General features: G+C 61.3%; 37 protein-coding genes and 2 pseudogenes (1 of these 39 cut by a window edge). 22 read left to right on the top strand and 17 right to left on the bottom strand.

Going from position 1 to position 41,231, the window contains the following annotated elements:
• The 4 genes and pseudogenes from ACNAZS_RS12330 to ACNAZS_RS12345 all read left to right on the top strand — a co-directional run.
• Window positions 1-901: the 3' portion of an acyl-CoA dehydrogenase family protein gene (locus ACNAZS_RS12330; protein WP_415789558.1), read on the top strand. 794 nt of this gene lie to the left of the window's left edge; only the last 901 of its 1,695 coding nucleotides appear in the window; its start codon lies beyond the left edge, outside the window; the stop codon is at window positions 899-901.
• 97 nt (window positions 902-998) lie between these two features.
• On the top strand, window positions 999-1,976 hold the full coding sequence (locus tag ACNAZS_RS12335) for a Bug family tripartite tricarboxylate transporter substrate binding protein (protein WP_415789560.1): 978 nt from the start codon (window positions 999-1,001) through the stop codon (window positions 1,974-1,976).
• Window positions 1,977-1,989: 13 nt separating this feature from the next.
• On the top strand, window positions 1,990-3,072 hold a 1,083-nt coding region (locus ACNAZS_RS12340), incomplete at its 3' end, for a CaiB/BaiF CoA transferase family protein (RefSeq protein WP_415789562.1).
• Window position 3,073: 1 nt separating this feature from the next.
• Window positions 3,074-3,135 (top strand): annotated as a pseudogene (locus ACNAZS_RS12345) (hypothetical protein); the annotation flags it as partial.
• Here the strand turns inward: ACNAZS_RS12345 and ACNAZS_RS12350 are convergent.
• Window positions 3,132-3,320: pseudogene (locus ACNAZS_RS12350) on the bottom strand (gamma-glutamyltransferase); the annotation flags it as partial. The pseudogenes ACNAZS_RS12345 and ACNAZS_RS12350 sit on opposite strands and share 4 nt — an antisense overlap.
• Before the next feature lie 69 nt (window positions 3,321-3,389).
• Here ACNAZS_RS12350 and ACNAZS_RS12355 point away from each other — a divergent pair.
• Window positions 3,390-4,283: a LysR family transcriptional regulator gene (locus ACNAZS_RS12355; RefSeq protein WP_415789564.1), complete on the top strand. Its 894-nt coding sequence runs from the start codon at window positions 3,390-3,392 to the stop codon at window positions 4,281-4,283.
• Between the two features lie 65 nt (window positions 4,284-4,348).
• Here ACNAZS_RS12355 and ACNAZS_RS12360 read toward each other — a convergent pair whose 3' ends face one another.
• The 4 genes from ACNAZS_RS12360 to ACNAZS_RS12375 all read right to left on the bottom strand — a co-directional run bounded on the left by ACNAZS_RS12360 (window position 4,349) and on the right by ACNAZS_RS12375 (window position 9,912).
• Window positions 4,349-5,521 (bottom strand): Hint domain-containing protein, encoded by a 1,173-nt coding sequence (locus ACNAZS_RS12360; protein WP_415789566.1) that lies wholly within the window; start codon window positions 5,519-5,521, stop codon window positions 4,349-4,351.
• Window positions 5,522-5,883: 362 nt separating this feature from the next.
• On the bottom strand, window positions 5,884-7,053 hold the full coding sequence (locus tag ACNAZS_RS12365) for a Hint domain-containing protein (RefSeq protein ID WP_415789568.1): 1,170 nt from the start codon (window positions 7,051-7,053) through the stop codon (window positions 5,884-5,886).
• A gap of 349 nt (window positions 7,054-7,402) precedes the next feature.
• Window positions 7,403-8,668 carry a Hint domain-containing protein gene (locus tag ACNAZS_RS12370; protein WP_415789570.1) on the bottom strand — a complete coding sequence of 422 codons (1,266 nt, stop codon included), beginning with the start codon at window positions 8,666-8,668 and terminating at the stop codon, window positions 7,403-7,405.
• 257 nt (window positions 8,669-8,925) lie between these two features.
• Window positions 8,926-9,912: a tripartite tricarboxylate transporter substrate binding protein BugE gene (locus ACNAZS_RS12375; protein ID WP_415789572.1), complete on the bottom strand. Its 987-nt coding sequence runs from the start codon at window positions 9,910-9,912 to the stop codon at window positions 8,926-8,928.
• A gap of 217 nt (window positions 9,913-10,129) precedes the next feature.
• Here ACNAZS_RS12375 and ACNAZS_RS12380 point away from each other — a divergent pair, with 217 nt between their 5' ends.
• Complete coding sequence (locus tag ACNAZS_RS12380; protein WP_415789574.1) at window positions 10,130-11,026, top strand: AEC family transporter; 897 nt, start codon at window positions 10,130-10,132, stop codon at window positions 11,024-11,026.
• A 75-nt stretch (window positions 11,027-11,101) separates the two neighbouring features.
• Here ACNAZS_RS12380 and fumC read toward each other — a convergent pair whose 3' ends face one another.
• Window positions 11,102-12,493 (bottom strand): class II fumarate hydratase, encoded by a 1,392-nt coding sequence (gene fumC, locus ACNAZS_RS12385; RefSeq protein WP_415789576.1) that lies wholly within the window; start codon window positions 12,491-12,493, stop codon window positions 11,102-11,104.
• Between the two features lie 145 nt (window positions 12,494-12,638).
• On the opposite strand from fumC, the gene tsaE reads away from it, so the two are divergent.
• Window positions 12,639-13,175 (top strand): tRNA (adenosine(37)-N6)-threonylcarbamoyltransferase complex ATPase subunit type 1 TsaE, encoded by a 537-nt coding sequence (gene tsaE / locus ACNAZS_RS12390; protein ID WP_415789663.1) that lies wholly within the window; start codon window positions 12,639-12,641, stop codon window positions 13,173-13,175.
• Window positions 13,106-14,527: an N-acetylmuramoyl-L-alanine amidase gene (locus tag ACNAZS_RS12395; RefSeq protein ID WP_415789578.1), complete on the top strand. Its 1,422-nt coding sequence runs from the start codon at window positions 13,106-13,108 to the stop codon at window positions 14,525-14,527. The genes tsaE and ACNAZS_RS12395 overlap by 70 nt, the downstream gene beginning before the upstream one ends.
• A gap of 26 nt (window positions 14,528-14,553) precedes the next feature.
• On the opposite strand, the gene ACNAZS_RS12400 is transcribed toward ACNAZS_RS12395, so the two are convergent.
• Window positions 14,554-15,192 carry a VTT domain-containing protein gene (locus ACNAZS_RS12400; RefSeq protein ID WP_415789580.1) on the bottom strand — a complete coding sequence of 213 codons (639 nt, stop codon included), beginning with the start codon at window positions 15,190-15,192 and terminating at the stop codon, window positions 14,554-14,556.
• A 221-nt stretch (window positions 15,193-15,413) separates the two neighbouring features.
• Between ACNAZS_RS12400 and mutL the strand changes: the two genes are divergently transcribed.
• Together mutL and miaA are read left to right on the top strand one after the other, a co-directional pair.
• On the top strand, window positions 15,414-17,378 hold the full coding sequence (gene mutL / locus ACNAZS_RS12405) for a DNA mismatch repair endonuclease MutL (protein ID WP_415789665.1): 1,965 nt from the start codon (window positions 15,414-15,416) through the stop codon (window positions 17,376-17,378).
• 47 nt (window positions 17,379-17,425) lie between these two features.
• Complete coding sequence (miaA, locus tag ACNAZS_RS12410; RefSeq protein ID WP_415789582.1) at window positions 17,426-18,403, top strand: tRNA (adenosine(37)-N6)-dimethylallyltransferase MiaA; 978 nt, start codon at window positions 17,426-17,428, stop codon at window positions 18,401-18,403.
• A 168-nt stretch (window positions 18,404-18,571) separates the two neighbouring features.
• Here miaA and purM read toward each other — a convergent pair whose 3' ends face one another.
• A complete protein-coding gene (gene purM, locus ACNAZS_RS12415) occupies window positions 18,572-19,621 on the bottom strand; it encodes a phosphoribosylformylglycinamidine cyclo-ligase (protein ID WP_415789584.1) in 1,050 nt (349 codons plus the stop codon).
• A gap of 139 nt (window positions 19,622-19,760) precedes the next feature.
• Here purM and hda point away from each other — a divergent pair, with 139 nt between their 5' ends.
• The 4 genes from hda to ACNAZS_RS12435 are packed head-to-tail and all read left to right on the top strand — an operon-like array spanning window position 19,761 to window position 22,993.
• Window positions 19,761-20,486: a DnaA regulatory inactivator Hda gene (hda, locus tag ACNAZS_RS12420; protein WP_415789586.1), complete on the top strand. Its 726-nt coding sequence runs from the start codon at window positions 19,761-19,763 to the stop codon at window positions 20,484-20,486.
• On the top strand, window positions 20,458-21,156 hold the full coding sequence (locus ACNAZS_RS12425) for an HAD family hydrolase (protein WP_415789588.1): 699 nt from the start codon (window positions 20,458-20,460) through the stop codon (window positions 21,154-21,156). The genes hda and ACNAZS_RS12425 overlap by 29 nt, the downstream gene beginning before the upstream one ends.
• Complete coding sequence (gene pcnB, locus ACNAZS_RS12430; protein WP_415789590.1) at window positions 21,156-22,511, top strand: polynucleotide adenylyltransferase PcnB; 1,356 nt, start codon at window positions 21,156-21,158, stop codon at window positions 22,509-22,511. Before ACNAZS_RS12425 ends, pcnB begins: the two co-directional genes overlap by 1 nt.
• A complete protein-coding gene (locus tag ACNAZS_RS12435) occupies window positions 22,508-22,993 on the top strand; it encodes a 2-amino-4-hydroxy-6-hydroxymethyldihydropteridine diphosphokinase (RefSeq protein WP_415789592.1) in 486 nt (161 codons plus the stop codon). The genes pcnB and ACNAZS_RS12435 overlap by 4 nt, the downstream gene beginning before the upstream one ends.
• A 157-nt stretch (window positions 22,994-23,150) precedes the next feature.
• Here the strand turns inward: ACNAZS_RS12435 and ACNAZS_RS12440 are convergent, their stop codons facing one another.
• The 6 genes from ACNAZS_RS12440 to ACNAZS_RS12465 all read right to left on the bottom strand — a co-directional run bounded on the left by ACNAZS_RS12440 (window position 23,151) and on the right by ACNAZS_RS12465 (window position 29,333).
• The gene (locus ACNAZS_RS12440; protein WP_415789594.1) at window positions 23,151-23,978 is read right to left on the bottom strand and encodes an HpcH/HpaI aldolase/citrate lyase family protein; all 828 of its coding nucleotides are present in this window, start codon (window positions 23,976-23,978) and stop codon (window positions 23,151-23,153) included.
• Window positions 23,975-25,171: a CaiB/BaiF CoA transferase family protein gene (locus ACNAZS_RS12445; protein ID WP_415789596.1), complete on the bottom strand. Its 1,197-nt coding sequence runs from the start codon at window positions 25,169-25,171 to the stop codon at window positions 23,975-23,977. Before ACNAZS_RS12445 ends, ACNAZS_RS12440 begins: the two co-directional genes overlap by 4 nt.
• A complete protein-coding gene (locus ACNAZS_RS12450; RefSeq protein ID WP_415789598.1) occupies window positions 25,168-25,998 on the bottom strand; it encodes an HTD2 family dehydratase in 831 nt (276 codons plus the stop codon). Before ACNAZS_RS12450 ends, ACNAZS_RS12445 begins: the two co-directional genes overlap by 4 nt.
• A gap of 123 nt (window positions 25,999-26,121) precedes the next feature.
• Window positions 26,122-26,919, bottom strand: coding sequence for a 2-(1,2-epoxy-1,2-dihydrophenyl)acetyl-CoA isomerase PaaG (gene paaG / locus ACNAZS_RS12455; RefSeq protein ID WP_415789600.1), 798 nt, complete (start codon window positions 26,917-26,919; stop codon window positions 26,122-26,124).
• A 59-nt stretch (window positions 26,920-26,978) separates the two neighbouring features.
• On the bottom strand, window positions 26,979-28,106 hold the full coding sequence (locus ACNAZS_RS12460; protein ID WP_415789602.1) for an acyl-CoA dehydrogenase family protein: 1,128 nt from the start codon (window positions 28,104-28,106) through the stop codon (window positions 26,979-26,981).
• Between the two features lie 36 nt (window positions 28,107-28,142).
• Window positions 28,143-29,333 carry an acyl-CoA dehydrogenase family protein gene (locus tag ACNAZS_RS12465; RefSeq protein ID WP_415789604.1) on the bottom strand — a complete coding sequence of 397 codons (1,191 nt, stop codon included), beginning with the start codon at window positions 29,331-29,333 and terminating at the stop codon, window positions 28,143-28,145.
• 730 nt (window positions 29,334-30,063) lie between these two features.
• On the opposite strand from ACNAZS_RS12465, the gene ACNAZS_RS12470 reads away from it, so the two are divergent.
• The 4 genes from ACNAZS_RS12470 (at window position 30,064) to ACNAZS_RS12485 (ending at window position 33,694) form a co-directional block, all read left to right on the top strand.
• Entirely contained in the window at window positions 30,064-30,465 is a 402-nt protein-coding gene (locus tag ACNAZS_RS12470; protein ID WP_415789667.1) for a Zn-ribbon domain-containing OB-fold protein, read from the top strand.
• Window positions 30,462-31,637 carry a thiolase gene (locus ACNAZS_RS12475; protein WP_415789606.1) on the top strand — a complete coding sequence of 392 codons (1,176 nt, stop codon included), beginning with the start codon at window positions 30,462-30,464 and terminating at the stop codon, window positions 31,635-31,637. Before ACNAZS_RS12470 ends, ACNAZS_RS12475 begins: the two co-directional genes overlap by 4 nt.
• Before the next feature lie 97 nt (window positions 31,638-31,734).
• Window positions 31,735-32,712, top strand: coding sequence for a Bug family tripartite tricarboxylate transporter substrate binding protein (locus ACNAZS_RS12480; protein WP_415789608.1), 978 nt, complete (start codon window positions 31,735-31,737; stop codon window positions 32,710-32,712).
• A gap of 22 nt (window positions 32,713-32,734) precedes the next feature.
• On the top strand, window positions 32,735-33,694 hold the full coding sequence (locus tag ACNAZS_RS12485) for an NAD(P)H-dependent flavin oxidoreductase (protein ID WP_415789610.1): 960 nt from the start codon (window positions 32,735-32,737) through the stop codon (window positions 33,692-33,694).
• An 84-nt stretch (window positions 33,695-33,778) separates the two neighbouring features.
• On the opposite strand, the gene ACNAZS_RS12490 is transcribed toward ACNAZS_RS12485, so the two are convergent.
• Window positions 33,779-34,762 carry a Bug family tripartite tricarboxylate transporter substrate binding protein gene (locus tag ACNAZS_RS12490; RefSeq protein ID WP_415789612.1) on the bottom strand — a complete coding sequence of 328 codons (984 nt, stop codon included), beginning with the start codon at window positions 34,760-34,762 and terminating at the stop codon, window positions 33,779-33,781.
• Window positions 34,763-34,919: 157 nt separating this feature from the next.
• A complete protein-coding gene (locus ACNAZS_RS12495; RefSeq protein ID WP_415789614.1) occupies window positions 34,920-35,819 on the bottom strand; it encodes a LysR family transcriptional regulator in 900 nt (299 codons plus the stop codon).
• Between the two features lie 153 nt (window positions 35,820-35,972).
• On the opposite strand from ACNAZS_RS12495, the gene ACNAZS_RS12500 reads away from it, so the two are divergent.
• From ACNAZS_RS12500 to ACNAZS_RS12510, 3 genes are all read left to right on the top strand, one after another.
• A complete protein-coding gene (locus tag ACNAZS_RS12500; protein ID WP_415789616.1) occupies window positions 35,973-36,887 on the top strand; it encodes an SDR family NAD(P)-dependent oxidoreductase in 915 nt (304 codons plus the stop codon).
• Window positions 36,888-37,010: 123 nt separating this feature from the next.
• Complete coding sequence (locus tag ACNAZS_RS12505; protein WP_415789618.1) at window positions 37,011-38,207, top strand: CaiB/BaiF CoA transferase family protein; 1,197 nt, start codon at window positions 37,011-37,013, stop codon at window positions 38,205-38,207.
• 173 nt (window positions 38,208-38,380) lie between these two features.
• Window positions 38,381-39,727 (top strand): FAD-dependent oxidoreductase, encoded by a 1,347-nt coding sequence (locus ACNAZS_RS12510; protein ID WP_415789620.1) that lies wholly within the window; start codon window positions 38,381-38,383, stop codon window positions 39,725-39,727.
• A 2-nt stretch (window positions 39,728-39,729) separates the two neighbouring features.
• Here the strand turns inward: ACNAZS_RS12510 and ACNAZS_RS12515 are convergent, their stop codons facing one another.
• The gene (locus ACNAZS_RS12515) at window positions 39,730-40,179 is read right to left on the bottom strand and encodes an SRPBCC family protein (protein WP_415789622.1); all 450 of its coding nucleotides are present in this window, start codon (window positions 40,177-40,179) and stop codon (window positions 39,730-39,732) included.
• Between the two features lie 464 nt (window positions 40,180-40,643).
• Between ACNAZS_RS12515 and ACNAZS_RS12520 the strand changes: the two genes are divergently transcribed.
• Window positions 40,644-41,051, top strand: a complete 408-nt coding sequence (locus ACNAZS_RS12520) for a hypothetical protein (RefSeq protein ID WP_415789624.1) — start codon at window positions 40,644-40,646, stop codon at window positions 41,049-41,051.
• Window positions 41,052-41,231: the final 180 nt, after the last annotated feature.

Here is a 41,231-nt window from a genome sequence, read left to right on the forward strand (position 1 = left end):
CAAGCTCGGCACGCGCTCGATGGCCAGCGGCGAGATCCGTCTAGAAGGCGCGCTGGCGTGGCTGGTTGGCGAGCGCGGCCAGGGCTTCAAGCACATGGCCGACATGATTAACAACTCGCGACTGTCCAACGGCATGCGTGCCGCTGGCCTGATGCGCCGCGCCGTCACAGAGGCGATCTACGTTGCCCAGCAACGCCGCGCGTTTGGCAAACGCCTGATCGATATGCCGCTGATGCGCCGCCAATTGACCAAGATGAATGTCTGGGCGGAGCAAGCGCGCAGCGTCATGTTCCAGACGGCGATCGCGCTGGCCGACTCGGAGCAGAACGCCAACGCCGCGGCGCTGGCCCGCATCCTGACGCCACTGATCAAATTTCGCGCTTGCCGCGACGCGCGCAAAGTCACCGGCGACGGCATGGAAGTGCGCGGCGGCTGCGGTTACATCGAAGAGTTCGTCGAATCCCGTCTGGTACGCGACGCGCACCTGGGCTCTATCTGGGAAGGCACGAGCAACATCGTGGCGCTAGACGTGCTGCGCGCCATCCAGAAAACCGACGCGCTGGCCGCATTGCGCCGCCATATCGACACCCTGCTGCAAGACGGCGCCCCCTGCGATCCGGCATTGGCCGACAATCAGGCACGCGCGCTCGACAGCGCCTTTGCACTAGCCCGACACGCCGCACTGCAGGACCGGCCCGATCTGGCCCGCCAGGCCGCCTCGGCGCTGTACCACGCGCTATCGCTGGCCGCACTGCGCCGCGAAGCCAGCGCCCCGGGCCTGGCCAGCCGCGGCCTATTGGCCGATCAGGTGCTGCGGCATCGCCTGGCGCCCCGCGACCCGTGCGCGATCCCCGGCGAAGAAGACGCCGCGTGCCGCGCCATCCTGGCCGATGCCCTGTAATGTCCCACCGCTGGCCACATGGCCCGCGGCCTTCACAACAGCGCTATCCGACCCGCGTCCCGGGCAAAAGCGCGTTCATTCCCCTCAGGAGACCACCATGCAACGTCGTATTTTCTGCCTGGCCATGGCAGCCGCCACCCTACTCGCCGCGGCCCCTGCCTCGGCGGCCGACGCCTATCCCGACCGGCCTGTGACGCTGGTCGTTCCTTTCCCACCCGGTGGCCCCACGGACGCTATGGCGCGCCGCCTGGCCGAGGGTCTGAAAAACCAATTGGGGCAAACCGTAGTGGTGGAAAACCGCAGCGGCGCCGGCGGCAACATCGGCGCCGAATACGTCGCCAACGCCAAGCCCGACGGTTACACCCTCCTGTTCGGCACGTCGGGCCCGCTGGCGATCAACGTCAGCCTGTACAAGAAACAGCAGTACGACCCCCAAGAGAGCTTTGCGCCCATCATCCGCATCGGCCACCTGCCCAACATCCTGACCGTGCATCCGTCGGTACCCGTAAATAATGTGCAGGAACTGATCGCCTACGCCAAGGAAAATCCCGACAAGCTCAGCTATGCCTCGTCGGGCAACGGCGCCTCCTCGCATCTGGCCGGCATTCTGTTTAACAAAATGGCCGACACGAAAATCCTGCACGTGCCCTACAAGGGCACCGGTCCGGCCCTGAACGACCTGCTGGGTGGCCAGGTATCGATGTCGTTCACCGACATCCTGACCGCATTGCCGCACGTGCAGGCCGGCACGTTGCGTGCCATCGGGCTGGCGAGCGCCGAACGCTCCGACGCCCTGCCCGATCTGCCCACCATCGCCGAACAGGGCCTGCCGGGCTACGACGTCAGCGTTTTCTTTGGCATCGTGGCGCCGCGCGGCACGCCTGCCGAGGTGGTCGCCAAATTGAACCAGGCCTTTATCGCGACGTTAGCGGACCCGGGTGTCAAAGAAACCCTGCACAAGCAGGGCATCGTCGACGCCGAGGACAAGACGCCTGAAGGCCTGGCCACCTTCATTGATGCGCAAGTACCCAAGTGGCGCGCTATCGTCCAGGAAGCCCACGTGGCGCTGGACTGAGGATCGATTCCCTATGCCTATCCCTACTCTGCAACCCGGCGCGCTGGCGGGCTGCCGCGTCATCGACTTGTCTCGCGTGCTGGGCGGCCCGTACTGCACGCAGTTGCTGGCGGACCACGGTGCTGATGTCATCAAGATCGAACCTCCTGCCGGCGACGAAACGCGCGGCTGGGGGCCTCCGTTTCTGGGCGATACGGCGTCGTACTTCGTCGGCGTCAACCGCAACAAGCGCGGCATGGCGCTCGATCTGTCGCAACCCGCCGGCCAGGAGCTGTTGCGCCGACTGCTGGCCGACGCCGATGTGCTGGTCGAGAACTTCAAGCCTGGCACGCTAGAGAAATGGGGACTCGGCTATGACGAACTCTGTGCCGCATTTCCGCGCCTGATTCATTGTCGCGTCAGCGGCTTTGGCGCGGACGGCCCGCTGGGCGGCCTGCCTGGCTACGATGCCTGCGCGCAGGCGATGTGCGGCTTGATGAGCGTCAACGGCGATGCCGACGGTCAAGCGACGCGCGTGGGACTGCCCGTGGTAGACATGGTCACGGGCCTGAACGCGGCGGTGGCGGTACTGTTGGCCCTGAATGAGCGCACGCGCAGTGGGCTGGGGCAGTTTCTGGATATCACCTTGTACGACTGCGCCGTGTCGTTGCTGCATCCGCATGCGGCGAATTATTTCTATAGCGGCAAAGTACCGGGCCGCACCGGCAATGCGCACCCCAACATCGCCCCCTATGAAACGCTGCCCACCCGCAACGGGCCGATCTTTCTGGCGGTGGGCAACAACCGGCAATTCGCAGCGCTGGCCAAGGCGCTGGATGTCCCTCAGTTGGCCACGGACCCGCGCTTTATTAACAACGCCGACCGGTTGCAGCACCGCGAGGCACTACGCGACGCACTGACTGCGCTGTTGGCACCGTACGAAGCGGCACCACTAGCCGAACAGTTGCTGCGGCAAGGCGTGCCGGCGGCGGCCGTACAGACCGTCGAAGACGTGCTGCACCATCCGCACACGCAGCATCGTGACATGGTGCTGGAGCAAGGCGACTACCGCGGGGTAGGCTCGCCCATCAAGCTATCGCGCACCCCAGCCAGCCTGNGCAGGCTACCGCCTGCGCTCGGCGAGCACGATGCCGAGATCCGCGCTGACCTCGGCGATTAGTCACCCAGCACCCACCCTTCGCGTCTTGGATCGGCCCCATCCAGCAGCCCTCCCGCATCGATGACGATGCCCTGGAGGCCGCTGGGGAAATCGACCATCTTGACCTCGTACCCCATGCCGCGCAGGGCCGGCGCCAGATTCTCCAGTGCCGTGCCTTGCTCTAAATCCGCGGCCTGATTGCGGCTGTAATGAAATCGACCTGTGCCAACCGCCATTATCGCAATAGAATCCCTGTTTTCCCCCACCCTTTTATCATGCGTCTTCGACACATCGAAATTTTCGAAGCCATCCGCCGTACGGGCTCACTGACCGAAGCGGCGGCGGCGCTGCATATTTCCCAACCGGCTGCCAGCAAGCTGCTTGCGCACGCCGAGGCGCAATTGGGTTTCAAGCTGTTCGAGCGCGTCAAGGGCCGTCTGGTGGCCACGCGCGAGGCCGAGATCCTGACCCCCGAGGTCACTCGCCTGAATCAAGACCTGAATAGCGTGCGCAGACTGGCGGCCAGTCTGCGCGATCGGCCGCACGGCCACATCCGGTTGGGTTGCGCACCCGCATTGGGGCTGGGCCTGCTGCCGCAAGTGGTACGCGCCAGCCGTGACGCCCGCCCCGGTTTGACGTTCGATATTCATACCTATCACAGCGCCGAGCTGGTCCAGGGACTGCTGAGCCGCGAGCTGGACCTGGCCGTGACATTCGATATGCACGACTATGCGGGCCTGACCCGCGCGCCGCTGGGCCATACCGAACTGGTGCACTTGGGCCGCAAGGCGGACACTACGACGACGACCCGCCTGGCCGACCTGGTCGATGACACCTTGATCGTGCTGGACTCGCGCGATGCCTCAGGCACGCTGCTGCAGATGGCGCTGGATGCCCAAGGCCTGAATCCCGATGTGGCCATTCAAGTGCAGACCCATTACGTCGCCTGTGCACTAGCAGAAGCCGGCTGCGGCGAAGCGATCGTCGATGCCATTACCGTGCGCGCCATGTTGCGTCCGGGCATGATCGTGCGGCGTCTGGATCCGCCGCTGAAGGTCCCGCTCAGCATTTTGACGCGAACACAGGATCCCTTATCGAGCCTGCATCGCGAGCTCATTGAACGGCTGCGCCAGGCCTGCGAAGACCTGGCGCAATCGACGCTCGCGTAACGACGTCAACGATCGCGTAGCGATGTCGACGATCGCAATGCGAGCTGTGAAGGCTCGTGGTCGACTTACGCGACGCGGCGCTGAACCACAGACTGGGCCACAAACGTGATCGCCTCGGCGCGCAGGCGCAGACGCTCGCGCAGGGCCTCAACCACGGGGCCCTTGCGGACAATCTTCATGCCTGCGATGGATTGACGGCCCGGAGCAGGCCCAAAGTCCGCCAACATCGAGGTGGGGTTGACGTTCTGAAACATCGAACGATTCCCCGTATCCACGTACGACTCGGCGGCAACGCCCTCGGCCAACAGGATGTCGAAGTGGTCCAGCTCAACATGGAAATACTCAAACGACTGGCGTGACAGATCTTGCGTGATGGTCTTGCCGTTGACCAACGCCATGGCCGGAATCAATTTGCCGTCGAAGTACAGGTGATGATGAGGCGAGATCGTCAGATCGCGATGCGGCACGTTATCGGCGATGGCGTCTTTGTGAAACGTGATCGGAAAGGCCTTGAGCGCGTCTTTGGCGGGGATACGCGACGCAGTCAGCTTGCGATAACCCAGCCACTTGACGGTGGCCACCTGCCCGCTGGCGGTCAGCACCTTGTCGCCGGCCCGCAAAGCCTCGACCTTGGATTCCCCGTCAGGGGTGGCGATGTGCGTGCCGCGCAGATAGCAGGCGTAGCTGATCAAACCATTGTCGTACACGGAAAGCACGGTGCCCGCCGGCACATCACCATCGATCTGGAATTTCACAAATTTGACGGTAGGACCGTTAACTTCAAGAGGGAGACCATCGATGGCGTATCCCACGCCCAGCAGACCATTCTCGTCGTATTTCATGTCCACCGGCAGAAAGTTGCCACCGCCATCGGGATCGTTCATTTCCGCAATGATCCGATCACCGATGCGCAGACCGCGAATGGAAATGACAGGAACATCGACGGCCGGATCATTCGGCAAGATCAGTTTAAGCGTACCGCCGGCGTCCCCGGTGAACTCGAAATCGACGTTGTCGAAATCGCTCGTGCGCGAGTCCTGGTTGCCGTAGGTCAGCGAGGACGCTCCGTCGATCCTGTACGTCATACTGGTATCTACGCGGGCACCCATGGTGGGGCCGATGACGACGTCGGCACCGTTCAAAGCAACGATGCTGTTGGTGCAGCTATCAGGGCATTCAATGATGGCGTTGACAATGACGTCAACGCCATCGACCATTACCTGGCTCGACCCCGTCATCTTGAGTTTCCAGGTGTCGTAAGGGCTGCAAGCGTTATCGTCAATCCTGATAATGACGTTGTCAGGAACTGTGTATCTGTAATTCATGGAAAGAGGCTGAATGAGTCTGAAGGATGCGTTCGAATGATTCGCGTGCTTCTGAGTAACAGCCGAACTCATCTCGTTCCGACTCGTTTCAACGACTTCTCTCGATAGGCAATCGTCCAGTCCAACATGCGACGAGGTCGCCCATTGACGAAGGCCCGTGCGCGCGACGCTGCGCCAGGCCTGCACAGACCTGGCGCAATCGACGCTCGCGTAGCGGCGTCAACGATCGCGTAGCGATACGAGCGCAATGCGAGCCGTGAAGGCTCGTGGTCGACTTACGCGGCGCGGCGCTCGACCACAGGCTGGACCACAGGCGCGATCGCCTCGGCGCGCTGGCGCAGACGCTCGCGCAGGGCCTCAACCACGGGACCCTTGCGGACGATCTTCATGCCTGCGATGGATTGACGGCCCGGGGCAGGCCCGAAGTCCGCCAACATCGAGGTGGGGTTGACGTTCTGAAACATCGAACGATTCCCCGTATCCACGTACGACTCGGCGGCAACGCCCTCGGCCAACAGGATATCGAAGTGATCCAGCTCAACATGGAAATACTCAAACGACTGGCATGACAGATCTTGCGTGATGGTCTTGCCGTTGACCAACGCCATGGCCGGAATCAGTTTGCCCTCGAAGTACAGGTGATGATGAGGCGAGATCGTCAGATCGCGATGCGGCACGTTATCGGCGATGGCGTCCTTTTGAAACGTGATTGGAAAGGCCTTGAGCGCGTCCTTGGCTGGAATACGCGACGCAGTCAGCTTGCGATAACCCAGCCATTTGACGGTGGCCACCTGTCCGCTGGCGGTCAGCACCTTGTCGCCGGCTTGCAGGGCCTCGACTTTGGTTTCCCCGTCAGGCGTGGCGATGTGCGTACCGCGCAGATAGCAGGCGTAGCCGACCGAACCATCGTCGTACAGGGCGATCCGATCACCTTCCGTCACACTTTCGTCCAGGTAGATTTTCACGAATCTGGCGTCGGGGACGTCGAATTCATAGAGGGGGCCATCGACGGCGTATGCCAGGTTCAGCAGACCCTCCGCGTCGTATTCCATGTCCACCGGTAGAAAGTTGGCGCCGGCGGGATTGGTCATTTCCGCAATAAATGTGTCGTCAGGGCGTAAACCCCGAATGTAGACAACAGGAGCATCAATATTCGGATCATTCGGCAAAATGAGTTTGAGCGTTCCGCCGGTGTCCCCGGTGAACTCGAAATCGACGTTGTCGAAATCGCTCGCGCTCGAGTCTTGGTTGCCGTAGGTCAGCGAGGATTTTCCGTCGATCCTGTACGTCATGCTGGTGTCTGCGCGGACACCCATGGTAGGGCCGATGACGACGTCGGCGCCGTTCATAGCAACGATGCTGCTAGCGCAGCTGTCAGGGCAATCAATGATGGGCTTAACATTGATGTCAATGCCCTTGACCTCTACCCGGCTCGACCCCGTCATCGTGAGTTTCCAGGTGTCGTGAGGATTACATGAGCCGGCATTAATCTCAACGACCGTGTCGTCTGGTACTTTGTATTTATAGATCATGGAAATATAGGCTGAATGAGTCTGAAGGATGCGCCTGAGTTATTCGCGCGTTCCTGAGTAACCCTCAAGACGGTCTAGTTCCGGCTTGTTCCACCTACTTTTCATTGAATGCAATCGTCGAGTTCAATATGCGACGAGGCCTTGCCATTACGCATGTCCGCGACGCGCGCCACCGAGCGTCGCGGCTGCAGACTTGGCGTAATTGACGCTTGCGTAGCAATGTCGACGATCGCAATGCAAGCCGTGAAGGCTCGTGGTCGACTTACGCTGCGCAGCGTTGGACCACAGGCTGGACCACAGGCGCGATCGCCTCGGCGCGCTGGCGCAGACGCTCGCGCAGGGCCTCGACCACGGGGCCTTTACGGACGATCTTCATGCCTGCGATGGATTGACGGCCCGGGGCAGGCCCGAAGTCCGCCAACATCGAGGTGGGATTGACGTTCTGAAACATCGAACGATTCCCCGTATCCACGTACGACTCGGCGGCAACGCCCTCGGCCAACAGGATGTCGAAGTGATCCAGCTCAACGTGGAAATACTCAAACGACTGGCGCGAAAAATCTTGCGTGATGGTCAGGCCGTTGACCAACGCCATGGCCGGAATCAATTTGCCGTCGAAGTACAGATGATGATAAGGCGAGATCGTCAGATCCCGGTGCGGCACGTTATCGGCGATGGCGTCTTTTTGAAACGTGATCGGAAACGCCTTGAGCGCGTCTTGGGCGGGGATACGCGATGCGGTCAGCTTGCGATAACCCAGCCATTTGACGGTGGCCACTTGCCCACCGGCGGTCAACACCTTGTCGCCGGCTTGCAGGGCCTCGACTTTAGTTTCCCCGTCGGGCGTGGCGATGTGCGTACCGCGCAGATAGCAGGCGTAGCTGAGCGAACCATCTCCGTTCGGCTTAAAAGAGTAGCCCGCTGGCATATCTTCATCGAGTTGGAAACGCACCCATTTGATCGGAGCGCCATTAAACTCATAGTTGGCACCATTCACATTGAATGACAAGCTCAGCAAGCCCTCTCCCCTATCGTAATAAAGGGTCTTTGGCAGAATATTGGCGCCACCGTAGGGATTGTTCATTTCCACGAGCATGTTGTCGCCAGGACGTAGTCCACTAATGGAAATGGTAGGAATATCGATCTTTGGATCACTCGGCAAGAGGAGTTTGAGCGTACCGCCGGCATCCCCCGTGAACTCGAAATCGGTGTGGTCGAGTTGTTTCGCGTCCAGGCCTTGGCTACGGTAGGTGAGTGATGATTCTCCCTCAATTTTGTAGGTCATCTGCTTGTGTGCGCAGACCCCTTGGGCAGTACCGATGATCACGTCGGCACCGTCAAACGCACCGATACTGTTGGCGCTGGTATCCGTGCCCGTCATGGTGGGATTGATAGTGACGTCAATCCCTTTGACCACCACCACATTCAACCCTGGCATGACGACGTTCCAGGTATCGTGATTGTCACTCGTGACGGAGTTAAGTAGGAGGGTGGTAGCGTCTGGTAATTCGATATCGTGGGTAGTCATGTGAACGTGGGCGAGATGAGTCTGAGGGATGCGCTTGAGTTATGCGCGCGTCCCTAAGTACCCCTCGAAACAGCCTGGTTCCCGCTTGTGCTACCTACTTTTCATTGAACGAAATCGCAGAACTCAGTCTGAGACGAACCCCTACACTTATCCCATCACACCTCGTCCTGAACGAAAAAAAACGCCTCAAGAATGAGGCGTTTTGTATTCCACGATGACGGGGTCGAACCCAGGACGGGTCAACCCTGCCGCGGGGATTAGTTGAGCTTGATGTTGCTCTTTTTGACGATGTCTTTCGCCCAGTCGTTCTGCTCTTTGATTTCCTTGGCGAACTCTTCGGGGGTATTGCCAGACGGCGCGGAACCCTGCTGGTCGAGGACTTGAATGACCTTGGGATCCTTCAGTGCCACCACGGCAGCGTCACGCAGCTTGTTCACGATTTCCATCGGCGTGCCGGCCGGCGCCAACAAACCGTACCAAACCGGCTGGTTGACTTGCGGAAAGCCGACTTCCTTGAAGGTCGGGACATCGGGCAGCGACTTCAGACGCTCGGGCCATGCCACGGCCATGGCGCGCAGGTTGCCCGCCTGAATCTGACCCATGGACGAGGGCAGGTTGTCGAACACGATTTCGATCTGGCCACCGACGGCATCCGCCACGGCGGGACCCGAGCCTTTGTAAGGCACGTGGACGATATCGGCGCCGGTTGCGTCCTTGAAGGACTCGCCCATCAAGTGCAGCACGCCGCACGTACCCGAACTACCGTACGAATACTTGCCGGGATTCTTTTTCAGCTCTTCGAGAAAGCTCTTGAAGTCCTTGGCCGGGAACTTGGGGTTCACCGACACCACGTTGGCGGTGTTGGCAAAATTGGTGACCGGCTGGAAATCCTTGATCGGATCATAGGGCAGGTCGTTCGGACGGCAAGCCGAGTTCACTGCCATCGTCGAGACAGTCGCGATCGACAAGGTGTAGCCATCGGGCTTGGCGCGGGCGGCTTCGGCCGCACCGATTGCACCACCGGCGCCACCTTTGTTTTCCACGACCAACGGCTGGCCCAGCTCTTGAGCCATGCGCTGGGTCACCAGACGCGCGATGATGTCGGTCGAGCCACCCGGGGCAAACGGCACAATGACGCGAACCGGCTTGTTGGGGTAGGCATCCGCCGCCAACGCGGCCGACGCACCGGCCAATCCTGTGGCCATCGCGATGGCCGTCACCAGGATACGAGTGTTGATCTTCATTATTGTGATTCCTCCATGTGCGAGGCTCCCTGTCCGGGAACCACTAGTGCAGGCGTCAGCGCCCAGCCGATAAGCCAAACGCCGTCAACGCAAAAAACTAGGCGAAGTATAGGCAATTTTGAGATTGCATCTTCGTCGGGTTTCGGGAGAATAGCAGCAAATCGGCCTCTCCGAGTAGACTAGAAATACCCTATTTTCCTGCCCCACGCTGATTTTTATGTCCGTTGCGCTACTGGTTTTGCCTGATTTTTTGCTGGTTGCCCTCGGTTGGGTATTGCGTCACAAACTGGGTTTTAACCGGGATTTTTTCGCCGGCACCGAGCGCCTGGTGTACTTCATTCTGTTTCCGGCGCTGCTCTTTCAATCGATTCTGCGCACGCCCATCAGTGCCGATAATGCCCTCTTGTTGCTGCAGTCGACAGTGTCGGTTCTGGCGGTGGGCGTGGCGCTGGCATGGCTGGGCGGTCGAATTTTGCGGGCTCCACCCTTGGCATTGGCGTCGGCGGCACAATGCGGCTATCGCTTTAATACGTATATCGGCCTGGCTTTGGCGGCCAGCCTGGGCGGCGCACAGGGTCAAACCACCATGGCGCTGATCGTGGGTTTTGCGGTCCCTTTTGCGAACCTCGCGGCCGTCTATGGGCTGGCGCGCCATGGCGGCAGCGGCCTATTGCGCGAGCTGATACGCAACCCCTTGCTGGTGGCCACCCTGCTGGGCCTGGCCGGCAATCTGGCGGGCCTGCAACTGCCGGGCCCTGTCGACACGGTGATGGCACGCCTGGGCGCCGCCTCGCTGGCACTGGGCATCCTGTGCGTGGGCGCCAGCCTCTCGTGGCAAGGCGGCCAGGGGCACGGCCGCCTGATCACCTGGATATTGACGGTCAAACTGCTGCTGCTGCCCCTGGCAGCCATCGGCGCTGCCACCCTGTTCGGCCTGGCCGATGCCGAGGCCCGCATCCTGCTGCTGTTTGCGGCCTTGCCGACGGCCTCGGCTGCCTATGTACTGGCCATGCGCATGGGCGGAGACGGTCGCATGGTGGCACTGATCATTTCGCTAGGCACGCTGTTCTCGGTCGTGACCCTGCCGATGTGGTTGATGATCGTCGGTGGCTGACTGTCTCGGGGCAGCATGCGGCCAGGCACCGCGTGACTCTGCCAAGGCCCGCGGTCGAACAGCGTGAAGGCTAGCTTAGCGTTTGGCGTTGGTCATGTCTGCCGGCACGACCCATTGTGCAAACTGTTCTTCCGTCACGAAACCCAACGCCAGCGCCGAGTCCTTGAGCGACAGGTTTTCCTTGTGCGCTTTTTTCGCGATCTGGGCGGCCTTGTCGTAGCCGATATGCGGATTCAGCGCGGTCACCAGCATCAACGAGCGATCCACCAGCTCAGCGATGCGTTCGCGATTGGGTTCAATGCCTGCCGCGCAATGTTGATCAAAGCTGGCCATGCCGTCGGCCAACAAGCGTACCGACTGCAGGAAGTTATGAATCACCAACGGCTTGAACACGTTCAACTCAAAATTACCGCTGGCGCCGCCAATGTTGATCGCCACGTCGTTGCCCAGCACTTGGGCGGCCAACATGGTGATGGCCTCGCACTGCGTGGGATTGACCTTGCCCGGCATAATCGAGCTGCCTGGCTCGTTTTCCGGAATGCTGATCTCGCCCAACCCCGACCTCGGGCCGCTGGCCAGCCAGCGCACGTCGTTAGCGATCTTCATCAGACCCGCTGCCAATGCCTTCAGGGCGCCGTGGGCGAAAAGCAGGGCCTCGTGCGAGGCCAAGGCTTGGAACTTGTTGGGCGCCGACACAAAGGCAGCACCGGTATCATGCGCCAGCGCTGCGCTGACTTTGGCGCTGAACTCCGGGTGAGCGTTGAGCCCCGTCCCCACGGCGGTGCCGCCGATGGCCAACTGATGCAGCCCGGATAAGGTCGCCCGAATCTGTTGCTCGGCCAGGTCCAGTTGGGCCACGTGGCCCGACAGTTCTTGTCCCAGTGTCAGCGGCGTGGCGTCCTGTAAATGGGTACGGCCGATTTTGACGATGTCATAGAACGCCGCGCTCTTTTCCGCCAACGTGGCACGCAGCGCTTTCAGCGCCGGCAACAGATGCGTCTCGACCTGCACGGCCGCCGCCACATGCATTGCCGTCGGAAAAGTATCGTTGGATGATTGGCCGCGGTTTACGTGATCGTTGGGATGCACGAGGCGGGCCTCGCCACGCTCGCCGCCCAGCAGTTCCGAGGCGCGATTAGCCAGCACCTCGTTCATATTCATATTGCTTTGCGTGCCCGACCCCGTTTGCCAGACTGACAGCGGGAACTCGTCGGGCCACTTGCCGGCGATCACCTCATCAGCGGCACGCACGATGCCATCCGCGATCTTGGCATCGAGTTCGCCCAGTTCGGCGTTCACCCTGGCCGCCGCGCGCTTTAAGCTCGCCATGGCCGCCACCAGCGGCACGGGCATGCGCTCGGTCGAAATGGCAAAAAAGTGCAGCGAGCGCTGTGTCTGGGCACCCCACAAGTGATCGGAAGGAACCTCGATAGGGCCGAACGTATCTTTTTCGATGCGGGTAGTCATGATGTCAAAATTCCTGGCAGAAGTGGGCCGGACCGCGGCCCAGACGCGAAGCTTAAACAAGAATAAAAATCAATTCGATCATAGCAGAGGGCTGGCTCCCTATAATCCGAACACGTTCAACCTGTTTTACCACTCGATGCCCGCCATGTCCGCCCCGCTGTGCAGCCTGACCCTGACCCTGCCCGACGAAGCCGCCACCGATGCACTCGCCCGACAATTTGCGCCCCTGGTCAGCGGCGCCACGGGCCAACCGCCAGGGGGACGCATCCATCTGCAAGGCGACCTGGGAGCCGGAAAAACCGCCTTTACCCGGGCACTGTTGCGGGAATGCGGCATACAGGGCCGAATCAAAAGTCCGAGCTACGCGCTACTTGAATCCTATAAAGTTTCTAACTTATACTTCTATCACTTTGATTTTTATAGATTTAACGATTCGCGCGAATGGCTGGATGCGGGATTCCGGGATTTACTGCGCGAGGACGCAGTGGTCTTGATCGAATGGCCCGAGCGAGCAGAGGGGGTTCTTCCCCCCCCTGACATGCAGCTTTCCCTGGTGTATGCCGACCCGGGCCGCGTCGTCACCCTGACCGCTTTTACCGCACGAGGACAAACATGGTTGAACGCGATTGCTCCTCCGACCCAGATGCCCTGTCCCCCAATGGGGCCCGCCGACGACGCCTGATCAGCGTCGCCACGACCCTGCTCGTCCTGCCGGTTATCCCACGTCTGGCACAAGCCGCCACGATCCTGGCGGTACGGACCTGGCCCGCCGATGAATACACGCGCGTCACGCTCGAGCTCGACAGCGAGCTCAAAGCCGAGCATTTCACCCTGGAAAATCCCCACCGGCTGGTGGTGGATATCGAAGGACTGCAGGCTACCACCGCGCTGAACCAACTGATTTCCAAGGTCCGTCACGACGATCCGTACATCCGCAGCTTGCGGGTCGCGCAAAATCGCCCCAACGTCGTACGTCTGGTATTTGACCTGAAACAATCGGTCGCGCCGCAGGTGTTCACACTGAAACCGGTGGCCGATTACCAGTACCGGCTGGTGCTGGATCTGTACCCCAAGGTCGCACGAGATCCGCTGATGGCAATACTCGAGCGACCCGCCCAGGCGGATGTCGATGATCCGCTGGCGCGCATTCTCGAAGACATTTCACGCAGCACGCCTGCCCCCTCGGGCTCGGGTCCGGCTCAAATCCCGGCCCCGGCGCCACAAGCCGAGGGCCAGGAGCCACCCACCAGGATCGCCCTGCCCAAGCCTTCGCCTGCGCCGGCCCCTGCACCCTCGATTCCCTCCACGCCATCGCGCCGCAAGCGCATGGTGACGATCGCACTCGACCCAGGACACGGCGGCGAAGACCCCGGCGCCATTGGCGGCAGCGGGTTGCGCGAAAAAGACGTCGTGCTGCGCATCGCTCGCCGGCTCAAGGAGTTGATCGACGATCAGCCCAATATGCGCGCTTATCTGACACGCGACGACGACTACTTCGTGCCGCTGCACGTCCGCGTACAAAAAGCCCGTCGGGTACGTGCCGATCTGTTCATTTCCATCCACGCCGATGCCTGGATCAAGCCCTCGGCCAACGGGTCGTCGGTCTTTGCGTTATCGCAGCGCGGCGCGACCAGCACGCAAGCACGTTGGCTCGCCGACAAGGAAAACGCGGCCGATTTGATCGGCGGCGTCAACCTGGGCAGCCATAACAGACAGGTCGCCAAGGTGCTGCTGGATCTCTCCACGACCGCGCAGATCAATGATTCGCTACGACTGGGCTCGGCCTTTTTGGATGAAATCAAAAAGATCAACCGTCTGCACAAGCGCCAAGTCGAGCAGGCCGGTTTTGCTGTATTAAAGGCGCCGGATATTCCGTCGATTCTGGTTGAAACCGCCTTTATCAGTAACCCGAAGGAAGAGCAACTCCTGCGCTCAAGCAGCCATCAGCAAAAGCTGGCATTGGCCATGCTGACCGGCATCCAGCAATATTTTGTGGCGAACCCGCCGCTCGCGCATATTGCCGACGCCAGTTGATACGCACGCCAGGGCTCAGCTCCCCACTAGCCCTGGCGTCGTCCTCGCACCAACTTGACCAGGCCTGCCACGATCAGCGGCACGATGGCCGCGGCCAGGCCCAGCAGCACAATGGTGTTCAGGTGCTCTTTGACCAGCGGGATGTTGCCGAAGAAATAGCCGGCGGTAATCAGGCTGGCCACCCATAGCACCGCCCCCCCGATATTGAACAACTGAAAACGCAGCAGGTTCATTTCCGCCACGCCCGCCACAAACGGCGCGAACGTGCGAATGATCGGCAAGAAACGCGACATCACAATGGTTTTACCACCGTGTTTTTCATAAAACGCGTGCGTTCGCAAAAGCGCGGCACGGTCCAGGAAACGCACATTCATGGTGAATACGCGCGGCCCGATATAACGACCGATCGCATAATTCACGGTATTGCCGGTCACAGCCGCCACGATGAGCAGCGCGCCCAGCAAAACGGGATTCAAACTGCCGGTCGCGCCGAACGCACCCGCAATAAACAATAGGGAATCGCCTGGCAAAAAGGGAAAGACCACCAGCCCCGTTTCGGCAAAGATAATCAGGAACAAAACCAAGTAAACCCAGGCTCCGTACTGTTCGACCCAAATACCCAATGTCTGGTCGATGTGCAACACCATCTGAAAAAATTCGAGCATGCAATAACCGTGTCAGTAAATAAGGCGGGGATACTCGCCGGGGGTTTCCAAGGCTGACCGGTTTGGACTATAGCGCAACACGTCACCACATCGATGACCAAATGCACGCGATCATTCCCCGATATTCCGGGTAGCCGTCATGGCTGTCCGCGCATCGATGGGCCCTCGGGCGCTAAAATCGCCACATGCCCGAACTCTCTGACTTGCCCCAAACGCCTTCCGTGTCCGAACGCCGCAGTATCGCTGCCCTGCCCGATTTGCTGATCAGCCAGATCGCGGCGGGCGAGGTGATCGAACGGCCGGCCTCTGTGCTGAAGGAAATCCTGGAAAACGCCATCGATGCGGGCGCGCGCGCGATTGAGGTGCGACTCGAAGGGGGCGGTATTCGACGCATCGCGGTCTCGGACGATGGCGGTGGTATTCCCCCCGACGAACTACCTCTGGCGCTGGCACGACACGCCACCAGCAAGATCAGCTCGCTCGGCGAACTGGAGTCCGTTGCGTCGATGGGATTCCGGGGCGAGGCGCTGGCATCGATTGCGTCGGTGGCCCAAGTCACGATCATCTCTCGCACGCGCCAGGGCGATCACGCCTGGCAGATCGACGGCGGCAGTCTTGAGGTCGCCCCCGCATCAGGACCGCCGGGCACCACCGTCGATGTACGTCAATTGTTCGACGCCGTCCCGGCGCGGCGCAAGTTTCTGCGTGCCGAGGCCACCGAATTTGGTCATTGCGTCGATGCCATGGAACGCATTGCGCTGGCCCATCCCGACGTTGCGTTCCGTCTGTTCCATCACGACCGCGCACAACGCCAATGGCTGCCCGCCGCACCGGGCCAACGCATTCGCGATGTTCTCGGCGCCGAATTCGCCGAACACGGCCTGCCCGTCGATGTGTCGATGGGGGCCATCAGCCTGTCGGGCATGATCACGCGCCCCACGGCCGCCCGTGCCCGCGCAGATAGGCAATACCTCTATGTCAATGGCCGGTATATCCGCGATCGCACCGTCAGCCATGCCCTGCGCGCCGCCTATGCGGACGTGCTGCATGGCGATCGTCAACCGGCCTATGTACTGTATCTGGACATCGATCCCGGTGCCGTCGATGTCAACGTGCATCCGGCCAAGCACGAGGTCCGCTTTCGTGACAGCGGGGCCGTACACCGCTTTGTGAATCAGGTCGTGGGGCAGGCCTTGGCGCAGACAGGCGGCGCGTCAGCCGTTTCCGCCGCCCCTGAGGCGGCCGACGCACCCACGACGCCCGTTACGCCCGGCGTGCCCACCACTCATCAGGACGGTGCGTCCGCAGGCACTCCTGAGCAAGTGCAACCGGGCGCGTGGCAGACACCTCGCACCGACGGCGCCTCGGTGCCGTCCACCTCGGCCTCGCGTTTTGCTCCCCAACCAGCGTCTCGCCCAGCGACGCGCCCCCATACGCAAGTGCCGTTCCGTCTGCATGCCGAATCCAGCGGCAACCCCGTCGCGGACTGGCGCGCGCACTACCGACCGTTGGACGAAATCTCCGCCTCGTCGGCCACGACCTTACGCGAACCGGCTCCTTCTGTCGCCCCCGGCGCTGCCACCTCACTGCCGCCCGACGAAGAGCACCCGCTGGGAATGGCGCTAGCGCAATTGCATGGTATCTACATCCTGGCGCAAAACCGCCACGGCCTGATATTGGTCGATATGCACGCCGCGCACGAACGCGTAGTCTACGAACAGCTGAAACATGCCCTGGATGCCCGCGAGCTGCCGCGCCAAGACCTTCTGGTACCCGTGGTATTCCATGCCCAGGAAAAGGACGTGGCTCTCACGGAAGAACACCAGGAACAACTGGCCGGCCTGGGCTTTGATCTGCGCCCGGCGGGGCCCACGTCGATCGCCGTGCGATCCGTACCCGCCCTGCTGGCGCGGGGCGACATCGAGACCATGGCACGCGCCGTGCTGCGCGACCTGGGCGCCGTCGGCGTCTCGGGCCTGCTCACCGAGCAACGCAACGAATTGCTGTCAACCATGGCGTGCCATGGCTCCGTGCGTGCCAACCGGCGCCTCACCCTCGAAGAAATGAATGCCCTGTTGCGCCAGATGGAGGTCACCGAACGCGCGGACCAGTGCAACCATGGCCGTCCCACCTGGGTGCAGTGGTCCGTGTCCGACCTGGACAAACTCTTTTTGCGCGGCCAATAAGCGATGCCGCCGTTTTCACGACCAGGACGCCCGACGTCCAACCCGGCATGACGAGGCCTGCCCCCATTTTCTGTCTGGCCGGCCCGACAGCTGCCGGTAAAAGCGCCGCCACGTTGGCGCTGGCGCAGCGCTGGCCCCTGGAGATCATCAACGTCGATTCCGCCACCATTTATCGGGGCATGGACATCGGGACGGCGAAGCCCTCGGTTCGCGAGCAGACCCTGGTTCCGCAGCACTTGCTGGACATCCGGGACCCGGCCCAGTCGTACTCAGCCGCCGAATTCCGCACGGACACATTGCGCCTGATCGATGAGATCCGGGCACGCGGCCGCATGCCCCTGCTGGCGGGTGGCACGATGATGTATTACAAGGCCCTGCGGGAGGGCCTGGACGACCTGCCACAGGCCGATCCGGCCCTGCGCGCCACACTGGAAGCCCGTGCGGCCCAAGAGGGCTGGCCCGCCCTGCACGCCGAGCTTGCCGAGCGGGACCCGGTGACGGCCGCGCGACTGGCCCCAAACGATAGCCAGCGAATCCAGCGCGCGCTGGAGGTCTGCATCCTGAGCGGGCAGCCCATGTCCAACTTGCTGCAGCGACGATCCCGCGCCGCGACCGTCGAAACGACCGACAGGGAAGCGAGGGACGAGGTGTCGGGGCACCGTTACATCACCCTGAGTCTGGAACCCTCTGATCGAACGGCGCTGCACGCGCGTATTGCCCAGCGCTTTGATGCCATGCTGGATGCGGGTCTGCTGGACGAAGTCCGCCGCCTGCATGCGCGCGACGATCTGCATCCCGGTCTGCCCTCGGTGCGGTGTGTCGGTTATCGGCAGATGTGGGCACATCTGGACGGCGTCACCGATCTGGACACAGCACGTGAACAAGCCATTGCCGCAACGCGCCAGTTAGCCAAACGGCAGATCACCTGGCTGCGAGCGCAACCGGACCGCGTCATCGTGGACTGCCTCGCCGAAGATGCCGTCGGGCAAGTCATCGATGCCGTGGCTGGCGAGGTTTCGGGTTGATGGTGAGCGTCTGGCTCTGTTATTTGAACTGCCGAGCCTCTGCTCTGTAGCCGTCGGCGCCAGGACCGACATGAGCCGAGGACCCCGGAGTAATCCGAAGCACAGGCGCAGTGCGCCGAGCATCGGAATTACGCAGGGCAGCCTCGGCGCTACAGAACCGACAACGTGTTACACCACGACGGTCTGGGCCATCCCGTCAGCCTGCTCGACGATTTCACCGAGTTTGCTGACGGTTTCACCTTGCTCGCGCAAGGTCGCGGCGATCGCATCGGCCTGGGCGGCGTCTACGACCAGCACCATGCCGATACCGCAGTTGAACACCCGGTACATCTCGTTGTCTTCGACACCGCCCTGCTGCTGCAGCCACTGGAACAGCTTGGGCATTTCCCAGCCGTCGCGATGCAGCCTGGCCGACAGGCCGGCCTGCAGAATACGAGGTACGTTGTCCAGCAAGCCGCCACCCGTGATGTGGGCCAGGCCCTTGATGTCGGTGCCATGCTTGGCCAGCGCGGCCAGCACCTGCTTGACGTAGATACGCGTCGGCGCCATGACCACGTCAGCCAGCGGTTGGCCGTGAAAATCATCATCGGGCTTGGCGTTGGCGCGCTCGATGATCTTGCGAATCAGCGAAAAACCGTTGGAGTGCGCGCCGCTGGAGGCCAGGCCCAGCACCACGTCGCCCGGTTTGATGGACTTGCCGTCGATGATGTCGGATTTTTCGACCGCGCCGACCGCAAAACCGGCCAGATCGTATTCCCCGTCGGGGTACATACCGGGCATTTCGGCGGTTTCACCGCCAATCAACGCGCAACCGGCCTGCTCGCAGCCCTGGGCGATGCCTCCCACCACGGCGGCGGCGGTATCGACAGCCAGTTTGCCGCAAGCGAAATAGTCCAGGAAAAACAACGGTTCAGCGCCCTGAACCAGAATATCGTTGACGCTCATCCCAACTAGGTCGATGCCGACCGTATCGTGGCGATTCCATTCAAAAGCCAGGCGCAGTTTGGTCCCTACGCCGTCCGTGCCGGACACCAGAACCGGTTCACGGTATTTCCCAGGCACCTGAAACAAGGCGCCGAAGCCGCCAATGCCGGCCAGTACGCCAGGGCGCATCGTGCGTGCCGCCAGGGGCTTGATGCGGTCGACCAGAGCGTCCCCCGCATCGATATCGACACCAGCGTCGCGGTACGTCAGGGGGGCAGAAGGTTGAGTCGTCATGAGAAAAACCGTCGGGTATGTGACAATTGCAGAGTTTATAGGGAGTGCCGTACCCATGATTTTACGATGTAAGGTGCCAAGCATCGCGTAAACCGTCTTTTTGATGGTTCCGCGCCCCTGCCATACTAGATGTTTACCCATGAATCGCCAGCTCCTGCTCGACGTTCTACCCGCACCCGCCCCTACGCTGCAAAACTATATTGCCGGCGCTAACGGCCAGGCGTTGGCCGCCGTGCGTGCGCTGGCGCCCGGTCGGGCCCTCTACCTATGGGGAGCGGCCGGCTGCGGCCGTAGCCACCTGCTCAAGGGTTTGGCCAGCACGCCCGATGCCATCTATGTCGATGTCCAGCAGGACGCGCGTACCTTGCGCAGCCTGGCCGATGCCGACTCTGCCGCCGCCATGCCCCCCGTCGTCGCGGTCGATGACGTGCACAACATGGACGAAACCCGGCAGGCCGGCCTGTTCGCCTTGTACAATCGGTGGCGCGAATGTGCGGCCACCAACCGCGCGTTCGCGTTGGCCGTCGCTGGCGACCGCGCGCCGATCTCCATGCCGTTGCGTGAAGACCTGCGCACCCGCCTGGGATGGGATCTGGTTTTTCGACTGGATCCCTTATCTGACGCAGACAAGCTGGCCGCGCTCTCTGCGCAGGCGACCGAGCGTGGCTTGCAACTCGCGCCCGAAGTCATCCAATGGATGCTGACGCATCGCGAACGCGATATCCGCAAATTGGCGGCCCTGCTTGATGCGCTGGATCGCTATTCGCTGGCCACCGGCCGGCATATCACGGTAGCCTTGCTGCGTGCCATGCTGGCAGACCCCAACCACAAACACCATGATGCCCCAACGACTCGCGCTCTTTGATCTGGACCACACCCTGTTGCCACTGGACAGCGACTACCAGTGGGCCGATTTTCTCGCTCGCACCGGACGCGCGGGCGACCCGGCCGAAGCCCGTCGCCGCAACAACGACCTGATGGATCGCTACAACCAGGGGCAATTGACCGCCGAGCAAGCCGCCGAATTCATGCTGGGCCTGCTGGCCGCCCACACGCCCTATGAGCTCGCGGTCTGGCACGAAGAGTTCATGGCGCAAGTCATTCGCCCCGACATCACGCCGCAAGCCATACAACTCGTCGAACAACACTTGGCCGCGGGCGATCTCTGTGCGCTGGTCACCGCCACCAATAGTTTTGTCACCGCGCCCATTGCACGCGCCTTTGGCATTTCGCAGTTGATTGCCACCGACGCCGAATATCGCAACGGACGCTACACCGGCCGCATTCACGGCACGCCCAGCTTCAAAGAAGGCAAAGTCGTCCGCGTCAACCAATGGTTGGCCACCCTCAATCTGACCGTTGCAGATTTTTCAGAATCGTATTTTTATAGCGATTCGATCAACGACGTACCGCTACTGGACATCGTCACGCATCCTGTAGCGGCAAACCCCAGTCCGGCGCTGCGCAACATCGCGCAAGCACGGGGCTGGAAAGTGCTCGACTTGTTCGAACACATGGAAGATGCCAAGTCCTAATGATCACCGACACCATAAAAAAATTCGTCAGTCGTTTATTTTCACCCGCCATACGGGGACCTCAGCGCATTGCACGCGACAAACACGGCATCGACCGCCGCAATGTCTCGCGCCATGCGATCAAAGTCTGTGAAGTCCTGCGTCAGCATGGCTATCAGGGTTATATCGTCGGCGGCGCCGTACGCGACCTGATCGTCGGCCTGGAACCCAAAGACTTTGACGTGGCCACCGACGCCACGCCCGAACAAATCCGCCCGCTGTTTCGCCGCGCCCGGATCATCGGACGGCGCTTCCAGCTAGTACACGTTGTGTTTGGCCAGGAAATCATCGAGACCTCGACGTTCCGCGCGCCCGCGACGCAAGAGCAAGAGACCGACGAGCACGGCCGCATCCTGCGCGACAACGTCTTCGGCAACCAGGAACAAGACGCCATTCGGCGCGACTTCACCATGAACGCGCTGTACTACGATCCGCACACCGAAGAGGTGATCGACTATCACCAGGGCGTGGCGGATCTGAAAAAACGCCAAGTCCGAATGATTGGCGACCCCGCCACGCGCTACCGCGAAGATCCGGTGCGCATGTTGCGGGCGGTGCGCTTTGCGGCCAAGCTCAATGGCACGATTGATCCCGCGACTCGCCAGCCCATCGAAACCATGGCGTCGCTGATCGACAACGTCCCGGCGTCGCGCCTGTTCGACGAAATGCTCAAACTATTGACCTGTGGACACGCGATGGACTGTCTGCGTCAATTGCGCGAAGACGGCCTGCACCACGGCCTATTGCCATTGCTGGACGTCGTGCTCGAGCAACCCGGCGGCGAACGTTTCGTCGAACTTGCCCTGGAACGCACCGACTCGCGCGTACGCGCAGGCAAGAGCATCAGCCCCAGCTTCCTGTTTGCCGCGCTGCTGTGGCAACAAGTGGAATTACGCTGGAAACAGTTGCGCGCCGAAGGCGAGCATAACGTCCCCGCCCTTGCCAAAGCCGCCGATTCAGTACTGGACGAGCAAACGGAAAAGCTCGCTATCCAGCGACGTTTTTCGTCGGACATGCGCGAGATCTGGTTCATGCAACCGCGCTTTGAGCGTCGCATGGGCAAGACCATCTACCGCATGATCGAACAGCCGCGCTTCCGTGCCTCGTGCGATTTTCTGCAATTGCGCGCCGCCGCTGGCGAGTTCGATAGCGTGCTGGCTCAATGGTGGATGGATTTGGCCAATGGCGACGATGCCACGCGCGCCGACATGATCGAAGCGCTCGCGCATCTGCCTCGCGACCCCGCCGAAGCCAGTGTCCCGCGCAAACGCCGCCGTCGGCCCCGTCGCCCCGCAGTGCCACGCGACGCGGAATGAGCAGGTCGCAACGCGCCTATATCGGTTTAGGCGCCAACCTGGGAGACGCGCGCGCCACGCTGCGCACGGTGCTGGATCAACTAAGCGCCGCGCCAGGTATCGTGACATGCCGAGTTTCTCATTTTTATCGCACGGCCCCCGTCGACGCTGCCGGCCCGGATTACATCAATGCCGTCGCCGCGCTGGACACGACCCTGGCGCCCCTGGCGCTGCTGGATCTGCTACAGGCGCTGGAGCGCCAGCACGGACGCCAGAGACCTTATCGAAATGCACCCCGCACGCTTGATCTGGATCTGCTGCTGCATGGCGATATCGAGATGGACACGGCGCGCCTGATTCTGCCGCACCCGCGGCTGCATCAGCGGGCGTTTGTCCTGGCGCCGCTCTATGAATTGACGCCGGGCCTGATGCTGTCGCAGGGCTCGCCGGCCGATCTGCTGGCGGCACTGTCGGACCAATCGATCGAACGTCTGGAAGACTAAAAAAGCCCCCACGCTGCGCCTTTGGCTTGCTGCCCCCCAAGGGGGCCTTTTTGCCTTGGGGCGGCCCGGCGGCAAAAAAAGCCCCCACGCTGCGCCTTTGGCTTGCTGCCCCCCAAGGGGGCCTTTTTGCCTTGGGGCGGCCCGGCGGCAAAAAACGCTACACCTGCTCGCCCGCGCGCTCGAGCAACTGTCTGGCGTGTCCGATCACGGGCGCATCGACCATTGTGCCTTCGAACATGAACGTGCCCGCACCGCTTTCGCGATGCGCGATCACCACTCTGCGGGCCCACGCCACCTCTTCGGCCGGTGGCACAAAGGCCTGGTGAATGATGTCGACCTGGGTTGGATGAATGCACAACATCCCGCCAAACCCCATGTCACGCGCCCGATAGGCGGCCTCCTGCATCCCTTCGGTATCCTTGACTCCGGGAAACACGCCATCCAGCGGCGGCAACAAACCCATCGCCTTGCTGCGCAACAATATCTCGATACGAGCGTGATCCAGCACGATGGACGCAGCCTCGGTATTCGGTGTCAGGCCCAAGTCCAGCCCATAATCCAGGCTGCCAAACGCCAGGCGCTGCACCCCCGGCGTGGCCGCAATCTCGGCCGCATTCAGAATGCCAGCTGCAGTTTCCAAAAGGGGGACAATTTCTTTGCCTGTCTGCGCCGCATGCCGTACCTGGGCCAGACTTTCGGCCTTGGGCAACATAATCGCCACCACGCCAGGATGATTGCGGCAGGCCTTCAGGTCGTCATCATGCCAATCGGTCGACGCATCGTTGACCCGCACCCACAGCCGGACGTCCGGGTGTGTGCCTAGAAAATCGCACAGCGCCTCGCGCGCGCTGTGCTTGGCCAAATGCTCGACGGCGTCTTCCAGATCAACGATCACCCGATCGGCCCCGCTGGCCAGCGCCTTGGGGATACGCTCGTGCCGACTGGCCGGCACGAACAATGTGGAACGAACAACAGTTTGCATCACACCACCTCGGCAGTACGCAAGCGCGCCACATCCTCGGGCGCGTATCCTAGTGATGCTAGCACTGCATCGGTGTTCTCGCCCACTGCCGGTACGGCGTCCATGCGCGGTGTAAAGGCATTGCTCGAGGCAGGCGGCAGCAGCGCCGGCAACGTCCCGGCGGGACTGCCCACCTCGCGCCAACGCTCGCGCGCCTGCAGTTGCGGGTGTTCCCACACATCATTCATGTCGTTGACGCGTGCGTTGGCGATTTGCGCGGCTTCGAGGCGATCGGTGACTTGATCTATCGTCATCTCGGCAAAGGCCTGGACAATCAACGCACGCAAACTGTCGCGATTGGCCGCTCGACGCGAATTCGACGCAAAACGCTCGTCATCGGCCAACTCGACCTGGTTGAGCACCTGCTCGCAAAAGACGCGCCATTCGCGCTCGTTTTGTAGGCCCAACATTATGGTGGCGCCGTCGCCCACCGGGAACGGGCCGTACGGGTAGATCGTGGCATGCGCCGCGCCCGCACGCTGTGGTGGCGCGGCCCCCTCGAAAGCGTAATACATCGGGTAGCCCATCCATTCGACCATGCTTTCCAGCATGGACACATCCAGACGGCTACCCAAGCCCGTGCGCTGGCGCAATAGCAGCGCATTCAAAATCGCGGAATACGCATACATGCCCGCGGCGATATCGGAAATCGAGCATCCTGCCTTGGCCGGCGCGTCCGGCGAACCGGTCACCGACACAAAGCCGCTTTCGCTCTGGATCAGCAAGTCGTAGGCTTTTTTGCGCTCGTACGGCCCGCCTTCTCCGTAGCCGGAAATATCGCACACGATCAGCTTGGGGTACTTGGCATGCAGCGCCTCAAACGACAAGCCCAGCCGCTCTGCAGCACCGGGTGCTAAATTCTGCACCAGCACATCGGCCGACTCGAGCAGACGCTCCATCACGTCGGTCGCGTCCGGATGCTTCAGATTCAATGTCAGGCTTTCCTTGGAACGATTCGTCCAGACGAAGTGCGACGACAAGCCACGTACGCGCTCGTCATAGCCGCGTGCAAAATCACCACCGCCGGGTCGCTCGACCTTGATCACGCGGGCGCCCATGTCGGCTAACTGACGGGTACAAAATGGCGCCGCAATGGCATGCTCGAGGCTGATGACGGTAATCCCGTCCAGCGGGCGAATAGCGGGAGAATCACTCATGCGGAAAACCTCAGTTGGGCTTGGTGTGCCAGCGTGCCGTCCTGTTCGGCCCACAGCTCGGCCAGGCCGGACTCGGCCACGTGACCGGCAACGTCGAACGGCGTCGGCGCAATCAGCGGACGCAAGCCACGATAGGATAAGTGCTCCAGCCGCGCCGTCGGATTCGCGTGCTGAAACGCCGCCACCATCAGGGTTGCGATCATGGGGCCGTGCACCACCAGCCCGGGATACCCTTCAGTGCCCGTGACATAAGGATGGTCGTAATGAATACGATGGCCATTGAAGGTCACGGCCGAATAGCGGAACAACAATACCGGCGAAGGGTCAATCTGCTCGCGCCACTGCGACGCCGGCGGCGCGTCCGAGCCTACGAGCTTCGGGGGAGACGGCTGGCGATAGACAATGTCTTGTTCTTCTTCGAGGGCCAGCACGCCATCCTGATGGTACTCATGGCGTACCGTCACAAACAGCAACGCGCCCGTGCGACCGGTTTTCTCGCGCACATCCATCACCGAGGAACGGCGCTCGGCGGGCGAGCCCACCCGAAGGGGCTGATGAAACGTCACCCGTCCGCCCGCCCACATACGGTTGCGATTATCGGCGGGCGGCAGAAAGCCTCCACGCGCCGGATGGCCGTCTTCGCCGATACCTTCCAGGCCGACCGGAGAGATAAAGAACGCCCACTGCCATAGCGCGGGCAGCGGCTCGCCCGCAGCGGGTGCGGCCCCCCCTAGGGTGACGGCAATACGCGCGGCATGGCCTGCGTCGAGGTTATCGGTCACAGACTCGCCGCGGCCGATCCAGTCGGCGGGATGAGAAGACGTCATATACAGGGTTCCTTGGGCAATGTCATGGCAACCGCAAGCATGCCTTCCCTGCCGATATTTGTGAATTCGTATTTCTACAAGACCGTGTTCAAAAGGCTGAAATCCTTGGTCCGGACGATCGTGCTATTTCCCCAGGAACACCGGCGCGCGTTTCTCTGCAAAGGCATGCATGCCCTCCAGATAGTCGTCCGTATGCCCCAGTTCGCGCTGCAGCTCACACTCCAGATCGAACTGTTGGGTCAGTGTATTGCCGCTGGAGGCGTGCAACGCCTGCTTTGTCGCGGCATATGCCCGCGTGGGCCCTTGCGCCAACGTACCGATGATTTCTTCGCGTGTGCAGAGCAGATCCTGGTCGGGAATACACCGCCAGATCAGCCCCCAGGCCTCGGCCTGACGCGCTGTCACGGTCTCGCCGAACAACGTCGCCCCCATCGCGCGAGCGGATCCCACCAGGCGCGGCAAGAACCACGTGCCCCCCGCATCGGGCAACAGGCCGATTTTGCTAAATGCCTGGATAAAGCGCGCGGACTCCACCGCAAACACCACATCACAGGCCAGCACCAGGCTGGCGCCGGCACCCGCCGCCACGCCATTGACCAGACACACGACGGGCACCGGCAGCGCCCTCAGGCGTAAAATCAACGGCCGATACCAATTCCTCAAACCCTCGCTCAGATCCCGGCGCTGCCCTGCCGGCAAGGGCTTACGCTCGCCCAGATCCTGGCCCGCACAAAACCCTCGCCCCGCACCCGTAATCACCAGACCACGCAGTGTGTCGCAAGCCTCCAGCGTATCGAGCGCCTGCGCCAACTCACCATGCATGGCCGCCGTAAAACTGTTTAGCCGGTCCGGCCGATTCAGGGTAATCACGCCCACCCCATCCTGCAAAACGAACTGAATCTGATGATAGTCCAGCGTCATACCGCCTCCTTTCGCGTTGCCGACCTCTTCGGTGCTGTCAACTCTTGCTGCATTGCCGATTACTCCAGCGCTGCCAACGTCTCGAGCACCGCCAGTTGCTCAGCGCTGTCGCCCAATAGCTGATCCACCATCGTCAAGCGCTTGAAATAGTCGCCGACCTCCAGCTCGTCGGTCATCCCCATGCCCCCGTGCAATTGCACTGCGCTCTGGGCCACAAACCGCCCCGCCCGTGCCGCCTCAAGCTTGGCGCTGGCCAACATGCGAGAACGCCGCCCCTCATCAGGCTCGCTGAGCGCCGCCGCGGCTACATAGGCCATGGACAACCCCATTTCCTTTGCGACCAACATATCGGCCAACCGGTGCTGCAACACCTGAAACGCCGCCAACGGCTGACCGAACTGGCGCCGCGTTTTCAGATAATCAATCGTAATCTCCAACAAGCGCTCCATCGCGCCCGCCGCATGCGCGCACAGTGCCGCCACTCCCCACTGCAATGCCATGGCAAGACCGTCCCGCGCACGCTCTCCGCGCGCCACGATTGCGTCACTCGCCAACGGCGTACGATCAAAATCCAGCCGGGCACAGCGCGCCCGATCCAACGTCGGCGTGTCTACCACCGTCACGCGCTTTGAATCGGCAGGGACCCGCAGCAGCACCGGTTCATTATCGGCATCTCGCACCGACACCAACCAGGCATGCGCCGCCGCGCCATGCCAGACGAGATGCTTCGTGCCGGACAACTGCAACCCCGTATCCCCGGCGGACGTCAGCCGGCACAGGCTCGGATCCGTCTCATAACGACGACCCGGTTCCTGATACGCCACCGTCATGATCACCTGCCCGGTCGCCAACGCGGGCAACCACCGCTGCCGCACGGCAACATCGGCGCAGGCCACCAGCAAGGCCGCACTCATCACAGCACTGGGAATCACCGGCTCCGATACCAGACCTCGCCCCAACTCCAGGTGCACCGGCAACAAACTCGCGGGCGGTTCACCAAACCCACCGTACTCCGCGGAAATATTCAGCCCCAACACGCCCAGCTCGGCCAACTGGGCCCACGCCCGCGCATCCATTGCGACCTGAGTGGCCCGCGCACGCCGCGTCGCGAACCCCCACTCATCCTGCACCAAACGCCGCAGGCTATCGGCCAGCATGCGCTGCTCTTCCGTGTATGCAAAATCCATTGTCTTATTCCTTGCGATAGCGAGTCGTGGGGCGCACTACAGGCCCAACATCATGCGAGCAATAATGCCCTTCTGCACTTCCGTCGTACCGCCATAAATCGACGTCTTGCGCATATCGGCATACCCTGCACCCGCCGCGGCCGCCATCTCGGGCCCCGGCCCCTGAAACGCCGCATCGGCCTCCATCCAGTCCGGGTCATACGGCCACACATCCGGTCCCGCGATCTCCATCTGCAACATGGCCAGATCCTGCTGGATTTCCGAGCCGCGAATCTTCAGCACCGACGCCTCCGGCCCAGGTGCATCTCCTCGCGCCGCCGCAACCCGCAGCAACAACATCTCCAGCGCCATGATGTCGACTTCCACACGCGAAATGCGATCGCGTATTCGACTGTCCTGCAAGACTGGCCGACCTCGCCACGACGTCCGGGCAGCCAACGCTTTGAGAATGCCCAACTCGCGATAGCAACTCCCCAATCCGGCAATACCCGTGCGCTCGTGACCCAATAAATACTTGGCATACGTCCAACCCTGCCCCGCCTCGCCAACCTGATTCGCTATCGGTACCCGCACGTTTTCCAGCCACACCTCATTCACATCGTGCCCGCCGTCCAACGTACGAATAGGCCGCACGCTCACGCCGGGCGAACGCATATCCAGCAACACCATCGAAATACCACGCTGCGCCTTCGCCTGCGGATCCGTGCGCACCAAGCAAAACATCCAGTCCGCGTACTGCGCTAGCGTCGTCCAGGTCTTCTGGCCATTAATCACATAACAATCGCCATCGAGCTCCGCACGCGTTTTCAACGAAGCCAGATCCGACCCCGACCCGGGCTCGGAATATCCCTGACACCACCAGTCATCGACTCGGATAATGCGCGGCAACAAGCGCTGCTGTTGCTCAGGGCTTCCGTACTTCATCAATACGGGGCCAATCATGCTCAACCCAAATGGCAACAACCGCGGCGCTCCGGCCTTGAAGCACTCCACCTCAAAGATGAGCCGCTCAATCGCATTCCACCCGGTCCCGCCAAACTCCTTAGGCCAGGTAGGCGCCCCCCACCCCTGATCATCCAGTACGCGATGCCACCGAACATAGTCGTCACGATGCAAGCGCTGGTGCTTCAGTACTTTGGCACGAATATCCTGCGGCAATTTCTCGTTCGCAAAATCACGCACCATCTCGCGAAATCGCCGTTCTTCGGGCGTCCAACTTAGATCCATGTCTTGTCTCCTTAACACGCATCTAGCCACGAGAGGTGGGTTCGATGCAATCTGCCTCTGCGGAAGCGGGGGTTTTGTTGGCGCGAAGGTTGGCTTATTTTTGGGGGGTGTTGGTTCTTTAGGCGTCGCAGAGTGTGTGTAGAAGGCGGNNNCGGCNTGTTGGAGGGAGGGAAGTCCCCGCAGGGGACATCAGGCGCATGGTTTGCGCCTGAGCCGAGCGACCANGCCGCCNCNGCCTTCTACACACACTCTGCGACTCGCAACATCTCCCAGTCACCGATGACCCGCAATTGTCGGACATCGTTCGTGGCAATGTCATCGTCCATCGCGGCATTACCTACACATCGCAACACCACTTGGATATCGCACAGCGCAGCACCACTTGCCCATTGCCATCGCAGCCATGTATCCGACGCGTGCCACGATAGCGAGTCCGGTTCGCGCTGGACGGGGTCGCGCCGGCCAGTTTGAGGAACGGGCAGCCCCGCGCAGCGGGGCCGAGGCCCCTGATAATGGGCCGAGCCGTTCCGAGCTGGCCGGTGCGACCCCGTCCAGCGCGAACCGGACGTGTTAACCGAGACACCCCCCGTCAGCAAACACCCCCGCCGCCACAAAGAAGAACAAAAGAATACCGCTACGCAAAACCCCTGCTTCGGCAATGAAGAATGGTCAACGGCGCCAACAACCGTGACACTGCCGCCATTACCATTGATCGACGCGTAGCAGAATGATGACCTCCGTAGAAAATGACACACCTCAGGCGAGCGGCCCTGATTTGCACTATCAGCAGGCGCTCGCTCAGGGCAAGTTTTTGATTCAGCGTTGTGACGCCTGCGCGCGCGCAGTTTTCTATCCCCGTATGGTTTGTCCGCATTGTGGTGCGCCCGACTTGCGGTGGGAGACACCAAGCGGGCGCGGGACGGTGTATTCGACCACGATAGTGCGGCGAAAAGCCGAAGCCGGTGGGGATTACAACGTGGCGCTGATTGATCTGGACGAAGGTGTACGCATGATGAGCCGAGTCGAGGGTATGGCACCTGATGCGGTTCGCATTGGTATGGATGTGCGGGCGGATGTTCGCGTGCATCAGAATCAGGGGCTAGTGGTATTTGTGGCGCGGGAGGCGGCATGAGCGATTTGCGACAGTTGCGTGGTGCCGTTGCGATTGCGGGCGTGGGCCATGCCGGGCTGGGGCGAGCGGATGGCTTTTCCGAAATGGAGATTTTGGTGCAGGCGGCGCAGCGTGCCGTGGCCGATGCCGGGCTGAGCCTGCGCGATATCGATGGCATCTGTACGGCCAGTGTGGCGGCCACGATGTGGGCGATGCCAGTGATTGAGCATTTGGGAATTCGTCCGACCTTTATCGATAGCACCATGTTGGGTGGATCGAGCTTCGTGGCACATCTGATGCCCGCCTTGCAGGCATTGGAATCGGGGCAATGCAATGCCGTGCTGGTGTGCTATGGCAGTACGCAACGGACATCGACGTTGAATCGCGCCGAGATCGGGCGGGTGCGCAAGAACTTTGATCCGCAACCCTACGAAACGCCCTATGCGCCGCTCAGCCCACTTAGCTCGTATGCTCTGGCGGCTGCACGTCATATGCATCAGTATGGCACCACGCGCGAGCAGCTCGCGCATGTGGCCCTGGCGGCGAATCAATGGGCGCAACGCAATCCGGAAGCGCAATTGCGCGAGCCCACGACGCTGGATGAGATCCTGTCCGCGCGCATGGTGTCGGATCCGCTGACCGTGCGCGATTGTTGCCTGGTCACGGATGGTGCGGGGGCTTATGTGCTGGTGCGCGCCGACCGTGCGCGTGACTTGCCTCGCAAGCCGGTCTATGTGCTGGGCAATGCGACTGCCGTGTGGAATCGACAGATTTCTTCAATGGAAGACTTGACCGTCACGGCAGCGCAGCAGTCGGGTCAGCGTGCGTTTGCCATGGCCGGGGTGCGTCCTGCGGATATCGATGTGGTTGAGTTGTATGACGCCTTCACCATCAACACGATTCTGTTTCTGGAGGACCTGGGATTCTGCGCCAAGGGCGAAGGTGGCACCTATGTCGAGAACGGTGCGATTGCCCCGGGCGGGCGATTGCCCGTCAACACGAATGGCGGCGGACTGTGTTGCGTACATCCTGGCATGTATGGCGTGTTCATCATGATCGAAGCCGTGCGGCAACTGCGCGGCGAAGGTGGCGCGCGTCAGATCGATGGGGCGCAATTGGCGCTCGTGCATGGCAATGGCGGCACGCTGTCCAGTCAGTCCACCGCCATTTTGGGAACGCAAGCAACCTTGTAGGAAATGTCCCGGACAGATAGTCATGCCGCGGACGGGGGACACGGTGCGTCCCCATCAAACTCGCACTCATAACAAAACAGCAAAACGGAGACACATCATGATTATCAAGAACTTCTTGCAAGCCACTGCGCTCGCCGCGGCGCTAGGTACCGCGGCCGCGTCCACGCAGGCAGCCACCTATCCCGACCGACCGCTGCGCCTACTGGTCGGCTACGCACCCGGCGGACCGGTCGACACCACGGCCCGGGTCTTTGCCAAGTATCTTGGCGACAAATTGGGGCAAACTGTGGTGGTGGAGAACCGTGCGGGGGCCAGCGGCATGATTGCGTCGGATGCCACCGCCAAGGCGACGCCCGACGGCTATCTGCTGGGATTTGCCGCCAGCCCGTCACTGACGATTTCTCCGCTGGTACAGAAGAGCACCTTGTTTGATCCCCATAAGGATTTCACGCCCATCGGCATGGTGGTGGACTACACCAACGTCCTGCTGATCGGCCCGCAGAACCCCGCCAAGAGCGTTGGCGAGCTGCTTGAGTATGCCAAGGCCCACCCGGATGCGGTCAGCTTTGGCTCGGCCGGCGTCGGCGCCTCTAACCACCTGTCGGCGGAACTGCTCAAACTGCAGGCCAAGGCGCCAATGCTGCACGTGCCTTATCGCGGTAATTCACCCGCCATGCTGGATGTGGTCAGCGGCAAAATCACGTTTATGTTCGACATTACCAGCACCGCCATTCCGTTTATCAAAAGCGGTAAGGCACGCGCACTGGCGGTGACCTCGCGCACCCGTAATCCAGAGCTGCCTGATGTTCCTACCATGATCGAAGCAGGCGTGAAGGATTACGAAGTGGTTGGTTGGTACGCATTGATGGCGCCGCCCAAACTGCCGGATGGCATCAAAACACGACTGAACAAGGCGCTGAACGACGTGAAGGAGGATCCGGCATTTCGCAAGGCTATGGTCAAGGGCGGCTATACCGTTGACGAGGGTGACGGCCAAGCTGTTCAGTCGCGCATTGATCGTGAATACGCCATGTGGGACGAGGTCATCAAGTCCGCCAATATCCAAAGCAATTGATCTGAGATTGGAGTATCTGATCATGTCCGCCTTGCAGTCGTTGCGTGCGAGTACCCGCCTACCTATCATCGCCGCACCTATGTTCCTGGTGTCGGGGCCGGAATTGGTGATCGCGCAATGCACGTCGGGCATTATCGGAACCTTTCCTTCGCTGAACGCCAGGCCGCAAGAGGCCTTGCATAACTGGCTGACACGCATCATGTCCGGCCTGGCGTATTACCGCGAGACGCACCCCGAAGCGCGTGTGGCGCCCTATGGCGTGAATCTGATCGTGCACCCCACCAACCCACGCTGGCAGGGCGACCTGGATATCTGCGTCACGCACCGTGTTCCGCTGATCATCACGTCGCTGCATGCCCCCGATACAGTGGTTCAGGCGGTGCATCCTTACGGTGGCCTGGTTTTTCATGATGTCACGACCGTACGACATGCGCGCCGTGCGCTGGAGGCCGGTGTCGATGGATTGATCCTGGTGGCCGCGGGCGCGGGCGGCCATGCAGGCACGCTCAATCCCATCGCCTTGGTCAACGAGATTCGGGCGTTCTATGACGGACCGCTCGTGTTGTCAGGCTGTATCAGCCACGGCAAAGACGTGCTGGCCGCCCAGGTGCTGGGTTGTGATTTTGCGTACATGGGGACACGCTTCATCGCGACACAGGAATCGCTGGCTCCCGATTCCTATCGCGACATGGTCTTGCAAGCGAGTATCGATGATGTGCTTTATACGCCGTTTTTCTCGGGCGTCCCGGCGAACTACTTGATTCCCAGTATCGCGGCCACAGGGCTGGATGCTTCGCAACTGGCGCAAATGGCCACCAATCCGGTCAACATGGATAAGCGTACCCGCCCTAAAGCGTGGAAAGACGTATGGAGCGCGGGACAGGGGGTCGGTGCAGTTCAGGAACTGCTCCCCACCCCCGCCCTGATCGAACAGCTTGCCCTGGAGTATGACGAGGCTCGTCGGGCGTTACTGAACGCATAGCACGTACTGAACCGTAAGGGCGTACGGAACCGCATGGCACGTCTAGAGGGGCGCATACTGAACTCGTCGCGCCTCAGGCGCCGATCACTCGACCTTGATCCCGGCGTCCTTGATGACCTTGCTCCACTTCGCCAGCTCCGCCTGCAGGAACGCCTCAAACTCTTCGGGCGACCCAGGCTTGGGCTCGGCGCCCGCTGCGAGCATGCGCTTGACCGTGACCGGATCACTCAATATCTGTCTCATGTCGGCATTGACCCGCTTGACGATATCGATCGGTGTGCCTGCGGGGGCCAGCATGCCGCTCCAGGAATATGCCTCGTAACCCGGTACGCCCGACGCGGCAATCGTAGGGATTCCGGGAAACAGTGCCGACGGCTCGGGGTTGCCGACGCCAAGCGGGCGAATTTTTCCTCCGGAAAGATGAGGTATCGCCGACGGGCCGTCCGCAAACATGACCTGGACCTGACCGCCCAATAAATCCTGCATGGCAGGGGCACTGCCGCGATAAGGCACATGCTGCAGGCGTGTCCCCGTCATGCTGTTGAACAACGCACCCGCCAAATGCGTCCCACCGCCCGTGCCCGATGATCCGTAGGAGAGTTTGCCAGGGTTTTTCTTGGCATAGGCGATCAGTTCCTCGACGCTCTTGACGGGTACCGACTCGTGTACGACCAGCACGATGGGAAAGACAGCCCCCATGCCTACCGGCACAAAGTCCGTCATCACGTCGTAACTCAAGCTCCCACGCAAACTGGGCAGCACGGTATGGTGAATCGAGGCGAAGAAATAGTGATAACCATCGGCGGGGGACTTGGCCGCCGCCTGGGCGCCCACGATCCCGCCCGCGCCTGCCTTGTTGTCCACCACAGTCGGTACGTGCCACATCGTGCCCAGCGGTTGAGAGATAAACCGTGCAGTGGTATCTACTGGTCCCCCTGCCGGGAACGGGACGATGAAATTAACAGCATGGTCGGGCCAGGCGGCCGCGCGTGCAGCAAACGGTAAAGAAGCGGCTGCGCAAGCGGCCCCCAGCCCCGCCAGCAAGCGGCGGCGTTGCGGATCTTGCATGTGTGTGTCTCCGGTTTCTTGTCTGTGCGCGTCGGCGTCATACCGTGCGCTGTGCCCGTATTATTCGCGCACGCGGGCCTGCTTGCCGATTTTTATTTGCCGAACCCCCTGTTCAGCACCAGCACAGCCTCTGCTCCGCGCCCGTCGCAGCACGACGCTAACCCGCGCGCGCCGCCGTGCGCACATGCTCGATGAAATTCTCGACAAAGCGCGGCACATCGCGACCACGCTGACGGCACAACAGGCGTGCGCGCTTGGCCCAGGCGTCCTCCAGACGCAGCACATGCAGGGCTTGCGGACGGCTATAACGGGCCGCGCAAGCGCGCGGCACCACCGCGATACCCGCTCCCGCCTCGACCATACGGCAGACGGCCTCGAAACTGCCTACGTGCACGCGCTGACACAGGCGCTTGCCCAGGCCCGAGGCAATGTCTTCGAGGAACGTCTGAATCGCACTGTTGGGATGGATACCCACAAACTGATACGCGTCGATCACGTCTACAAAACGCGCCGACTCCGACTGTGCCAGGGGATGATTCAATGACGTAACGACGACCAAATCATCGCGAAACAACGGCATCACGTCCAGCCCCTCGACGTCGACATTGCCTGCGACAATTCCCAGATCCGCCGCGCCGGCGCGGATGGCCAATACGATGTCGCCCGAGATTTTTTCCTCGAGTTCGATATCCACATCGGGATTCTCTGCCAGGAACGTGGACATCGCATCGGCCAGAAACGAATTGGTGGCCGTGGTATTGGCCAGCAACCGCAGCCGCCCCTTGATGCCACTGGCGTAGGGCTGCAAATCCGCATGCAGGCACTCTAGTTGTCGGAACACCGCATGTGCGTGTTTAAGCAACACCGCACCCGCCGGCGTCAGGGCAACACCCGTTGCCTGCCGCACCAGCAATCGGGCCTTGAAGGCCTCTTCCATGTTCTTGATGCGCGCGCTGGCCGCAGGCAGCGACAGGAAGGTGCGCTCGGCGGCACGGGTCAAGTTCAGGGTTTCTCCTACGTTCACGAATAAACGCAGGTCGGTCAGGTCATGTCTCATGTTCCGCCGTGCAGAAGGGGGGTGTCTTTAATTTTGAATTCCGCTACCCAGCCTGGAAATCTACCATGTAGGCAGTGAAGTGTGCCAACATCGGTACACAGTTCGGGCTGGCTCACTCCCCGTCACGGACTCGCCCTATAAGGAGACATTTTCATGAGCGGTATGGTTTCAGGCAAAGTGGTCGTCGTCACAGGAGCGGGCGGCGGGATTGGGCGCAGCGTCGCGCTGGCCATGGCCGCGGCAGGCGCCAAAGTGGTCGTTAATGATATTGGGGTGTCACTGCAAGGCGAAGGCGGCGGCGATGGCCCCGCTCAGGCCGTAGTGCGGGAAATCCAGGCCGCGGGCGGCCAGGCCTGCCCCAATACCGACAGCGTCGCCAGCTACGAGGGCGCCCACAACATCATCAAGACCGCCATTGACGTTTATGGACGCATTGATGCCGTCGTCAACAACGCCGGCAACCTGCGCGACCGCGTCTTTCACAAAATGAGCGAAGAAGAATGGCGCCAGGTGCTGGACGTGCACCTGAACGGATCGTTCTACATGAGCCGTGCCGCCGCGCCCTATTTCCGCGAACAAGAATCGGGCGCGCTGGTGCACATGACCTCGACATCGGGCCTGATCGGCAATTTCGGCCAGGCCAACTACGCAGCCGCCAAACTGGGCATCGTGGCGCTATCCAAATCGATCGCGCTGGATATGTCGCGCTACCACGTTCGCTCGAACTGCATTGCGCCGTTTGCCTGGAGCCGCATGACCAGCTCCATCCCGGCGGAAACCGAGGCAGAGAAAGCCCGTGTCGAAAAACTGAAGAAGATGGAAGCCGGCAAGGTGGCTCCCCTGGCGGTCTATCTGGTCAGCGACGCCGCCCACGAAATCACCGCGCAGATTTTCGCGGTGCGCGCCAATGAAATCATGCTGATGAGCCAGCCGCGGCCACTACGCACCGTGCATCACAGCGAGGGTTGGACCCCGGAATTGATCGGCGAGATCGCCATGCCCGCCATGCGTAAACATTTCTACGCATTAGAGCGTTCGCCGGACGTCATCGACTGGGATCCCATCTGAGAAGCGCCATCGCCTGAATGCATATCCCGTCAAACACGGGATGTTCGACGGCAGGCTCCTAAACCCCGGTATCGGCACGATTCCTCATTGAACGCGGTTCGCCGCAACAAGGCCTCACCTCTCATGCAACAACGCCCCCCACCCCTGGAAGGTATACGCGTCCTCGATCTCAGCCGCATCCTGGCTGGCCCCTGGTGCACCCAAAATCTGGCCGATCTGGGCGCAGATGTGATCAAGGTCGAACGCCCGGGCACGGGTGACGATACCCGCCACTGGGGCCCTCCCTACCTGAAAGACGGCCAGGGGCAGGACACCAGCGAAGCCGCTTATTACCTGAGCGCCAATCGCAACAAGCGATCACTGGAGGCCGATATGGCCACGCCAGAGGGCGCCTCGTTGATTCGCGAACTCGTCGTGCACAGCGATATCCTGGTCGAAAATTTCAAGGTCGGCGGCCTGCGCAAGTATGGCCTGGACTACGACAGCCTGAAGGAACTGAACCCGCGCCTGATCTATTGCTCGGTCACGGGCTTTGGCCAGGACGGCCCCTGCGCGCAGTTGCCCGGCTATGATTTCATGATCCAGGGGCTGGGCGGCCTGATGAGCATCACGGGCGAGCGCGATGACCTGCCAGGCGGCGGGCCACAGAAAGCCGGCGTCGCAGTCACGGACATCATCACGGGGATGTATGCCACCGTGGCGATCCTGGCCGCGCTGCAAGAGCGGCACCGCAGCGGGCTGGGGCAACAGTTGGACATTGCACTGCTGGACTGCCATGTAGCGATGCTGGCAAACCAGAACTCGAACTATTTCACCTCGGGCGTCGCACCCGTGCGCGCGGGCAATGCCCATCAAAATGTCGTGCCCTATCAGGTGTTTGCCGCCAGTGACGGACACTTGATCGTGGCGACGGGCAACGAGTCACAGTACCGCGCCTACTGCAAAGCCATCGGAGCGCCCGAGCTCGGCGATGATCCGCGCTTTTGCACCAACCGCCTACGGGTGACAAATCGCGAGACGCTCATCGCCCTGTTGGCAGACATCATGAAGCAAGGGCCGCGCGACGAGTGGATTGCCAAACTGGAAGCCGCGGGCGTGCCCAGCGGGCCCATCAACAATATCGCGCAAGCCTTCGCCCACCCGCAGGTACAGGCTCGCCAACTGCGGCGCGAACTCCCCCATCCACTAGGCGGCACGGCCCCGGTCACGGCCAGCCCGCTACGTTTTTCCGCGTCGCCCGTGGTGTATCGCAAGGCGCCGCCTCTGCTGGGAGAGCACACGCAGGAGATTTTGCGAGACGTGCTGGGCAAGCCGGTGTAGAGCGTGCTACAGGGCCACCCTAATGCTACGCCCAAGCCGCTCTAATGCGATCCTAATGCCACCTTAACGCCATTCTGAAGTCACCTGACACAGTTCGATCCGGTCATGGCCAAACCCCGGCGCGCTACTATCAAGGGACACAACACGAAACGCAACCTTATTTTGGCTCATACATGACTATGGAATTACGCGAATCGGAGAAAGCCATTGACGTCTATGGGGAATACGACGTCGTCGTGATCGGTGGAGGCCCCGCTGGCATCGCTGCCTCGGTCAGCGCCGCCAAAAACGGCTCGAAGACGCTGCTCGTCGAACACTATGGTTTTCTTGGCGGCATGGGTACCGCCGGCGGTGTCACGAATTTCGCAGGGTTGTACGGTCGTCGCAATGGGGAAATGGTGCAGCTCGTTCATGGCGTCGTAGACGAACTACTCGAACGACTGGATCGCCTCGGCGGCCTGAACAAACCCCAAGATGGCATGCAGGGCCGCATCCGTGTGCGCTCCTACGATACGTCGTCCTATAAGTGCGCGGCGGACCAACTGCTGTTGCATCACGGCGTCGACATTTTGTTCCACGCGCACGCGGCCGCCGTGCTCAAAGACGCCAACCGCATCACACATGTCATTGTCGAAACCAAGTCAGGGCGACGCGCGATACGTGCCAATGCGTTCATCGATTGCTCGGGCGACGGCGACCTTGCGGCGCAGGCGGGCGTGGACTTCGAGGTCGGTGATGGTCACGGTAGCGGCCTGTATCCCACCACCATGTTTCGCGTCGGAAATGTGGATGCGGAAATCGCGCTGAAAGCCGTGGGCGAGTTCAAGGCCATCAACGATTTCATGCGCCTGGCTCAAGAAAAACACCCTAACAAATACCAATTCCCGCGCGACGGGGCCATTATTCGTCCCCAGATCAACCCGACGGAATGGCGCGTTAATGTCACGCAAATCAAGAATGCCCAAGGCAATGCCGTCAATGGCGTAGACGCGCTCGAGTTAAGCCGCGGCGAGATCGAAGGCCGCCGCCAAGTCGCCGCCTATTTCGAATTTCTGCGCGCCGAAGTCCCCGGCTTTTCCAACGCCTACATTATCGAAATCGCGCCACAAATCGGCATCCGTGAAACGCGCAGGATAAAAGGCGTTTATCAGCTCACCGGCGCGGATATCGAAGGTTCGGCACAATTCGAAGATTCGATCGGCATCAATGCCTGGCCCATGGAGCTCCATACGTCGGGTGGCGTTCAATGGGTCTTCCCGACCTCATCGACTCGCGCCTACAACGACTTGCCATGGCGCATGCTGATACCGCGTCAAGTCGACAATCTGCTGGTAGCGGGACGCTGCGCTTCGGCTACCCACGAGGGGCAATCCGCCTCGCGCGCCAGTGGTGGATGCTTTGTCATGGGACAAGCCGCCGGCACCGCCGCAAGCCTGTTCACGGGCGGCGCCTTCACCGATCTGCCCGTGACGTCGATTCAACAGCGATTGATCAACGACGGCGCAACTATCGAAAATTGACGTCACTCATCGGGAATCACGGGCTCTGCGACCTTCGCCAGTTGCAGGAGTGACTCCTGCCAGCCGAGATAACACATCTCTGTCGGAATCTGCTCGGGAATCCCTTCTTGCACAATACTCAGATCCGTCCCGCAAGACACTTGCCGCAGTGTCACGGTGACGATCATCTCGCCTGGCAGAGCCGGATTATCAAAGCTATCGGTATAACGAATTTTCTCAAACGGCACGAGCTCCAGATATTCGCCGCCAAACGAGTCGGCCTTGCCCGTCGTCACGTTACGAAACGACATTTTGTGCGTGCCGCCGACCCGCGCGTCCAGGTGATGCACTTGGCACGTGAACCCATAAGGCGGCAGCCACTTGGCAACGACATCGGCCTCTAGAAAAGCCCGATAAACCCGCTCAGGGGTGGCACGCAAAACACGATGCAGATGAACAGTTCCCGTCGACATGGTATGTACTCCGTTCTGGTTAAAAAGAGAGGATGTACCGTTACGACGAACGTGTTCTTCTCTAATCGACAGGGTTTGCATTAGGGAAAACCCGCGTTTTTGCGATGCGATGTTGTTCTTAAAGCGTCCCGGGCGGGGTAATGGCCCCCACCGGCCTGGTCGCTCGGCTCAGGCGCAAACCATGCGCCTGATGTCCCCTGCGGGGACTTCCCTCCCTCCAACAGGCCGGTGGGGGCCATTACCCCGCCCGGGACTTGCGTTATTGAATAATGTCGGATGCTTCTATGTCGGACGTTTCGCCTGACTGTTATGTTGTCGGCTGATGTCGGACGCTTCACGCGACTCTGGGGGTATGTTGTCGATTGATGTCGGATTCTTCGTACTACTCTAGGGCTATGTTATCGACGGTGTCGGCATGGTCGGCTGATGCGGGGGATATACCGTGTACCGATGAGGTGATTGGGATGGTTGAGTCTATTTTTGGCGTGGTTAAACGCGACGGGGGGCAGAATTCGCTGCTTTGGGTTTTCGATGCGCTGGAACGTGATGCGGGTTATCTGCGCAAGCGAATGTTTGGTTGCGAAGCGGCGTATCTGGACGATCTTTTGTGCCTGGTCGTGGCGGACAAAGGAGGCGCCTGGGATGGCTTGCTGGTTTGCACAGCGAAAGAGCAACATGCCGAACTCATCCAGGACATGCCCGCCCTGCGTCCGCATTCCGTTCTGGGCAAGTGGCTATACATGCCCCAAGACGACGCCGCGTTCGAAGAAACCGCCGAAAAGCTGACGACCCTGGTCCTGGCGCACGACCCGCGCATAGGCGTAGCCCCCAAACCCCGCAAACCACGCAGAAAAAACGCCCTACCGAAGTAAATCCGAGCAGCCCAAATTAAAACCGAGCCACACAAATCGGAACAAACCCATCGCGCACCCAATCTCGACCCGAAGAAGTCCAGAGCCGGGCTAATGGGCCGCGGCGGCCTGTTGGAGGAAGGGAAGTCCCCGCAGGGGACATCAGGCGCATGGTTTGCGCCTGAGCCGAGCGACCAGGCC

Source organism: Bordetella tumulicola, from assembly GCF_965138755.1.
GTDB classification, from domain to species: Bacteria; Pseudomonadota; Gammaproteobacteria; order Burkholderiales; family Burkholderiaceae_B; genus Bordetella_A; species Bordetella_A tumulicola.

Bases quoted from the DNA above. Each gene is read 5' to 3' on its own strand.
- ACNAZS_RS12500 (WP_415789616.1), top strand. From the start codon at position 35,973: ATGAGCGGTATGGTTTCAGGCAAAGTGGTCGTCGTCACAGGAGCGGGC.
- ACNAZS_RS12450 (WP_415789598.1), bottom strand. From the start codon at position 25,998: ATGACGTCTTCTCATCCCGCCGACTGGATCGGCCGCGGCGAGTCTGTG.
- ACNAZS_RS12425 (WP_415789588.1), top strand. From the start codon at position 20,458: ATGATGCCCCAACGACTCGCGCTCTTTGATCTGGACCACACCCTGTTG.
- pcnB (WP_415789590.1), top strand. From the start codon at position 21,156: ATGATCACCGACACCATAAAAAAATTCGTCAGTCGTTTATTTTCACCC.
- ACNAZS_RS12495 (WP_415789614.1), bottom strand. From the start codon at position 35,819: ATGAGACATGACCTGACCGACCTGCGTTTATTCGTGAACGTAGGAGAA.
- ACNAZS_RS12485 (WP_415789610.1), top strand. From the start codon at position 32,735: ATGTCCGCCTTGCAGTCGTTGCGTGCGAGTACCCGCCTACCTATCATC.
- ACNAZS_RS12375 (WP_415789572.1), bottom strand. From the start codon at position 9,912: ATGAAGATCAACACTCGTATCCTGGTGACGGCCATCGCGATGGCCACA.
- ACNAZS_RS12520 (WP_415789624.1), top strand. From the start codon at position 40,644: ATGGTTGAGTCTATTTTTGGCGTGGTTAAACGCGACGGGGGGCAGAAT.
- ACNAZS_RS12470 (WP_415789667.1), top strand. From the start codon at position 30,064: ATGACCTCCGTAGAAAATGACACACCTCAGGCGAGCGGCCCTGATTTG.
- ACNAZS_RS12490 (WP_415789612.1), bottom strand. From the start codon at position 34,762: ATGCAAGATCCGCAACGCCGCCGCTTGCTGGCGGGGCTGGGGGCCGCT.
- ACNAZS_RS12465 (WP_415789604.1), bottom strand. From the start codon at position 29,333: ATGGATCTAAGTTGGACGCCCGAAGAACGGCGATTTCGCGAGATGGTG.
- ACNAZS_RS12445 (WP_415789596.1), bottom strand. From the start codon at position 25,171: ATGAGTGATTCTCCCGCTATTCGCCCGCTGGACGGGATTACCGTCATC.
- ACNAZS_RS12365 (WP_415789568.1), bottom strand. From the start codon at position 7,053: ATGACGGGGTCGAGCCGGGTAGAGGTCAAGGGCATTGACATCAATGTT.
- ACNAZS_RS12370 (WP_415789570.1), bottom strand. From the start codon at position 8,668: ATGACTACCCACGATATCGAATTACCAGACGCTACCACCCTCCTACTT.
- ACNAZS_RS12505 (WP_415789618.1), top strand. From the start codon at position 37,011: ATGCAACAACGCCCCCCACCCCTGGAAGGTATACGCGTCCTCGATCTC.
- ACNAZS_RS12395 (WP_415789578.1), top strand. From the start codon at position 13,106: ATGGTTGAACGCGATTGCTCCTCCGACCCAGATGCCCTGTCCCCCAAT.
- ACNAZS_RS12515 (WP_415789622.1), bottom strand. From the start codon at position 40,179: ATGTCGACGGGAACTGTTCATCTGCATCGTGTTTTGCGTGCCACCCCT.
- ACNAZS_RS12355 (WP_415789564.1), top strand. From the start codon at position 3,390: ATGCGTCTTCGACACATCGAAATTTTCGAAGCCATCCGCCGTACGGGC.
- ACNAZS_RS12510 (WP_415789620.1), top strand. From the start codon at position 38,381: ATGACTATGGAATTACGCGAATCGGAGAAAGCCATTGACGTCTATGGG.
- ACNAZS_RS12475 (WP_415789606.1), top strand. From the start codon at position 30,462: ATGAGCGATTTGCGACAGTTGCGTGGTGCCGTTGCGATTGCGGGCGTG.
- ACNAZS_RS12400 (WP_415789580.1), bottom strand. From the start codon at position 15,192: ATGCTCGAATTTTTTCAGATGGTGTTGCACATCGACCAGACATTGGGT.
- ACNAZS_RS12435 (WP_415789592.1), top strand. From the start codon at position 22,508: ATGAGCAGGTCGCAACGCGCCTATATCGGTTTAGGCGCCAACCTGGGA.
- paaG (WP_415789600.1), bottom strand. From the start codon at position 26,919: ATGACGCTGGACTATCATCAGATTCAGTTCGTTTTGCAGGATGGGGTG.
- hda (WP_415789586.1), top strand. From the start codon at position 19,761: ATGAATCGCCAGCTCCTGCTCGACGTTCTACCCGCACCCGCCCCTACG.
- ACNAZS_RS12460 (WP_415789602.1), bottom strand. From the start codon at position 28,106: ATGGATTTTGCATACACGGAAGAGCAGCGCATGCTGGCCGATAGCCTG.
- purM (WP_415789584.1), bottom strand. From the start codon at position 19,621: ATGACGACTCAACCTTCTGCCCCCCTGACGTACCGCGACGCTGGTGTC.
- ACNAZS_RS12480 (WP_415789608.1), top strand. From the start codon at position 31,735: ATGATTATCAAGAACTTCTTGCAAGCCACTGCGCTCGCCGCGGCGCTA.
- miaA (WP_415789582.1), top strand. From the start codon at position 17,426: ATGACGAGGCCTGCCCCCATTTTCTGTCTGGCCGGCCCGACAGCTGCC.
- ACNAZS_RS12360 (WP_415789566.1), bottom strand. From the start codon at position 5,521: ATGACGGGGTCGAGCCAGGTAATGGTCGATGGCGTTGACGTCATTGTC.
- ACNAZS_RS12335 (WP_415789560.1), top strand. From the start codon at position 999: ATGCAACGTCGTATTTTCTGCCTGGCCATGGCAGCCGCCACCCTACTC.
- ACNAZS_RS12380 (WP_415789574.1), top strand. From the start codon at position 10,130: ATGTCCGTTGCGCTACTGGTTTTGCCTGATTTTTTGCTGGTTGCCCTC.
- fumC (WP_415789576.1), bottom strand. From the start codon at position 12,493: ATGACTACCCGCATCGAAAAAGATACGTTCGGCCCTATCGAGGTTCCT.
- tsaE (WP_415789663.1), top strand. From the start codon at position 12,639: ATGTCCGCCCCGCTGTGCAGCCTGACCCTGACCCTGCCCGACGAAGCC.